This is a genomic window from Streptomyces sp. N35 (assembly GCF_016464295.1).
In the GTDB taxonomy this organism is placed as follows: domain Bacteria; phylum Actinomycetota; class Actinomycetes; order Streptomycetales; family Streptomycetaceae; genus Streptomyces.
In genome coordinates this window covers 185005-227668 of sequence record NZ_JAEIMH010000001.1, presented here as the reverse complement: position 1 = coordinate 227668, position 42664 = coordinate 185005, and the positions used below count along the sequence as shown (strand labels likewise).

At 70.3% G+C, this 42664-nt stretch carries 36 protein-coding genes and 1 pseudogene; 13 read left to right on the top strand and 24 right to left on the bottom strand.

The window, feature by feature from the left end; all coding sequences use genetic code 11:
• Nucleotides 1-362: 362 nt before the first annotated feature.
• Together JAO81_RS43595 and JAO81_RS00930 are read right to left on the bottom strand one after the other, a co-directional pair.
• A complete protein-coding gene (locus JAO81_RS43595; protein ID WP_199545765.1) occupies nucleotides 363-1622 on the bottom strand; it encodes an SGNH/GDSL hydrolase family protein in 1260 nt (419 codons plus the stop codon).
• Nucleotides 1623-1645: 23 nt separating this feature from the next.
• Nucleotides 1646-2233: a TetR/AcrR family transcriptional regulator gene (locus JAO81_RS00930; RefSeq protein WP_199545764.1), complete on the bottom strand. Its 588-nt coding sequence runs from the start codon at nucleotides 2231-2233 to the stop codon at nucleotides 1646-1648.
• Nucleotides 2234-2351: 118 nt separating this feature from the next.
• Here JAO81_RS00930 and JAO81_RS00925 point away from each other — a divergent pair, with 118 nt between their 5' ends.
• The 7 genes from JAO81_RS00925 (at nucleotide 2352) to JAO81_RS00895 (ending at nucleotide 12133) form a co-directional block, all read left to right on the top strand.
• The gene (locus tag JAO81_RS00925) at nucleotides 2352-3239 is read left to right on the top strand and encodes a hypothetical protein (RefSeq protein WP_199545763.1); all 888 of its coding nucleotides are present in this window, start codon (nucleotides 2352-2354) and stop codon (nucleotides 3237-3239) included.
• Nucleotides 3240-3368: 129 nt separating this feature from the next.
• On the top strand, nucleotides 3369-5174 hold the full coding sequence (locus tag JAO81_RS00920; RefSeq protein ID WP_199545762.1) for an acyl-CoA dehydrogenase: 1806 nt from the start codon (nucleotides 3369-3371) through the stop codon (nucleotides 5172-5174).
• Nucleotides 5174-6601 carry an amidase gene (locus JAO81_RS00915; protein ID WP_199545761.1) on the top strand — a complete coding sequence of 476 codons (1428 nt, stop codon included), beginning with the start codon at nucleotides 5174-5176 and terminating at the stop codon, nucleotides 6599-6601. Before JAO81_RS00920 ends, JAO81_RS00915 begins: the two co-directional genes overlap by 1 nt.
• Nucleotides 6602-6720: 119 nt before the next feature.
• Nucleotides 6721-8289: an ABC transporter substrate-binding protein gene (locus JAO81_RS00910; protein ID WP_199545760.1), complete on the top strand. Its 1569-nt coding sequence runs from the start codon at nucleotides 6721-6723 to the stop codon at nucleotides 8287-8289.
• A 75-nt stretch (nucleotides 8290-8364) separates the two neighbouring features.
• Nucleotides 8365-9387: an ABC transporter permease gene (locus tag JAO81_RS00905; RefSeq protein ID WP_199545759.1), complete on the top strand. Its 1023-nt coding sequence runs from the start codon at nucleotides 8365-8367 to the stop codon at nucleotides 9385-9387.
• Nucleotides 9384-11231: a dipeptide/oligopeptide/nickel ABC transporter permease/ATP-binding protein gene (locus JAO81_RS00900; protein WP_199545758.1), complete on the top strand. Its 1848-nt coding sequence runs from the start codon at nucleotides 9384-9386 to the stop codon at nucleotides 11229-11231. The genes JAO81_RS00905 and JAO81_RS00900 overlap by 4 nt, the downstream gene beginning before the upstream one ends.
• On the top strand, nucleotides 11228-12133 hold the full coding sequence (locus JAO81_RS00895; protein ID WP_199545757.1) for an ABC transporter ATP-binding protein: 906 nt from the start codon (nucleotides 11228-11230) through the stop codon (nucleotides 12131-12133). Before JAO81_RS00900 ends, JAO81_RS00895 begins: the two co-directional genes overlap by 4 nt.
• Before the next feature lie 19 nt (nucleotides 12134-12152).
• Here the strand turns inward: JAO81_RS00895 and JAO81_RS00890 are convergent, their stop codons facing one another.
• Nucleotides 12153-12902, bottom strand: a complete 750-nt coding sequence (locus JAO81_RS00890) for a TIGR00730 family Rossman fold protein (protein ID WP_199545756.1) — start codon at nucleotides 12900-12902, stop codon at nucleotides 12153-12155.
• A 131-nt stretch (nucleotides 12903-13033) separates the two neighbouring features.
• Nucleotides 13034-14137: a succinyl-diaminopimelate desuccinylase gene (gene dapE / locus JAO81_RS00885; protein WP_199545755.1), complete on the bottom strand. Its 1104-nt coding sequence runs from the start codon at nucleotides 14135-14137 to the stop codon at nucleotides 13034-13036.
• A gap of 74 nt (nucleotides 14138-14211) precedes the next feature.
• Between dapE and JAO81_RS00880 the strand changes: the two genes are divergently transcribed.
• Both JAO81_RS00880 and JAO81_RS00875 read left to right on the top strand, forming a co-directional pair.
• Entirely contained in the window at nucleotides 14212-15141 is a 930-nt protein-coding gene (locus tag JAO81_RS00880; RefSeq protein WP_199545754.1) for a heavy metal transporter, read from the top strand.
• A 370-nt stretch (nucleotides 15142-15511) separates the two neighbouring features.
• Entirely contained in the window at nucleotides 15512-16087 is a 576-nt protein-coding gene (locus JAO81_RS00875; RefSeq protein ID WP_199545753.1) for an ATP-binding protein, read from the top strand.
• 104 nt (nucleotides 16088-16191) lie between these two features.
• Here the strand turns inward: JAO81_RS00875 and JAO81_RS00870 are convergent, their stop codons facing one another.
• Both JAO81_RS00870 and fdxA read right to left on the bottom strand, forming a co-directional pair.
• Nucleotides 16192-17292, bottom strand: a complete 1101-nt coding sequence (locus tag JAO81_RS00870) for a bifunctional succinyldiaminopimelate transaminase/glutamate-prephenate aminotransferase (RefSeq protein ID WP_199545752.1) — start codon at nucleotides 17290-17292, stop codon at nucleotides 16192-16194.
• Between the two features lie 88 nt (nucleotides 17293-17380).
• Nucleotides 17381-17701 (bottom strand): ferredoxin, encoded by a 321-nt coding sequence (gene fdxA / locus JAO81_RS00865; RefSeq protein ID WP_165336834.1) that lies wholly within the window; start codon nucleotides 17699-17701, stop codon nucleotides 17381-17383.
• 140 nt (nucleotides 17702-17841) lie between these two features.
• Here fdxA and JAO81_RS00860 point away from each other — a divergent pair, with 140 nt between their 5' ends.
• The gene (locus tag JAO81_RS00860) at nucleotides 17842-18849 is read left to right on the top strand and encodes a GNAT family N-acetyltransferase (protein WP_199545751.1); all 1008 of its coding nucleotides are present in this window, start codon (nucleotides 17842-17844) and stop codon (nucleotides 18847-18849) included.
• Between the two features lie 3 nt (nucleotides 18850-18852).
• Nucleotides 18853-19680, top strand: a complete 828-nt coding sequence (locus JAO81_RS00855; RefSeq protein ID WP_199545750.1) for a transglutaminase-like domain-containing protein — start codon at nucleotides 18853-18855, stop codon at nucleotides 19678-19680.
• Nucleotides 19681-19721: 41 nt separating this feature from the next.
• On the opposite strand, the gene JAO81_RS00850 is transcribed toward JAO81_RS00855, so the two are convergent.
• The 4 genes from JAO81_RS00850 to JAO81_RS00835 form a co-directional block, all read right to left on the bottom strand.
• Nucleotides 19722-20339, bottom strand: coding sequence for a response regulator transcription factor (locus JAO81_RS00850; RefSeq protein WP_199545749.1), 618 nt, complete (start codon nucleotides 20337-20339; stop codon nucleotides 19722-19724).
• A complete protein-coding gene (locus JAO81_RS00845; RefSeq protein WP_199545774.1) occupies nucleotides 20336-21565 on the bottom strand; it encodes a sensor histidine kinase in 1230 nt (409 codons plus the stop codon). Before JAO81_RS00845 ends, JAO81_RS00850 begins: the two co-directional genes overlap by 4 nt.
• Nucleotides 21566-21675: 110 nt before the next feature.
• Nucleotides 21676-22425, bottom strand: a complete 750-nt coding sequence (locus JAO81_RS00840; RefSeq protein ID WP_199545748.1) for an ABC transporter permease — start codon at nucleotides 22423-22425, stop codon at nucleotides 21676-21678.
• Nucleotides 22422-23354 carry an ABC transporter ATP-binding protein gene (locus tag JAO81_RS00835; protein ID WP_199545747.1) on the bottom strand — a complete coding sequence of 311 codons (933 nt, stop codon included), beginning with the start codon at nucleotides 23352-23354 and terminating at the stop codon, nucleotides 22422-22424. The genes JAO81_RS00840 and JAO81_RS00835 overlap by 4 nt, the downstream gene beginning before the upstream one ends.
• A gap of 224 nt (nucleotides 23355-23578) precedes the next feature.
• Between JAO81_RS00835 and JAO81_RS00830 the strand changes: the two genes are divergently transcribed.
• Nucleotides 23579-24877 (top strand): lipase, encoded by a 1299-nt coding sequence (locus JAO81_RS00830; RefSeq protein ID WP_199545746.1) that lies wholly within the window; start codon nucleotides 23579-23581, stop codon nucleotides 24875-24877.
• Between the two features lie 250 nt (nucleotides 24878-25127).
• On the opposite strand, the gene JAO81_RS00825 is transcribed toward JAO81_RS00830, so the two are convergent.
• The 4 genes from JAO81_RS00825 to JAO81_RS00810 form a co-directional block, all read right to left on the bottom strand.
• A complete protein-coding gene (locus JAO81_RS00825) occupies nucleotides 25128-27158 on the bottom strand; it encodes a hypothetical protein (RefSeq protein ID WP_199545745.1) in 2031 nt (676 codons plus the stop codon).
• Between the two features lie 210 nt (nucleotides 27159-27368).
• The gene (locus JAO81_RS00820) at nucleotides 27369-27740 is read right to left on the bottom strand and encodes a DUF6113 family protein (RefSeq protein ID WP_374194240.1); all 372 of its coding nucleotides are present in this window, start codon (nucleotides 27738-27740) and stop codon (nucleotides 27369-27371) included.
• A gap of 71 nt (nucleotides 27741-27811) precedes the next feature.
• Nucleotides 27812-28759: an N-acetyl-1-D-myo-inositol-2-amino-2-deoxy-alpha-D-glucopyranoside deacetylase gene (gene mshB, locus JAO81_RS00815; protein ID WP_199545743.1), complete on the bottom strand. Its 948-nt coding sequence runs from the start codon at nucleotides 28757-28759 to the stop codon at nucleotides 27812-27814.
• A gap of 52 nt (nucleotides 28760-28811) precedes the next feature.
• The gene (locus JAO81_RS00810; RefSeq protein ID WP_199545742.1) at nucleotides 28812-29006 is read right to left on the bottom strand and encodes a DUF2304 family protein; all 195 of its coding nucleotides are present in this window, start codon (nucleotides 29004-29006) and stop codon (nucleotides 28812-28814) included.
• Between the two features lie 258 nt (nucleotides 29007-29264).
• On the opposite strand from JAO81_RS00810, the gene JAO81_RS00805 reads away from it, so the two are divergent.
• Complete coding sequence (locus JAO81_RS00805; RefSeq protein ID WP_199545741.1) at nucleotides 29265-31391, top strand: S9 family peptidase; 2127 nt, start codon at nucleotides 29265-29267, stop codon at nucleotides 31389-31391.
• A 33-nt stretch (nucleotides 31392-31424) separates the two neighbouring features.
• On the opposite strand, the gene JAO81_RS00800 is transcribed toward JAO81_RS00805, so the two are convergent.
• From JAO81_RS00800 to JAO81_RS00755, 10 genes and pseudogenes are all read right to left on the bottom strand, one after another.
• The gene (locus JAO81_RS00800; protein ID WP_199545740.1) at nucleotides 31425-32435 is read right to left on the bottom strand and encodes a hypothetical protein; all 1011 of its coding nucleotides are present in this window, start codon (nucleotides 32433-32435) and stop codon (nucleotides 31425-31427) included.
• A 202-nt stretch (nucleotides 32436-32637) separates the two neighbouring features.
• On the bottom strand, nucleotides 32638-33720 hold the full coding sequence (locus JAO81_RS00795) for an ABC transporter ATP-binding protein (protein WP_165333151.1): 1083 nt from the start codon (nucleotides 33718-33720) through the stop codon (nucleotides 32638-32640).
• Entirely contained in the window at nucleotides 33713-34690 is a 978-nt protein-coding gene (locus JAO81_RS00790; protein WP_199545739.1) for an ABC transporter ATP-binding protein, read from the bottom strand. The genes JAO81_RS00795 and JAO81_RS00790 overlap by 8 nt, the downstream gene beginning before the upstream one ends.
• Nucleotides 34691-34697: 7 nt before the next feature.
• Nucleotides 34698-35687 (bottom strand): ABC transporter permease, encoded by a 990-nt coding sequence (locus JAO81_RS00785; protein ID WP_199545738.1) that lies wholly within the window; start codon nucleotides 35685-35687, stop codon nucleotides 34698-34700.
• Nucleotides 35680-36603 (bottom strand): ABC transporter permease, encoded by a 924-nt coding sequence (locus tag JAO81_RS00780; RefSeq protein ID WP_165333154.1) that lies wholly within the window; start codon nucleotides 36601-36603, stop codon nucleotides 35680-35682. Before JAO81_RS00780 ends, JAO81_RS00785 begins: the two co-directional genes overlap by 8 nt.
• A gap of 58 nt (nucleotides 36604-36661) precedes the next feature.
• The gene (locus tag JAO81_RS00775; RefSeq protein ID WP_199545737.1) at nucleotides 36662-38284 is read right to left on the bottom strand and encodes an ABC transporter substrate-binding protein; all 1623 of its coding nucleotides are present in this window, start codon (nucleotides 38282-38284) and stop codon (nucleotides 36662-36664) included.
• A gap of 164 nt (nucleotides 38285-38448) precedes the next feature.
• Entirely contained in the window at nucleotides 38449-39597 is a 1149-nt protein-coding gene (locus JAO81_RS00770) for an ABC transporter ATP-binding protein (RefSeq protein WP_199545736.1), read from the bottom strand.
• A pseudogene (locus JAO81_RS00765) lies at nucleotides 39590-40652 on the bottom strand (ABC transporter ATP-binding protein). Before JAO81_RS00765 ends, JAO81_RS00770 begins: the two are co-directional and overlap by 8 nt.
• Before the next feature lie 13 nt (nucleotides 40653-40665).
• Nucleotides 40666-41619 (bottom strand): ABC transporter permease, encoded by a 954-nt coding sequence (locus tag JAO81_RS00760; RefSeq protein WP_199545735.1) that lies wholly within the window; start codon nucleotides 41617-41619, stop codon nucleotides 40666-40668.
• On the bottom strand, nucleotides 41612-42538 hold the full coding sequence (locus JAO81_RS00755; RefSeq protein ID WP_199545734.1) for an ABC transporter permease: 927 nt from the start codon (nucleotides 42536-42538) through the stop codon (nucleotides 41612-41614). The genes JAO81_RS00760 and JAO81_RS00755 overlap by 8 nt, the downstream gene beginning before the upstream one ends.
• Between the last annotated feature and the right edge of the window lie 126 nt (nucleotides 42539-42664).

Below are 42664 nucleotides of genomic sequence, written 5' to 3'. Positions count from 1 at the left end.
TCCCGCCGGTACGCGGCCACGGGTGGGTGGGGTTCCATCCCGCCGGTACGCGGCCACGGGTGGGTGGGGTTCCATCCCGCCGGTACGCGGCCACGGGTGGGTGGGGTTCCATCCCGCCGGTACGCGGCCACGGGTGGGTGGGGTTCCATCCCGCCGGTACGCGGCCACGGGTGGGTGGGGTTTCGTCCCGGCGGTGCGCGGTTGCGGGTGGGTGGGGCTGGGCGACTTCAATCCCGTCGGCTGCCGGGCGGTGGGGTGCGGGGCGGTCGGGGTGCTCTCGCTCAACCCCCTGTCCGCTGCGGATCGGTAGGGCCGCTTGCCCTCAACCACCCGTCCGATACGGGCCGCTGGGCGCGTAGCAGTCAGCCGGGCGCAGGGGCCCGTGGGCGGTGCAAGGGGCCCTGGGGGCCGAAGGTCAGGGGGAGGAAGCGGTGGGCCATGCGTCGGTAGCCGGCGGAGTTGGGGTGCAGGCCGTCCGGGAGGTCGGCGGTGTCGGCCGGGCCGAACAGGTCGGGGCCGTGCACCAAGTGGAGGGTCGCGTCTCCCTCTGCGCGGCGCAACTCGACCTGAGAGGCCAGAAGTTCGCGGATCCGGGTGAGTGACAGGCAGCCGACCGAGGTGTCCGCGGGGCGTTCGATCGCGGTGAAGCGGCTGTCTGGGCCGTAGGGGGTGGGGCCCGGGCGGTCCTCGACGGTCGGGCAGAAGATCGGTGTGAGGATCAGGAGTGGTGTGTGGGGGTGGCCGTCGCGCACCGTGTCGAGGAAGCCGTGGAAGGCCGAGACGAAGGCGCGTTCGCGCATGCTGTCGAAGTTGACGACGTTGATGCCGAGTTCGAGGCTGATCGCGGTCGCGGGCAGGTCCCTGATGGTGCGCGCCATGAACTGGTCGAGGTGGCACTGACCGCCGAGGCCCAGGTTGAGCAGGGAGACGCCGGCCGCGCGCGCCACGGCCGCCGGCCATGACCCGGTCGGGCGGTCGGCCTCGGAGCACTGGCTGATCGAACTGCCGTGGTGCACCCAGAGGGGCCCGGCGGCCGGTGCGGGCCGCAAGGAGGTCCCTTCGGGGATCCGTACGTCGAGCAGCTTCATGGCCGCGGCGACCGGGAACCACAGCTCGATGCGGCGCTCGGTCCCCGCCTCGCCGAGCTCGAACCGCAGGGTCACCGTTCCTGCCGGGCGGACCTGCGTCTCGCGGGTACGGAAGTCGAAGTGGACGACGGTTTCCTGGCGGGTGTGGACGCGCTCGCGCACCGTACCGTCGACGACGAGGTCCAGTGCCGTACCGGCCGACTCCTGGCCCACGGGCACGAGATGGGTGAGCTGGAGGTCGAGTTCAAAGGCCGGGGCGTCGGTGATCGCTTCGAGGCGTACGCCGGAGGGCACCGTACTCATGAAGTCCAGGGTCGGGTCGCCGATCCGCGCCCGGGCCGCGGCGGGCACCCGGTGGAAGGTGACGCCCGCGTCGTCGACGGTGGTCTCGACGGCGCCGACGACGCAGCCGACCGCGGTCTTCAGGGCGGACTTCAGGACGGTCCTCAGGGCGGTCTTCGGGGCGGATTCGACGCCCACGGCTGCGAGCCGGTCGGAATCGCCCACGGCTGCGGGCCGATCGGAATCGCCCACGACCGCAGCCCGGACAGAATCGCTCACGACCGCAGCCCGGTCAGGATGAGGTCGGCGAGTTCTTCGCCGATGTCGGCGGGAGACTTGCGGCCCTCCGGCCGGTACCAGGTGTGCATGGAGTTGGTGAAGCCGAAGACCGACCAGGACGCCACTTCCGGTGAGGCCTTCGACGAGAAGACACCCGCTTCCTGACCGTCCCTGATGACCTGGCGGAAGCCCTCCTGATAGCGGCGCCACTGCTCCTGCATGGCCTGCCAGTGCGGCGAGTCGGCATGGCCGCCCCGGGCGAACACCGCGGACTCCTTGGCGCTGACCGCGGTGTGGGCGACCAGGTCGACGATGATCGTGCGCAGCGTCCGCACCGGGTCGTGCCCCTCGGCCACGATCCGCCGCAGGGACTCCAGTTCGTGCCCGAAGACCTTGCCGTAGATCTCGAAGAGGATCTCGTCCTTGGACTTGAAGTAGTGGTAGAGCGCACCCTTGGTCACGCCCGCCTTGGTCACGATCTCCTGGACGCCGGTGGCGGCGAACCCCTTCGTCGCGAACAGGTCGAGGGAGACGTCGAGGATGCGCCGGCGCACCTCCGGGTCGGGATCTTTGGTGCGGGCCATCGCTGTCCTCCGGGTGCGCTCGCGAGGCGGGTTCTGCGGCCCACATCACAGCGCGGCATCGGAAGAAAGTCAATGCCGACCGGTTGGTATGCCTATGAACTCGTGCTAGAAAGCGGCCATGTTCACCACGCCGCTCGAGCTCTCGGGCCCCCTCAGGTCACCGCGCAACCTGCTGCTCGACCAGACCTACGGGGATCACGCGAGCATCCATGACCCCGCCACCGCACAGCAGTTGGGCGTCGCGGGGGCGGCCGTGGAAGGTCCGACCCACTTCAGCCAGTACGACCCGCTGGCGGCTCGCGTGTGGGGCGAGAAGTGGTTCACCGACGGCTGCCTGAGCGCGCACTTCGAAGCGATCTGCCTCGAAGGGGAGCGGACTCGGGCGACTGCCTCCTTCACGGAAGGCCGGGCGGATATCAGGACATTGAAGGAGGACGGCACGGCCGTCCTGTCCGGCACCGCGACCCTCGGGGACGAACCGACGGCCCTGGACGAGCGGTTGGCCCGGCTCCGCCCCCTGGAGCGGCCCGTGATCTTCGAGGGCTGGACCCCCGGCCGCAAGGGCGCGCGGCCCGAGCACGTCCGGATGGACTTCGACACGCACATGGGCGACCTCTATCCGTTCACGCTGCGCCGCAAGCTGGAGACGATCACCGAGACCAGCCCCTGGTACACCGGCGCGGACAATCCCTGGGGCCGGCCGATCGTGCCGATCGAGATGATCAGCGTGCTTTCGATGGCCACATGGGCCGAGTCCGGCCTGGTCAAGGCCGAGCCGTCGGTCGGGCTCTTCCTGGATCTCCAGATCAGGCTGCTCGGAAGCCCGGTCTTCGTGGACGCGCCCTACACCCTGGAGCGCGAGGTCGTCGCTCTGGGTGAGACCCGGCGGACCGAGACGGCCTGGGTACGCACCACGGTCACGTGCGAGAAGACCGGTTCCGCCGTCGCCGAAGTCCTGCTGCACCAGGGGGTCTTCAAGGAGTCGTACCCCAACTACCCCGCCTGACCAGGTGCGTTCAGGAATGGCCCAGCGGCTCCCAGGTCGATTTTCCAATACCGACCGATCGGTATTGACAAAATTCCCCGCCCCGAGTGTGATGCATGCGATATCTCGCATGCAGTCGAGAGGGTCACCGTGAGTCACTACCGCAGCAATCTGCGCGATCTCCAGTTCAACCTGTTCGAGGTGTTCGGCCTGGACGGCCGGCTCGGCCGTGCGCCCTTCGAGGACATCGACGGCGACACCGCCCGCGCCATCCTCGGCCAGGTCGAGCGGCTCGCCGCGGGGCCCGTGGCCGCGTCGTTCACGGATGGCGACCGCAACCCGCCGGTGTACGACCCGGCGACCTTCTCCGTCACGATGCCGGAAGCGTTCCGCCGCAGTTACCAGGCCTACATGGACGCCGAGTGGTGGCGGCTCGACCTGCCGGCGGAGGCCGGCGGCACCCGCGCGCCGCGCTCGCTGTGGTGGTCGGTCATCGAGCTGGTCCAGGGCGCCCACGCCCCGGTGTACATGTATGGCAGCGGCCCCGGCTTCGGCGGTCTGCTGCACAAGCTCGGCACCCCCGGGCAGGCCCGGATCGGCGACCTCATGATCGAGCGCCGCTGGGGCGCGTCGATGGTCCTCACCGAGCCGGACGCTGGCTCGGATGTGGGATCGGGACGCACCAGAGCGGTCCGGCAGGCCGACGGCAGCTGGCACATCGAGGGGGTGAAGCGCTTCATCACCTCGGGCGAGCACGATCTGGCCGAGAACATCCTGCACTTCGTCCTGGCCAGGCCCGAGGGCGCGCGGCCCGGCACCAAGGGCCTGTCGCTCTTCCTCGTACCGAAGTTCCACTTCGACCCCGAAACCGGCGAACCGGGCGCGCGCAACGGCGTGTTCGCGACGAACGTCGAGCGGAAGATGGGCCTGAAGGTCTCCACCACCTGCGAGCTGACCTTCGGCGGGGAGATACCCGCGGTCGGACAGCTCCTGGGCGAGGTGCACGACGGCATAGCCCAGATGTTCCACGTGATCGAGTCGGCCCGTATGCAGGTGGGCGTCAAGGCGATCGCGACGCTCTCCAGCGGATACCTGCACGCCCTCGCGTACGCGCGGACCCGGGTCCAGGGCGCCGATCTCGCCCGGGCCTCCGACAAGACCGCGCCCCGGGTCACCATCGATCAACACCCCGATGTACGCCGCATGTTGATGCTGCAGAAGGCGTACGCGGAGGGCCTGCGTGCGGTCTATCTCTACACGGCGGACTGGCTCGACCGGGACGACGTGGACGCAAGGACCGCGTCCGCCATGAACGACCTGCTCCTTCCGATCGTCAAGGGCGTCGGCTCCGAGCGCTCCTACGAGCAACTCGCCCTGTCGCTGCAGACGTTCGGCGGCTCCGGCTATCTGCAGGACTATCCGCTCGAGCAATATGTGCGGGACGTCAAGATCGATTCGCTGTACGAGGGCACGACCGGCATCCAGGGCCTGGACTTCTTCTTCCGGAAGATCTCCCGGGACCGCGGTGCCGCACTGTCGATGCTGACCCGGGAGATCCAGGACTTCCTCGTACGGATCGAGGGCGAGGGCCGGCTCAAGACCGAGCGGGCCAAGGTGAACGCCGCGCTCTGCGACGTACGGAGCATGGCCGATGTGATGCTGGCCTGGCAGCAGGAGGCGCGGGAACATCCCGGCGAGGTCTACCGGATCGGGCAGAACACCACCCGGTTCCTGATGAGCGTCGGCGATCTGGTGATCGGCTATCTCCTGCTCCGGCAGGCCTCGGTGGCCCTGGCCGCACTGGACGCCGGATCGGCCGAGAGCGACTTCTACAGCGGCAAGGTCGCCGCCGCCCGCTTCTTCGCCGCCACGGTGCTGCCCGAACTGGCCACCCGGCTCGCCGTGTTGGAACAGACGGACCAGCATCTGATGGACGTGCCGGACGGGGCCTTCTGATGCCGGGCCACAAGCAGGGGCAGCTGCACGAGCTCAGCGCGCTGGAGCAGGCGGCCGCGATACGGGCCGGTGAGCTGAGCCCGGTCGAACTCGTCGAGCACTGCCTCGGGCGGATCGAGAGCCTGAACGAGCTGGTCGGCGCCTTCTCGTACGTGGCCGTTGAGCAGGCCAGGGCCGCGGCGGTGGCGGCGGAGAAGCGGCTCGGCGAGCGGGGCGCCGGCGACGCACTGCCGCCGCTGTTCGGGGTGCCCACCGCGATCAAGGACCTCACCGGCACCAGCGACATGCCGACCACCTTCGGCTCGGCCGCCTTCCGGGGCTTCACACCGCCGGTCGACGCCCACCTGGTCCGGCTCCTTCGCGAGGCGGGCACGATCAGTCTGGGCAAGCTGAACTCCGCCGAGTTCGGGCTCTCCGCCTACTCCGACACCTATGCCGGATCGGCCCGTACGCCCTGGGATCCCACCCGCACCGCGGGCGGATCCAGCGGCGGCTCCGGGGCCGCGGTCGCCGCCGGACTCGTGCCCTTCGCGCACGGCAACGACGCCGGCGGATCCATCCGCGTTCCGGCGAGTGTGTGCGGAGTCTTCGGGTTCAAGGCCTCCCGCGGCCGGATCAGCAACGGTCCGCTCGGGCTCGACCCGGTCGTCCAGCTCTGCCAGGGCCCGTTGTCCCGTACGGTCGCCGACGCCGCGGCGATGCTCGACGCGATGGCCGGTCCGGTGCCGGGCGACCTGTTCTGGGCTCCGCCGCTGCCCGAAGGGGAGAGCTTTCTCGGCTGGTCCCGCCGGGAGCCCGGGAAGCTGCGGATCGGGCGGTTCAGCGATCCGGGCAGCGACGAGGTCGCCGTGCACCCGGATGTCCTCGCCGCGTACGAGAAGGCCACCGAACTGCTCGTATCACTTGGGCACGAGGTCGAGGAGATCGAGCCGCCCTTCGGCCGCGCGATGGTCGAGGAGTTCCAGGACGTCTGGTCCGTACGGTCCCTGCGGGTGCCCGTGGCCGACGAGGAGGCGCTGCTGCCGCTGACCCGGCACTGGCGGGCGCGGGGCAGGTCCGTCAGTTCGGAACGGTTCCTCGGGGCGCTGCAGGACATGCAGCTCCGCGGCACCCAGGCGATGATCGCCACCCAGCGGTACGACGCGGTCCTGAGCCCGACGCTCGCGCTGCCGCCGCAGCGGCCGGAGTGGTTCAAGGAACTCGGTGAAGAGACCGATCTGAAACGTCAGTTCCTGGCCTGCCCCTATCCGGCGGCCCAGAACGTTACCGGCCAGCCCTCGGCGAATGTGCCGCTGCACTGGTCGGACGAGGGCCTGCCGATCGGCGTGATGCTGACGGGCCGGCTCGGCGAGGACGCGCAACTCCTCGCGCTGTGCGCCCAGCTCGAGGCAGCCAGGCCCTGGGCCGCACGGTGGCCCGACCTCTGACGCCGACCGAGGTCACGTCCGCACGTCACGTACTTCCCCACAGCACGCACACCTCCCTCACGCACACCTCTATCCAGCGGTCTCGCATTCGCGCATACGCGCACATCAGGAGGCTCCAAATGGCACGTGTCCCCCTCGCTGCGGGCGTCTGCACCCTGGCCCTCGGCCTGGCCGTGACGGGCTGCACCACCTCGGCCGACTCCACCGGCGGCGGCAAGGACGGTGGCAAGAAGGTCAAGGCCACCCTCGCGATGTCCTCCGACCCGACCAGCCTGGACCCGAACCTGGGCACCGTGGCGGCCGACTTCGTCTTCGCGCGGATGCTCAACGACCAGCTGGTCCGCCGCGACGACAAGGGCGAGATCATCCCCGGCCTCGCGTCCGAGTGGAAGGCCGACCCGACGTCCGCGGAGTTCACGCTCCGCAAGGACGCCAAGTGCACCGACGGTACGAAGGTGACCGCGTCCGGTGTGGCCGAGGTGCTGACCCGGTTCGCCGACCCGGCCACCAAGTCGACGGCGGCGAGCCAGGTGTTCGGACCGGGCGCGAAGGTCACCGCGACCGGCGACGACGCCGCCGGCAAGGTCTCCGTCACGCTCGACAAGCCCTGGTCGGACCTGCTGTACGGGCTCGCGCTTCCGCAGGCCGGCATCGTCTGCCCGGCTGCCCTGGACAAGCCGGAGCTGCTCAAGTCCGGCAAGAAGGGCGCCGGTACGGGCGCGTACTACATGGAGTCCGCGAAGCCCGGCACCAGCTACACGCTGACCGCGGTCAAGGGTTACGACGGCTGGGCGACGTACAAGAACATGCCGAAGGGCACCGTGCCCGACACCGTCGAGATGCCGGTCATCCAGTCCGAGGCCACGATGGCGAACAACCTCGCGGCGGGCACGCTCGACTACGCGGCCTTCACCGGTCCGGACGTCGCCCGCTTCGTCAAGGACAAGCGGTTCACGATCAACCCGGCGCCGATCATCCGCATGATGGTGGTCTTCAACGAGCGCGAGGGCCACCCGGGCGCCGACCCGAAGGTCCGCGAGGCGATCGCCAAGGCCCTGGACCGCAAGGCCTTCAACCAGGCCGTCACGCGCGGCACCGGCACGCTGATGGCCAGCATCACCGACGGCAGCGTGCCCTGTGCCAACAAGGACGAGTCGCTGCTCGCCAAGACGGACGTGGCCGCGGCCAAGGGCACCCTTAAGGGCGTCAAGATCAAGCTCGTCGGTACGAACGCGGTCGCGGGCGGTTCCGGCAACGACTACGTGCAGGCCGCGCTCAAGGCCGCCGGGGCCGATGTCTCCCTCCGTAATGCCGACAGCGCCACGTGGGGCAACGACGTCATCAGCAACAGGGGCGACTGGGACCTCACGATCCTGCCGAACCTCAATCTGACGAACCTGCTGACCACCCCGGCCAGCCTGTTCCTGGGCCCGGACCCGGCGGACGGCGGCCGCAACTTCCCCGGCGTCGACAACAAGGGCTTCGCGAAGGGCTTCGGCGAGGCGATGGCCACCACCGACGAGACCGCGAAGTGCGCCGCGTGGGGCGACGCCCAGAAGTCGCTGCTCGGCAGCCACGACGTGGTGCCACTCGCGACGGTGAACCTCAACTACACCACCGCCGCCCGGATTTCGATCGCCGCCCCCGACGGACTGCTCGCGCCGGAGACGGTGCGCGTCACCGAGTAGGACGCAGTCCAGCGGCACCCGGACCGGCCGGGGCGGCGTTGCCCCGGCCGGTTTCTTCCCCAGGTGAGGAGAGTCGTGGAGACTCTGATCGCATCCCCCAAGGCGCCTGAGCCACCCAAGGCCTGCACGCCGAAGACCGTCAGGTCGCCCTGGCCGCGGTTCCTGCTCGGCCGTCTCGCCGGCCTCGCGGGTGTGCTCGTCATGCTGGTCGCCGGCACGTTCCTGATCGTCCAGCTGATCCCGGGCGACCCCGCCCAGGTGATGGCCGGCCCCGATGCCAGTCAGGCGCAGGTCGAGCGGATCCGGCAGGAACAGGGCCTGGACCAGCCGCTGTTCACCCAGTTCACGGACTATGCGGGCGGTCTGCTGGGGGGTGATCTCGGTACGTCCTTCAGCAGCGGTCTCCCGGTCTCCGAGATCATCGCCAACCGGCTCCCCTTCACCGCCCAGATCGCGCTGCTCGCCGTAGTGATCGCCCTCGCCGTCAGCGTCCCGCTGGGGATGGCGGTCGCGGTGGCCTGCCGGGGCGGCCGCCGCAAGGCGCTCGACACGGCGTTCACCTCGGTGACCGCGGTCCTGGGCTCGATCCCCGAGTTCGTGCTCGCGACGCTCCTGATCATGTTCTTCGCGATCAAGCTCAACCTGTTCCCGCCCTCGGGCGCCGCCACCCTCGACTCGATGGTCCTGCCGATCCTCGCCCTGACCATCGCGCCGATCTGCACGCTGGCCCGTGTGGTGCGGCGCGAGACGGCGGCCGTGCTCTCCATGGACTACATGCGCACCGCAAAGGGCCGCCGCCTCAAGGCACTTCGGCTCTACGCACGTCACGCGCTGCCGAATCTGATGACCAGCACCCTGACGCTCGGCGGCCTGGTCCTGACCGGACTGCTCGGCGGCGCGGTGATCGTCGAGTTCGTCTTCGCCTGGCCCGGACTCGGTACGGGCGTCCTCGACGCCCTCGTCAAGCGCGACTACCCGGTGATCCAGGGCGTCGTGCTGCTGCTCGGCGTCCTGGCCACCCTTCTCAATCTGCTCGTGGACGTCGTGCTCGGCCTCCTCGACCCCCGCAGCCTCCGCGGAAAGGCGGGCGACGCATGAGGAAGCAGCTGCGCAGGTCTCCCGCGCTGACGCTCGGTCTGGCCGGGCTCGCGCTCTTCGTGGCCCTCGGCATCATCGCCCCGTACATCTGGGGCGAGAGGGCCGAAACCCTCACCGACCAGACCCACTTGGCGGCCTCCGCCGAGCACTGGTTCGGCACCGACGCGCTCGGCCGTGACATCTTCGCCCGGACGATGGTCGCGACCCGGCTGACCCTGCTTATGTGCCTGGCCACCACCGCCATCGCCGCGGTAGGCGGGATCGGTTTCGGCGCGGCGATCTGGGTCGCGGGCCCCCGCGTACGGGCGCTCGGGCAGCGCGTGATCGACGTACTGATCTCGTATCCCAGCGTCATCTTCGCCCTGGTCATGGTGGCGATCCTCGGCCCCGGCGTGGGCACCTCGATCGTCGCGATCGGTCTGGCGACCTGCCCAGCCTTCGCCCGGCTCACCACCAATCTGGCCGCGTCCATCGCGGGCCGGGACTTCGTCTCCACCGCCCGGCTGCTCGGTGTCTCGCCGGCCCGGCTCCTTCGCCGGCACATCCTGCCGAACATCGCGGAGCCGCTGCTCGTGCTGCTCTCGGTGGCCTTCACCATCTCCCTGAAGGCGCTGTCCGGGCTCTCCTTCCTCGGGGTCGGGGTGCAGGCGCCGGACTACGACTGGGGATCCGTACTGAACAAGGGACTCGAGGGCATCTACCTCAACCCCTGGCCGGCGCTCGGCCCGTCCCTCGTGATCATCCTCGCCGGGTTGGCCGGCGGTCTGATCGGCGACGGGCTCGCGGCCGCGGTCAACCCGGCCGCCGGGCGGGGGCGCGGGTACCGGGCCACGGTCGAGTCGGTCACGGCCGTGCCCTCGTACGACGAGCGTGCGCTCGCCGTGGCCGACCGGCTCAGCGTCGTCCTGCCCGACGGCACCCGGCTGGTCGACGAGGTCTCCTTCGCCATCGAGCCGGGCGAAGTCCTCGGCCTGGTGGGCGAGTCGGGCTCGGGCAAGAGCCTGACGGCGATGGCGCTGGCCAAGCTGCTGCCGGACGAGCTCACGGCGGTGGCGGGCACGCTCAAGGTGGGCGATCTGGATCTGAACGGGAAGCCTCCGGCGTCCAGGCTGGCCACCGAGATCGGCATCGTCTACCAGGACCCCTCGGCCTCGTTCAACCCCACGCTCAAGCTCGGCGGTCAGCTCACCGAGGCGCTGCGGACCCATGGCCGTACGTCCAGGAAGGCCGCCGCACAGCTGGCCGTCGGCCAACTGGCCGCGGCCCGTGTGACATTGCCCGAGCAGCGCCTCAAGCAGTACCCGCACGAGCTGTCCGGCGGCATGCGGCAACGGGCGATGATCGCCTCGGCGCTGCTCACCTCGCCGAAGCTGCTGATCGCGGACGAGCCCACCACCGCACTCGACGTCACCGTCCAGGCCGAGGTGCTCGGGCTGCTGCGCGAGGCCAACGAGCGCGACGGCACCGCGATCCTGCTGATCTCGCACGACGTCGGCGTGATCTCCGCGATCTGCGACCGGGTCGTCGTCATGTACGCGGGCCGGATCGTGGAGACGCTGCCCATCGAGCGGCTGCGCGCGGGGGACGCCGATCACCCGTATACGCAGGCCCTGTTGGCCGCCACGCCCACGCTGCACTCGGCGGTCGACGAGCCGCTGTCCTCGATACCCGGCCGGCCGCCGCACCCGGCGAGCCGCCCGGCGGGCTGCGCCTTCGCGCCGCGCTGTCCGCTGGCCCGGCAGCAGTGCCACGACGAACTGCCGCTCCTGGCCGTCCACGGCACAGGCGCCACCGCCTGCCACGCGCTCACCTGGGACAAGCAGGACGAGGAGGTCGTCGCATGACCGACGCGATACGGGAGGGCGAGGCCGTGGCCGATGCCGTGAACCACGGGGCCGGGACCGATGCTGTGACCCCCGGGGCCGGGACCGATGCCGTCGACCCCGGGGCCGGAACCGATGCCGTCGACCACGGGAGCGCGCCCGCCGCCGTGCTCGAAGTCCAGGACCTGGATGTCGCCTTCGGCAAGCACCACGTCCTCAAGCGGGTCTCGCTGACTGTCCCGCAGGGCCGCACGCTCGGTCTCGTCGGCGAATCGGGGTCGGGCAAGTCCACGCTGGCCAAAGCGGTCGTCGGCCTGGTCAAACCGGTCGGCGGACGGATCCTGCTCGACGGCGTGGACCTCACGCACACCAGGCGGACCGTCGCGGTACGCCGCCGGGTGCAGATGATCCCGCAGGACCCGTACTCCTCGCTGAACCCGCGAATGACCATCGGCGAGACCCTCGCCGAGGCGCTCGATCCGCGGCGCGCGAGCGTCAAGAAGCAGCGCCCGCAGATCGAGGCGCTGCTCAACCGCGTCGCCCTCGACGGCGAGGCCACCGCCCGCTATCCGCAGGAGTTCTCCGGCGGCCAGCGCCAACGGATCGCCGTGGCACGCGCGTTGGCGGTACGTCCCGCGCTGATCATCGCGGACGAGGTCACCTCGGCGCTCGACACCTCGGTGCAGGCCGAGGTGCTCGGTGTCCTGCGGGAGCTGCGCCGCGAACTCGATCTGACGATGCTGTTCATCTCCCACGACCTGGCCGTGGTCCGCCACGTCTGCGACGAGGTGGCGGTGCTGCAACACGGTGAACTGGTCGAAGTCGCCGCGCGGGAAGACCTGTTCGCCGCCCCGCAGCACCCCTACACGCGGCTGCTGCTCGACAGCGTCCCCGACGGCGGGCCCCTGCGTACGGTCGCCTGAGCCCGCCGGGAGCGGTCGGCTACTTGCCCGTCTCCTTGGTCACCAGCGCGACGGCCTCGTCGACGCTGTCCGTCACGTGGAAGAGCAGGAGGTCCTTCTCGGAGGCCTTGCCCTGGGCGATCACCGTGTCCCGCAGCCAGTCGACCAGACCGCTCCAGTACGCCGTACCGAAGAGCACGATCGGGAACTTGGTGACCTTCCGCGTCTGGACCAGGGTCAGCGCCTCGAAGAGCTCGTCGAGGGTGCCGAGGCCGCCGGGCAGCACCACGAAGCCCTGCGCGTACTTCACGAACATCATCTTGCGCACGAAGAAGTAGCGGAAGTTGACCCCGATGTCGACATGCGGGTTGAGGCCCTGCTCGAAGGGAAGCTCGATGCCGAGGCCGACGGAGACGCCCTCGGCCTCGCGTGCCCCCTTGTTCGCGGCCTCCATCGCGCCGGGTCCGCCGCCGGTGATCACGGCGAAGCCGGCCTCGACGAGGGCCCGGCCGATCGCGACCCCCGCTTCGTACTCCGGGGTGTCGGCCGGGGTTCTGGCCGAGCCGAACACGCTGATCGCGCTGGGAAGTTCGGCAAGGGCGCCGAAGCCCTCGACGAACTCCGACTGGATCCGCATCACCCGCCAGGGATCGGTGTGCACCCACTCCGAGTCACCCTCGGTGTCGAGCAGGCGCCGGTCGGTGGTGTCGGACGTGACCTGATCCCGTCGCCGCACCACCGGGCCGAGGTACTGCTCCTCCGGCGGACCCTGCGCTTCCGGATTGCCCATGACCTTCTCCCTTCCACTGACGGCCTTGCGGTCGTTCGTGATCAGAGTAGGTCGAAGTCGGTGACCGGTGACGGAATTGTGCGGGTAGGCGGGGTTACCGCTTGGGGCCTGGCCCCTCGCCCCCAGGAGGGCTAATCGCTGAGCCAGGCCCGGAGCGCCTTCTCGCCCTCCAGGATCTTGGCCGTGTCCACGCGCTCGTCGACCTTGTGGGCATAGATCGGGTTGCCCGGGCCGAAGTTCACGGCGGGTACACCCAGGGCGCTGAAGCGGGCGACGTCCGTCCAGCCGAACTTCGGGCGCGGCTCGCCGCCGACGGCTTCGGCGAAGGCCGCTGCGACGGGGTGGGTGAGTCCGGGGCGTGCGCCGCCCGAGTGGTCGTCGACCACGAACTCGTCGACGTCGCAGTCCGCGAAGAAGTCCCGTACGAAGGCGAGGGCGTCGTCCATGCTGCGGTCGGGTGCGTAGCGGAAGTTGACCACCAGGGTGGCCTCGTCCGGGATCACGTTGCCCGCGACGCCGCCTTCCACGCGTACGGCATTGAGGCCTTCGTGGAACCGCAGCCCGTCGACCACCGGCGTGCGCGGCTCGTACGCGGCCAGGGCGGCCAGGGCCTTCGAGGCACGGTGGATGGCATTGCTGCCCATCCAGGCGCGCGCCGAGTGCGCCCGCTCCCCCTTGAACTTGAGGAAGACCCTCAAGGTGCCCTGGCAGCCGCCCTCGACCAGGCCCTCGGTGCCTTCGAGCAGGATCGCGAAGTCGCCCGCGAGCCAGTCGGGGTGGGCCTCGGAGACCTTGCCCAGACCGTTGAGGTGGGCGGCGACCTCTTCGTTGTCGTAGAAGACGAAGGTCAGGTCGCGGTTGGGCGCGGGCACGGTCCGCGCGATGCGCAGCTGGACCGCGACGCCGGCCTTCATGTCGCTGGTGCCGCAGCCCCACAGGGTGCCGTCCTCGTCGAGACGGCTCGGCACGTTGTCCGCGATCGGGACGGTGTCGATATGGCCGGCCAGGATGACGCGCTCGCCGTGGCCGAGCTGCGTACGGGCCACGATGTTGTTGCCGAAACGGTCGACCGTGAGGTGCGGCAGCGCACGCAGCGCCAGCTCGATCGCGTCGGCGAGCGGCTTCTCCGAGCCGCTGGGCGAGGCGAAGTCGACGAGCTGAGCGGTGAGCTGAGCAGCGTCGAGGTCCAGGTCGAGGGCGGTCGGCTGGGCGGAAGAGGTGTGCTGGTCGGCCATAGTGGCGAGCCTAACGTCCGGCTCGGACAGGGACTGTGCCCGTCTGCCCGTTGGACTCCAGTACGGTGGTCCGCGTGCCTGGTCCCTCCCCCGCCGTCGCAGGCCGCGGCCGTTTCCTCCGGTTCGGCGCGGCCCTTGTCGTGCTGCTCGGACTCGCCGGGTATCTGGTGGTCCAGTACGAGGGCGGCGGCAGGCCCGCACCGCGCTGCACGGTGATCGGCGCGGGCGGCGCCTCGTACGAGATGACATACGAGCAGGCCGAGAACGCGGCGACGATCTCCGCCGTCGGCACCTCGCGCAAGATGCCCGAACGGGCCGTGACCATCGCCCTCGCGACCGCCCTCCAGGAGTCCGGGCTGCGCAACATCGACCACGGCGACCGCGACTCGGTCGGCCTCTTCCAGCAGCGGCCCTCGCAGGGCTGGGGCACGATCGCGCAGATCATGGACCCGGTGTACTCGGCCGGGAAGTTCTACGACGGTCTCAAGGACGTGCCCGGCTACTCACGGCTTCCGCTGACGGTCGCCGCGCAGAAGGTGCAGCGCAGCGGTTTCCCGCAGGCGTACGCCAAGCACGAGCCGGATGCCGCGCTGCTCGCCGCCGCGCTCACCGGGCGGGCCGCGGGCTCGCTGAAGTGCGAGGGTCCGGCGGCCGCGCAGGCCGGCGACCCGGCGAAGGTGCGCAAGGCGCTCGAGCGGGACTTCGGGCGCGGGGTGCTGCCCCGTACGGAGGCGGCCGGCGCGGAGGTCACGGACGACGCGAAGGCCGCCGAACGGCGGCGCACGGTGAACGTGCCGGTGACGGGCGGCGACGAGCGGCGCGGCTGGGAGCTCGCGCAGTGGGCGGTGGCGCAGGCCTCGGCACTGCGGCTCGAGCGGGTCGTGTTCGACGGGCGCGAGTGGGTCGCGGGCGAGAACGACGGGCAGTGGCGTGATACCGGGTCCGGGTCCGGGTCCGACAAGGGCTCCGGCGCGGCCGAGGTCCTGATCGTCACCGCCGCCTGATCCCCTTCCCGCTCCGTTCACCGCCCCTGAACGTCAGCGGGCAGCCGTGCGGGCGTTCACTCGCAGGGGTTAGCCCGGCGGCGTACGCACGACCCTTGGGACCAGTTTTTCTACGCACAGTCCCCTAGTCCTCAAATCCCTTGAGAACAAAGGGAAGTGGCGCATCGAGAGGCTCCCACGAAGGGCCGATTTTGCCCGGATTTCGCCGCAGACGATGATGCGACGCATTACCAACTCTTTACGTTGCCGGACCGCAACCTTCCCGCGCTTCGAGCGGTAGTCACGGCGTCCGTACGCCAGATGCGGCAGTCCGAAAGCCGGATGCGGCAGGACGCACAACGTTCTACTTTCCCCGTCCAAAAGGAGCATCATGTCCCTCCCCCTGACCCGTCGGATCGCCCGTGCCGCGCTGCTCACCGCAGCGGGAGCGGCCTCCGCGGTCGGTGCGGCCGGCTCCGCGAGCGCCGTCGACCTCCCGGCCGCACCCGACCTCGGCGGGCTGACCGCCCTGGACGGCGCCGGCCTCGGCGACACCATCGACAACGCGGCACAGAACGTCTCGGGTCTCGCGGGCGATGCCGGTTCCAAGGCCGTCAAGAAGGCCGTGCCGACCGCGGGCAAGACCGTCGGCAAGGCCGGCAAGACCGCCACGCCCGCCGTGCAGAAGGCCGCCGGTGAGGTCGCGGGCAGCGCAGGCGAGGTGCTCGGCGAGAGCGCCAAGGCCGCGACCGAGGACGGTCTGCCGATCGTGGGCGCGGGTCTGCCCACCGACTCGCTCACCAAGGGCGGTCTGCCGACCGACGCCGTGACCAAGGGTGGTCTGCCCACCGACTCGCTGACCAAGGGCGGCCTCCCCACGGACGGCCTGACCAAGGGCGGTCTCCCGGTCGCCGGTGGCGGTCTGCCCACCGACGGTCTGATGGGCGGCCTGCCGCTCGGCGGCTGACCCGTCCGCGTCTCCACGCGAAAGGGGCCTGGGATCAACTCCCGGGCCCCTTCGGCGTGTTCAGGTCTTCCGCGTATTCAGGTCTTCCGCGTGTTCAGTGAAGATCAGCCCTTACGGAGCCGCTCCACCGCCGCCGCGACCCGCTCGTCCGTGGCCGTGAACGCCACGCGGACGAAGCGTTCCCCCGCCGTGCCGTAGAAGTCGCCGGGCGCGACCAGGATGCCCAGCCGGGCGAGACGGCCGACGGTGTCCCAGCAGTTCTCGTCGCGGGTGGCCCACAGATAGAGGCTGGCCTCGCTGTGCTCGATACGGAAACCGTGCGCGGTCAGCGCGTCCCGCAGCGCCTCGCGCCGGGCCGCGTAACGGGCGCGCTGCTCGCTCACGTGCGCGTCGTCGCCGAGCGCGACGGCGGCCGCGGCCTGGACGGGGGCGGCGGTCATCATGCCGCCGTGCTTGCGGATCTGCAGCAGGTCGTGCAGGCGGCTCTCGTCGCCCGCGAGGAACGCGAAGCGGTAGCCGGCCAGGTTGGAGCGCTTGGAGAGCGAGTGCACCGCGATCAGGCCCTCGTACGAGCCGCCGCAGACCTCGGGGTGCAGCACGCTGACCGGCTCCGCCTCCCAGCCGAGCTCCAGGTAGCACTCGTCGGAGACGACGAGGATGCCGTGCTCACGGGCCCAGGCCACGATCCGGATCAGCTCGTCCTTGGCGAGGACGCGGCCGGTCGGGTTGGAGGGCGAGTTGAGCCACAGGAGCTTGAGGTTGGTGGGGTCCAGCTCCGTCGGGTCGTCGTACGCCACGTAGTCCGCGCGGGCCAGGCGTGCGCCCACCTCGTACGTCGGGTATGCGAGCCGGGGGTACGCGACCTTGTCGCCCGGGCCGAGACCCAGCTGGGTCGGCAGCCAGGCCACCAGCTCCTTGGAGCCGACGGTCGGCAGGACATTGCGATGCGTGAACCCGCGGGCCCCCAGGCGCCGTTCGCACCAGCCGACGAGCGCGTCCCGCAGCTCGGCCGTGCCCCACACCGTCGGATAGCCCGGCGAGTCCGCCGCGGCCACGAGGGCTTTCCGGATCAGTTCGGGCACCGGGTCCACCGGGGTGCCGACCGAGAGGTCGACGATGCCGTCCGCGTGGGCGGCGGCGGTGGCCTTGTACGGCTCGAGCTTGTCCCAGGGGAACACGGGCAGACGGTCGGAGACGGCGCTCACGGGGTGCTCACTTTCTCGTACGTACGAAAACGCCTCGGTCCCGTACGGCAGTTCGCGCCGTACGGGACCGTGGAGCGTTGCCCGCCGCTTACTGGTTCTGCGGCGGCAGCGCGGCGATGAAGGGGTGGTCCCGGTCGATCAGGCCCAGCTTGCTCGCACCGCCAGGGGAGCCGAGCTCGTCGAAGTACTCGACGTTCGCCTTGTAGTAGTCCTTCCACTCCTCAGGAGTGTCGTCCTCGTAGAAGATCGCCTCGACCGGGCAGACCGGCTCACAGGCGCCACAGTCGACGCATTCGTCCGGGTGGATGTACAAGGACCTGGCGCCCTCGTAGATGCAGTCGACCGGGCACTCTTCGATGCACGCCTTGTCCTTGACGTCGACACAAGGCTGCGCGATGACGTAAGTCACGCTGTCGTTCCTCCTCGATAGGGCGCTGGCGGGCCTCCTGGGCCTCCGCCACCTGGCGCGCGGGAGCGCGGCGTCGTCGATGCCCGCACCTAGTATCTCCGTTCCGGGGCATGATCCGAACAGGAGGGGCGGACTGAGCTGTGGAAATCATCGGTGGCGGTCTTCTCGAAATCCGCATCAACCGCTCTGACGTGGGCAAACGGGTCTCGGTCCGGGCCTTGACGGATCCCGGGACGGCCGGTGGGAAGTTCACCGACACGGTGGGCGTTCTCACATCCTGGAACGATGGTGTGCTGCTCATCACACGGCGTGACGGTACGGCCGTCCGTATCCCGGAATCCCGCCTGGTCGCGGGCAAGGTCGTGCCCGCCGCCCCGGCCCGGCGGCGGGGACCTGCGGCTTCGTTCGAGGAGCTCGCGCGGGTGGCGGCACGCAGCTGGCAGCCGGTCGAGAGCGAATCGCTCGGGCGGTGGGAGCTGCGGGCCGCGGACGGCTTCACCCGCCGGGCCAATTCGGTGCTCGCGCTCGGCGACCCCGGCATGCCACTCGATCAGGCACTCGCCGTCGTACGGAAGTGGTACGGGGAGCGCGGGCTGCCCGCGTTCGTGCAGACGTCCACCGGGGCCGAGGGCACCCATGAACTGCTGTGCGCGGAGCTGGAGTCGAGGGGCTGGGCGCCCGAGACGCACGCACAGGTGCGGATCGGCGCGCTCGCTCCGGTCGGGGACGTCGATGCCGATGTGGCCCGGGTGCGGCTCTCGCGGACCTGCGACGAGGCATGGCTGAGCCGCTACCAGCGGTTCGGGGAGGGCTCGCCCGCGGTGCTCAAGGTGCTGCACAACGGACCCTCCGTATGGTTCGCGTCCGTTCCCTCGCAGGACGGCGGGGCGCCCGCGGCGATCGGGCGGTGCGTGGTCGACGGGCGGTGGGCCGGGTTCATGGCGGTCGAGGTCGATCCCGCGTACCGGCGGCAGGGTCTGGCGACCGCGGTGATGACGGCGCTCGCGCGCAAGGCGCTCGACGAGGGCGCCTCGGCGGCCTGGCTGCAGGTCGAGGCGGACAACTCGGGGGCGCAGGCGATGTACGAAGCCATGGGCTTCGCGGTCCATCACCGCTACCACTACCACCGGGCCACGGACCCGTCCTGAGCCATGACCGAGTCGCAGTGGCGTGACCAGTTCGCCGAGGAGGCCCGGGCCGAGCGCCCGGACCTCGCGCTGCTCTGCCTGCTGATCGGGGCGGAGGCGCAGGGGGCGCGGGACGGTACGGGCATCGACACGGCGCAGATCGAGCTGGACCGGCTCGCGGGTCTGGTGCCGTACCGGCCGGGCGGGCCGCTCGCGTGGGCCCGTGCGGTGGGTGAACTCCTCGGTGAGCGCTGCGGGTTCCGCGGTGCGCCGGCCGACTACCAGCGCCTGGAGTCCTCGCTTCTGCACGAAGTGCTGCGGCGCCGGCGGGGGTTGCCGATCCTGCTCTCGGTGCTGTGGATGGAGGTCGCGCGCCGGGCCGGCGCGCCCGTGTACGGCGTCGCCCTGCCGGGCCACTTCGTCGTCGGCTTCGGCGAACCGGGCGCCGAGCCGCTGCTCGCCGACCCGTTCGACGGCGGCCGGGTCCTGACCGGCACGGACGCCGCACTGCTGGTGGCGGGCGCGACGGGAGCACCCCTTGACCCCTCGATGCTCCACCCTGCGTCCCCCCTGGACATCGTCCTGCGCATCCTGAACAACATCCGCGCCTGGGCTGCGGCGCGGCCGGAGCAGTCGGGAGTGGCCCTGTGGGCCGTGGAGCTGTCCCTGCTCCTGCCCTCGCATCCTGCGCGATTGCGGTATGAGCGGGCTCAACTTCTGGTGCAGCGCGGCGAGTTCGTGCAGGGGGCAGCGGAACTCGACGCGTATGCGGAGGTGGTGGACGCGGTGGACCGGGGGGCGGCGGAGCAGATGCGGCGGGAGGCTCAGCGGGCGCGGGCGCGGCTGAACTAGGGCCTGTGGTGCCGGGTGCGGGTGGGTGGCGCCTGCGGTGGTTACAGCCAGCCCTTGTCGCGTGCGATCCGTACCGCCTCCGCGCGGTTGCGGGCCGCGAGTTTCTGGATCGCCGTCGACAGGTAGTTGCGGACCGTGCCCTGGGACAGGTGGAGGCGGGCCGCCAGTTCGGCGTTCGTGGCGCCGTCCGCCGCCTCGCGCAGGACGTCGCGCTCGCGGTCCGTGAGCGGGTCCGCGCCCTCCGAGAGGGCCGCGGCGGCCAGGGCCGGGTCGATGACCTTCTCGCCGGCGAGCACCTTGCGTACCGCTTCGGCGAGCTGGGACGCCGGGGCGTCCTTGACCAGGAAGGCCGAGGCGCCGGACTCCATCGCGCGGCGGAGGTAGCCGGGGCGGCCGAAGGTGGTGAGGATGACGATCTTCAACGCCGGGAATTCCACGGCCAGTTCGGCCGCCGCCTCGAGCCCGGTCGCGCCCGGCATCTCGATGTCGAGGAGGGCCACGTCCGGCGCGTGGGCGCGGACCGCACCGAGCACCTCGTCACCGCGGGCGACCTGGGCGACCACCTCGATGTCGGGTTCGAGCCCGAGGAGCGCGGCGAGCGCTTCGCGGACCATCGACTGGTCTTCGGCGAGGAGGACCTTGATCGTGGAGGGGGTCATGCGTCGGATCCTAGAGGTGCGCCGGAACCTGGCGGTACGTCGGATCCCGGAGACCCATCAGCCCCCGGAGGCACATCAGCCCCCGGCCGTACGGAACGGGGGGCGGCGGCCCCCAGGGGCACCCGGGCGCCCGGCCGGAAGCCCTTGCGGCGGGGCCCCCCCCCCAGGGTCCCCCCGGCCGCCGACAGCCGTTCCTCCAGGCCCGTCAGGCCGTTGCCCCGACCGCCCGTCACGGCGCCCGGCCGACCCGCGCCGAGCCCTTCGCCTTGGCCCGCGGCCCCGCCCGGCCCGTCGTCCTCCACGACGAGTTCGAAGACCGGGCCGTCCAGGGTCTGGCGGCCGACCAGGTCCACCGTGCAGCGCCGGGCCCCCGAGTGGCGTACGACATTCGTGACGGCCTCGCGCAGCGCCCACGCGAGGGCCTCCTCCGCGGCCTCGGGGAGCGCCGGGGCCTGCGCCGGGACGGTCGCCGCGATCCCGGCCGCCGCCAACACCGTCCGCGCGCCCGCCAGTTCACCGGAGAGCGTCGCGCGGCGGTATCCCGTCACCGCTTCCCGTACGTCCACCAGGGCCTGGCGGCTGACGCGTTCGATGTCCGCGATCTGGCCGGCCGCCTGCTCGGGGTGGGCGGGAAGCATGCGTCCCGCCAGTTCGCTCTTGAGCGTGATCAACGACAGCGAGTGCCCGAGCAGATCGTGCAGATCCCGGGCGAGCCGCAGCCGCTCCTCGTTCGCGGCGAGTTCCGCGACCGTCGCGCGGGCCTCACGGAGCTGGATCGTGGTCCGTACGAGCTGGCGGATCCCGCACATCGCGAAGCCGATCATCAGCGTCAACAGGCCGAGCGAGGCGACCACTTCACCGATCGGCTCCGTACGCATCCCGATCACGATCATGGTCGCGGTGACCACGGGGATCGCCCAGCGTGCGTGCCGGAAGGGCAGCACCGCGCCCATCGCCACGGAGACGTAGATGAACAGGCCCAGCCAGTTGTCCCCGAGGCTGTACGCGAGCGCCGAGCCGAGCCCGTAGAGGAAGAGCAGCGAGAGGCCCGGGACCAGCCAGTCGCCGATGCGGGAGGTGAAACGGAAGACCAGGGAGAGATACGCGGCGACGAAGACCCCGAGGCCGAGCCAGCCAAGGACCGTGGCGGCCGTGGTGTGGTGGCCGCCGGCCAGGTCCTGGATCGGGGAGGCCAGGAAGACCAGCCAGATGCCGATCCACATCATCTTGGCCAGGGCCGTCCTGCGGTTCGCCGGCGGGCGGCCGATGGGGATCTCGATGTCGTCGGCTGCGTCGTATTCGTCGGAGGGGGACACCCCGCCGCGGCCTTCGTCGTTCACGCCTTCCGCGCGTCCTTCCGGTACAGCCACGCCGCCCCGCCCACGAAGAGCGCGAAGTACACGGCGAGAGTGGCGAGATCACGGGCACCCGGTGCGTTGCCCAGTTCGATGGCCTGGCCCAGGGCCGCGTACGCGTGGGTGGGGAGCCACTCGGCGATGTTCCGCAGCCACTGCGGGAAGGTCGTCATCGGCATCCACAGACCGCCGAGCATCGACAGACCGAAGTAGACGATCATCGTCAGCGGGCGCACCGCGTCACCGGTCGCGAGATAGCCGAGCGCCACACCGAGCGCGGCGAAGACCAGGCTGCCCGCCCAGATGGTGCCGGTGAGCGCGAGCCACTGCCAGGCGGCGAGATGCACGCCCTTGGCGAGGGCCGCGACCACGAGGACGACGACGATCGACGGCAGGCTGACCACGGCCGCGCTCGCCGTCTTCGCGAGCACATAGCCGCGGCCGGGGAGCGCGGTCAGGCGCAACTGCCGTACCCAGCCGCTCTCGCGCTCTTTGGCGATGCGTTCGCTGTTGCCCATGAGGACGGCGGTCAGGGCGCCGAAGGAGGCCATGGACACCATCATGTACGTGGGCAGGCTCAGACCGCCGATCATCTCGGCACTGTCGGCGTTGCCCGCGATGAGCAGAAAGAGCGCCGCCGGGTAGATCACGGAGAAGAACAGGAACTTGCGGTTGCGCAGGGCGCGGCTCAGTTCGAGCCGGATCAGCGCGCGTGACGTGAACGTGTTCATGCCGCCTTGGCCTCCTCGGCCTGGGTGAGGGTGACGAAGGCCTGTTCCAGGCCGAGGCCGGCGACCTCGAGATTGCGGGGGTAGAGGCCGAGTCCGTACAGGGCGTGCACCGTGGCGTCGGCGTCGTGGGAGCCGAGACGGACCGTACGGCCGGAGATCTCGAGGGAGTTGACGGCGGGCAGCGCGGCGAGCCGTGCCTCGTCCACGGCGTCGTCGAGGTCGAAGGAGACCTTGCGCGCTCCGGCCTTCGCCTTGATCTCGGCGGCGGTGCCGTCCGCGAGGAGGCGGCCGCGGTGCAGGACGAGGACGCGGTCGGCGATCGCGTCGGCCTCTTCGAGGTAGTGCGTGGCGAACAGGACCGTACGTCCCTCGTCGGCCTGCTCGCGCATGGTCGCCCAGAAGGCCTGCCGGCTGGTGACGTCCATGCCGGTGGTCGGCTCGTCGAGCACGATCAGCTCGCTGTCGCCGGCGGTGGCGAGCGCGAACCGTACGCGCTGCTCCTGGCCCCCGGAGAGCTTGTCGACCTTGCGTCCGGCGAGCTGGGTGAGCCCGGCCTGGGCGAGCACCCGGCCCACCGGGTGCGGGCGCGGGTGCAGCGCACAGGCGAGCTCCACCAGCTCCCGCACGGTGACTTCCGCCATGAGCCCGCCGCTCTGCAGCATCGCGCCGACCCGGCCGGCCACGATCGCCTCGCGGGGCGTCGTACCGAAGACCTCGACGGTGCCGCTGTCGGGGGCCCTGAGCCCGAGCAGCAGATCGAGGGTGGTGGACTTCCCCGCGCCGTTGGGGCCGAGCAGGGCGACGGTTTCGCCGGGGTGCAGGGTGAGGGAGAGGCCGTCGACCGCGCGGACGGTGCCGTAGCTCTTGGCCACGTTGTCGAAGAGCACCGTCTGTCGGCGCGCGGCGGCGGTGGTCGCTGAGGTCGTCATGTGATCCACGATCCCTCCGCGAGGGGTGCGCACGGCAGTGTCGGCGGTCGTGGGTCCGGCATGACAGGTGTCATACGAGGGTGGCGCGGGCGGCGTACGGGGGAAACCGCAGGCCACGGGGTGGGGCTGGCACCCGGCGCGCTCGGGGGACCTCTCCAGTGCGCCGGCCCATGGCCGCGGACGAAGCTGAACTGGCCCGGTCCGCACGCCAGTTGGAGGATTCGATGTCCGCTCGATCTGCCGCCTTCGCCCGCCGCACCCGCCGCACCGCCGCGCTCCGGGCCGGTGCGGCCGCGGTCTGCTGCGGTCTGCTCCTGGGCACTGCGGGCGTCTCGGCCGCGGCCGTCCAGGCGCCCGCCACCGCGCACGGACGGGACGCCCCGTCCCCGTGGCGCGGCAGCTTGGTGTCCGCCGAGAAGCTGTACACGCTCGCCTCGCCGGAGGCCGTCTCCGCCGAGCTGCGCCGGGCCGGTTTCGAGGACGATGCCGTACGGCACGGCGTGACCGCCTACCGGCTCGTCTACCGGACCGTGGACGCACAGGGCCGGCCCACCACCGCGAGCGGGCTGTTCGTCCTACCCCGCAGCGGTGAGCGACGCCTTGCCACCGTCTCCTTCGCGCACGGCACCGGCAGCCACAAGGACGACTCCCCCTCCATGAGCCGGGCCGAGTTCGTCTCGGCCCCGGTGATCGCCCACGCCTCGGCGGGGGCGGCCGCGGTGGGGCCCGACTATGTGGGGATGGGCAAGGGTCCCGGCCCGCACCCGTGGATGGACATCCCGTCCGAGACCACCGCCTCCCTGGACATGCTCCGGGCCGCCCGCGCCTTCGCGCCGCACACCGGCCGGACCCTTCAGCGCCCGGTGCAGGTCACCGGCTTCTCGCAGGGCGCCTCCGCGGCCCTCGCGCTCGGCCGCGCGCTGCAGGACGGCGCGGATCCGTACTTCAGGCTCGGCGCACTGGCGCCGATCAGCGGTGCGTACGACTTCGGCGGTACGGAGCTGCCGGCGCTGCTCGAAGGCCGCCTGGAGGCCAAGTCCGGTGCGGTGTACGCGGCGTACGCCCTGGTGGCCTTCAACCGGCTGCACCCCGTCTACGACGATCCCGCCGAGGTCTTCCGCGCGCCGTACGACCGCACGGTGGAGGCGCTCTTCGACGGCGCGCACACCGGGGAACAGCTGATGCGCGGCACACCCGGCACCGTGGACGAGCTGCTGACCGCGCGCGGCCGGGACCTGCTCGCCCATCCGACGGGCGGCCTCGCGGAGGCGCTGCGCGGGACGGACGGCGTCTGCCGCGGCTGGGCGCCGCGCACACCGGCGCGGCTGTACATGGCCTCCGGCGACGAGCAGGCCGTCACGGAGAACACCGACCGGTGCCAGGAGTGGCTGCGCGAGGAGGGCGTGGACGTGCCGGTCGTCGATCTGGGGGCCGTGGACTACGCGGGCTCACGCCATCTGGGATCGAACGCGGCGGGCACCACGGCGGTGGTGCGGTGGTTCGAGCGGCTGCGGCGGTCGTGAACAGGGCGGGCCCGGCACGAAGTGAGCCCGGCACGACGACCGTCGTACCGGGCTCACTCAGGACCCGACCGGCTAGACGAGTAGTTCCGAATTCCCTTCGTCCGCCCGAAGGGCGGGTCGCGCGGCGTCTGGTGCGTGCGATCGCAAGGCGCCGGGATGTCCTCGTAGCGGAGCTACTAGGGCATTTCGGCAACGCGGCGAGCGTGCGTGCCAGACGCCGCGCGACAGAAGGGAATTCGGAACTACTCGTCTAGGGGTTCGTCTCGATCGTGACCGTGCGCTCGGCCTCGGTCTTGCCGCGCAGGGCCGTGCCGACCGCGACGACGACGTCCTTCTCGTTGAGGGCCGTCTTCTTGCCGTTGCCCCGCGTGATCATGACGCCGTCGAACGTCGAGCCGTAGAGCTCCCTGAGCGCGGCCTCGTCGTACTTCTCGGTGAGCTGGCCGTCGGCCGTCGGCACCACCCGTACGAACTTGTAGATGGACTTCTCGGGCGAGAACTGGATGAACTGGCCGCTGTCCACCCGGACCGTGATGATCCCGGACATCGCCGGATTCGCGAACTCCTTCATCATCCGGTCGACTTCCTCCTTGGACACCTTGGGGGCGGCCGTGGAGACGGGCAGCTCGACGGCGGCGCGCTCGCCGGTCTCGACCTGCTCGCGGTACGCCGCCTCTATGGCCGCGACCGAACCCTGCGGGTTGATCCGCTTGCCTTCCTTGCCGTACACGGGCGTCGCCTTGCCCGGCGAGAAGGTGATGCCGCCGTCGCCGGTGGAGGTGGAGCCCGAGATGCGCTCCAGGGCGTCGGTGAGCTTCTCCTCGTCGACCGGCATCTCGGGCTCGACGACCCGCTCGCCGCCGAAGAGCGAGCCGATCACCGAGACCGGGTTGTAGTCGCTGCCGGCCGCCGCGCGCACGGTGGCCTGGGTGTCGAGGGAGAGACCCGCCTGCTCCGGTTCCAGCTCGGCCTTCTTGCCGGACACGGTCAGCTCGAGCGGCTGCGTGGTGCGCTCGCCGAGCGCCGCGTCAAGCTTCTTGACCGCGTCGTCGCGGGTGCCGCCGCCGATGTCCACGCCGAGCACGGTGGTGCCCTTGGGCACGTCGGAGTGGTTCATCAGGAGGCCGGCGCCGTAGGCGATGCCGAACAGGCCGATGACGCCGCCCGCGGCGAGGACCAGCTTGTTGCGGCCCTTCTTCACGGGACGCGGGCTGCTCGCGGCCGGCGGCGGGGTCTGCACCGGCGGGGCGCCCTCACCGGGCGGCGGAACCTGCGGTGCGAACGGGCTCGGCGGCGTGCCCTGCCCGGGCGGCACCACGGGGATGCCGCTGGTCAGGGTGTCACCGGAGACCTGCCCCGGCGCGGGGATCGGCGCGGGCGCGGGTGCGGGCTTCTGCGGAGTGGGGACGGGGGTGCCCCCCCCCACCCGGGGGGGCCGGGGCGCCGGGGGGGGGGGCCCACCCTGCGGGGGGAGGCCCGCCGGCGGCGGCGCACCCGCACCGGTCGCCGGGCCGGTGGTGGGGCCGGACGGGCCCGAGGGGTTGCGGGGCGGTCCGGCGGGCGCACCGGAGGGGCCGCCCTGCGCGCCGGGCGGAACCATCGGGCCCTGACCGTGCGGACCGCCGAGCGTGCTGCCGGGAGGGCCGCCCAAGGGACGGTTCCCCGGTCCTGCGGCCGCGGCGCCGGGCCGCGGCCCGGCGGGTGAACTGGGCGGCGCGGCACGGCCGGTGTCCCCGCCGAGGTCGCTGAGGCCGCTCTTCGGACGCGGGCCCTGCTGTGCCGCCTCGGGCCCGGAGCCGTTGCGATACGGAAGGTCGCCGCGCGGCGTGGGCCCCGAAGCCTGGCCGCCCGTGGTGGCGGGACCACCCGTGGCACCCGCCGACGGCTTGCGCGGGGCGAACCAGTCGCTGGTCTTCTCGTCGGTCCTGCCGGAACCCGACGGCTCCGGCTCGGGGGCCGGCTCGGGCGCGGGCGCCGCCTCGGCTCTGGGCACACCGGGGATGTCCTGGGTGGACGAGGAACCGGCGCCCTCACCCATCGGCTTGCGCATCACGACCGGCGGGATGGGCCGCGACCCGGGGATGTTGATCCGGATCCGGGTGGTCAGCGTGGTCTGTGTCTCGGGCTCGTCCGCCGGCGGCTCGACCGGCTCCATACGGTCCGCGTCGAGGTTCGCGTCCGGTCCGCCCGACGGAGTTCCGTACGGGGGCGTGCCCGAGGGGTAGGCGGCACCTCCGCGCCCCTGGGGCCCGGAGGACGGACTGTCTGTTTCACGACTCAAGGCAGGTTCTCCCGATCGGCTTCACCGCCCGGCCTTCGTTGCGCGGAACCTCGGTGCCCGAGATTCCCGGAGCCTCGGTTTGTCGAGTCCCGATCTGCAAACGACCGTGTGTGGACGGCCCGGCGGCGCGCACCACCATACTGGCCGCGCCCGGCGCGCATCCTGTGACCGTCGCCAAACAGGGATGGGCCGGACTTCTCAAGTGGTGCGTCACTTGGCAAGTCGGGCAGCGAGGCCGCCTGGTTGCGACGGGGCGCCGAGCGTGGCAGACATCACAGCAACTGCCATACCACCGAGGAGATAGAGGTACGAGCTCGCTCCTGTGCCGAAGACGAAATCGCCCTCCGGCCGTGTGGTGGTGAGGAACAGCACGGTCAGCAGCCAGCCGGCGCCGGGTGCGAAGGCACCGGACCGTGCCCCGAGCGCCCGCGCACCGCCGTAGAAGACTCCGGCCGCACCGAGCAGCGCGAGCAGCAACCCGGCCGGGAACCAAGCGGATTGGAGCAGTGCGCCCGCGACGCCGACGAGTGCGCCGAGGACGACGAGCAGCACATGGACCAGTACGCGCAGGCCCGTGGGCATGCTCTTCACCGGCTCGGCGACGGGCGCTTCGGGCTTGGGTCCACCGCTCGCGCGGGACGGCTTCGGGGTGCTCATGCGTTCTCCTCGGGCAGTGCGTTCTCCTCGGGCAGTGCGGACTCCTCGGCCGGTGCGGACGGCGGCAGGCCGGCGAACAGGTCGTCCTCCAGCTGCCCCGCGTCCGCGCCCGGCTCCCCTCGTACCAACTCGTAGTACTCATCGGCGAAGAGCGGCTGCGCCAGGTTGTTGGAGAGCGCGAACCACGGCTCGAGGACCGCGACCTGGGTGGCGTGGGCGCGCATCGCGGCGGCTTTGGCGGCGCCGTACGGGCCTGCCTCGATCTTCGTGGTGACGGCCGCGTCGTCGACCACACCCGGCACATCGCCGATGACCGCAGCCTCGGCCCAGGGCAGATGACCGAGCGCGCCGCGCAGGACCTCGAAGCGTTCCTCGGCCACCGAGCGCGGTACGCGGTTGTAGTAGACCTTGGCGATCTTGTGCGGTGCGCCGAGGTCGCGGCGGAAGGCCGGCTCGGCCGCGAGGTCCGCGGCGCGCAGGGCCACCCGGTGGGCCTGGATGTGGTCGGGGTGACCGTAGCCGCCGTTCTCGTCGTACGTGACGAGCACCTGCGGGCGTACCTCGCGGATCACCGCGACGAGATCGGCCGCGGCCTCGTCGAGGTCGACCCCCCAGAAACCGCTCTGGTTGGTGGCCAGGCCCATCATCCCGGAGTCGCGGTAGCGCCCCGGCCCGCCGAGGAAGCGGTGGTCGGTGACGCCGAGTTCCTTCATGGCCCGGTCGAGTTCACCGATGCGGTGGGCGCCGAGGGTGTTCTCGCGGTCGGGAGCGAGATGGGCGAGATCGGACGGAATGACCTCGCCCTCCTCGCCGAGCGTGCAGGTCACGAGGGTGACCCCGGCGCCCTCGGCCGCGTACCTGGCCATGGTGGTGCCGTTGTTGATCGACTCGTCGTCGGGGTGCGCGTGCACGAGAAGGAGACGACGGGCGGGCTGTTCGGTCATGGGGCAAGCGTACGAGGCGCCCCGGGCAGGGACCGATACCAGCGGGGCGGGGTCAGAAGCGGATGTCGCTGAGCATCCCCGCGATGTTGGTCGTGACGTCGCTGATGGTCGGAGCGACCGAGGAACTGGCCAGATAGAAACCCAGCAGGACACAGACGATCGCGGGCCCGGCCTTCAGGCTTCCTTTCTTGATCATGAGGATGACGATGATCAAGAACAGCACCACCGCCGAAATCGAGAGCGCCATGCGGCCGGCCTCCAAGCTCAGTCGCACAGGTCGGGGCCTGTGCACGGTCGTCCTCAAGTCCCGCGGCCCCTACGGAAGTACGGGCCCGCCAGGTTCCTACCACCCAGCGCTACGGATCATAACTTTCCGTACGAACGCATGGATGGTGCATGGCAGCACATGGGGGCGCACGCATTTCGGCCAAGCGGTCCATGGAGGTCCCGCACAGGTCCGATTCCCAAGGAGGCGTACTGGCGCCCGGATCAGTAGCCTCGGGGGATGACGACCGGACAGCAGTCTTTCCCCCGCCGGCATGCGCGCACACAGCGGTTCTCCCTCGGTACCCCGCGCGCATTCACCGTGTCACCCGATGGAGAGCGCGTGACCTTCCTGCGGTCACGTTCGGGTACGGATCGGGCGAATCTGCTGTGGGTGCTTGACATCGAGGACGGTACGGAGCGGATCGCCGCGGACCCGGAGGTGCTGCTCGGCGGCGCCGAGGAGGAGCTGTCCCGGGCCGAGCGCCAACGGCGCGAGCGCAGCCGGGAGTTCGGCGCGGGCGTGGTGGCGTATGCGACCGACGCGGCGGCCGAGCTTGCGGCCTTCACGCTGTCCGGGCGCCTGTTCACCTCGGAGCTGCGCGCCGGCACCGCGCGTGAACTGCGGGTTCCCGGCCCTGTGATCGACCCGCGACCTTCGCCGGACGGCCGGCTCGTCGCCTATGTCGCCCAGGGGGCACTGCGGGTGGTCGGCGCCGAGGGCGAGGGCGATGTGGCGCTCGCCGAGCCCGAGGGGCCCGAAGTCACCTACGGACTCGCGGAGTTCATCGCCGCCGAGGAGATGCACCGCTACCGGGGCTTTTGGTGGTCCCCCGAGTCCGACCGGCTGCTCGCCGCCCGCGTCGACAACTCCCCCGTGCAGCGCTGGTGGATCGCCGATCCCGCGCACCCCGAGGACGGGCCGGTGCAGATCGCGTATCCGGCGGCGGGCACGCCCAACGCCGAGGTGCGGCTCTTCGTGCTCGGCCTCGACGGCGCGCGCACCGAGGTGAACTGGGACCGGGACCGCTATCCGTATCTGGCCCGGGTGCACTGGTCGTCGGCGGGCGCGCCGCTGCTGCTCGTACAGACCCGTGACCAGGGCGGTCAGGTGTATCTGGCGGCGAACCCGGACGACGGTTCGACGCGGATGGTGCACGCGGACGAGGACCCGGCGTGGCTGGAACTGTTCGCCGGCGCCCCCGCCTGGTCGCCGAGCGGCCGCCTCGTGCGGATCGCGGACGAGGGCGGGGCGCGGGTCCTGACGGTGGGCGACCGGCCGCTGACCGGACCGCAGTTGCAGCTGCGTTCGGTGCTCGACATCGGCGAGAGCGACGTCCTGGTCCAGGCGTCGGCGGGCGCCGAGTCCGCCGCCCCTGAGACCGGTGAGGTGCATGTCTACCGGGTCAACGAGCTGGGGGTCGAACGGCTTTCGCAGGACCGGGGCGTGCACTCGGCGGTCCGCTCAGGCGACGTCACCGTCCTGGTGTCGGCCCGGCCCGAGCACCCCGGCGCACATGTGCAGGTACTCAAGGACGGCAAGCAGAAGGCGGTCATCGCGTCGTACGCGGAGCAGCCGGGGATCACGCCGCGCATGACCCTCACCGAGGCGGGCGAACGGCGCATCCCGTGCGCCGTCCTGCTCCCCACCGGCTATACGGAGGCCGAAGGTCCGCTGCCCGTCCTCCTCGATCCGTACGGCGGCCCGCACCACGCCCGCGTGGTCGCCGCGCACGATCCGTATCTCACGTCGCAGTGGTTCGCGGACCAGGGCTTCGCCGTGGTGATCGCGGACAACCGGGGGACGCCGGGGCGGACTCCCGGCTGGGAGAAGGTGATCAAGGACAATCTGGCGGCGGTGGTCCTCGAGGACCAGGTCGACGCGCTGCAGGCGCTCGCCGCGCGCTTCCCCCTGGACTTGGAGCGCGTGGCGATCCGCGGCTGGTCCTTCGGCGGCTATCTCGCCGCACTCGCGCTCCTGCGCCGCCCGGATGTCTTCCACGCGGCGATCGCGGGCGCCCCGGTCACCGACCAGCGCCTGTACGACACCCACTACACGGAGCGCTATCTCGGCGATCCGGCCAAGCAGCCCTCCGTATACGCGGAGAACTCCCTGGTCACCGACGAGGGTCTGTCCGGTGCCGTGGAGCCGGCGCGGCCGCTGATGATCGTGCACGGGCTCGCGGACGACAACGTCATGGTGGCGCACTCGCTGCGGCTCTCGTCGGCGCTGCTCGCGGCGGGGCGGCCGCATGAGGTGCTGCCGCTGTCGGGCGTGACGCATGCGACGCCGCAGGAGCAGGTGGCGGAGAACCTGCTGCTGCTCCAAGTGGACTTCCTCAAGCGGTCGTTGGGGCTGAACCGCTGAGGCTCCTGAACCCGCCGAGTCCGCGGGGGCCGCTCACCACCCTGGAGGCAGCGAGGAAGGCGGCGGCGGTCCGTACGTGCCGTCCGCGGGGTCCCACCCGCCGTGCGCCGGCTCGGCGCGGCGCTCGCGTCCGCGCAGGAGCGCAAGCAGGGACACCGCGCCGGCCAGTGCGTAGAAGAGCTGGCTGAGCACACTGAGCTGGACCTCGAGGGGCGCGTCCATCAGACCGTCGAACTGGTCGGTCTCCACGATCCAGCCGATCCCGGCGGCCCCGAACACCAGGTACACGGCGGCGGCCGTCATCCCCAGGGCCCGGCTGAACGAGGCGCGCTGCAGCGCCGCGATCGCCGCACCCAGGGCGAGCAGTGCGGCCGACCACACCAGCCAGCCGGCCGGAGGGTCGAGCACCGTGCTCAACGAGACGTCGCCGACGAGCAGTCCGCGGTACTGGCCCCACCCGAGATCGAGCGCGTTGTGCCCCTGCCAGGCGCCGCCCACGGCGCCCGCCGCGCCCAGGAAGATGAACGCCGTCGCGGCCGCGCCATTGGTGGGCCGCGGCGGTTCCCGCTCGTCGTCGAAGGTGTATGAGTAGGAGGCGCTCTCACCGGCCGGGCGGCGCCCGAACGCCGCGAGCAGCAGCAGGATCAGGCCGAGAGCGACGGTGGCCACGGCGCTCGTGAGCAGCCGCACACGGATGTCGATGAAGCCGAACCGCTCCTCGTCCCTCAGGAGCCAGACACTCGGAGCGCGGGCGATGACCGCGAGCACCCCGGCCGCCACGAGCGAGGAGGCGGCGGACGGCGCGTGCACGGCGGTCACGGCGACGGCGGCGCACACCAGGAAGAGGACGAGGTCGATCAGGCTGGAGTACAGGACGAGTTGGGCCTCGGGCGGCAGGCCCGACCACACCCGCCAGAGCGGTTCGGGGCTCTCCGCCTCGTACAGATCGCGCACGATCCAACCCGCACTGATCAGCGCGACCAGCGCGGACGCCACGGATCCGGTGATCCGCGCTCCCCGGGTGAGTATCTGCGGCTGCCCCATAGGCCGCGATACTCCCGCTGTGCGGGGGATTGAACAAGGGGGCGGCCCGCAAAGCGAGCAAAGCGATCGGCCGGGACGACATGGCGCGCCCCGGCCGATCTACGGCACCCGCACGGCCGTACACAGATCAGCGTGACCGGTCCGTGATTCGGCGTTGCGACACCTAAGTTGCCTGCGTGTTAACGCACTTGATGGCGGAGCGTCACGATTCGTCCGACTCCGGAACCACCTGCTTCTCCTCGGCGAAGTGGCACGCCGAGGGATGCGCCGTGGGCCCGCCCTCAAGGCGGAACACGGCCGGCACCGCGAGCTCCGGCACCTCCAGCTCGCACCGCTCCTGCGCCTTCCAGCACCGCGTACGGAACCGGCAGCCGGACGGCGGGTTGGCCGGGGACGGCACGTCGCCGCTGAGGATGATCCGCTCGCGGTGCAGCCGGGCGTCCGGGTCCGGGACGGGCACGGCGGAAAGGAGTGCCTGGGTGTAGGGGTGCGTCGGGTGGTCGTAGATCTGCTGGTCGCTGCCGATCTCGACGAGCCGCCCGAGGTACATGACCCCGACCCGGTCGGAGATGTGCCGCACGATCGACAGGTCGTGTGCGATGAACACGTACGCGAGACCGAATTCGTCCTGGAGCTTCTCCAGCAGGTTCACGACCTGCGCCTGTACGGAGACATCGAGCGCCGAGACCGGTTCGTCGGCCACGATGATCTCGGGCCGCAGGGCAAGACCGCGCGCGATCCCGATGCGCTGGCGCTGACCGCCGGAGAACTGGTGCGGATAGCGGTTGATGTATTCGGGGTTGAGCCCCACCACGTCCAGGAGCTCCTGGACCTTCTGCCGTCGCGAGCCCTTCGGCGCGACCTCGGGGTGGATCTCGTACGGCTCCCCGATGATGTCGCCGACCGTCATCCGCGGGTTCAGGGAGGTGTACGGGTCCTGGAACACCATCTGGATATTGCGCCGCACCGCCTTCAGCGCACGCCCGGACAGCTTGGTGATGTCCTCGCCCTTGTAGCGGATCTCCCCCGCCGTCGGCTGCTCCAGGTTCACAAGCAGCTTGGCGACGGTGGACTTGCCGCAGCCCGACTCCCCCACGATGCCGAGGGTTTCGCCCGCGCCGAGGTCGAAGTCGACCCCGTCGACGGCCTTGACCGCACCGATCTGCTTCTTGAAGAGGATCCCCTGGGTCAGCGGGAAGTGCTTGACCAGACCGCGCACTTCGAGGATCGGCTCACCCGCCGGAGCCGAGGACTCCCGGGGCGCCTCCTTCGTCAGCTCAGGCATCGCGCAGCGTCTCCTTCCAGAAGTGGCAGGCGCTCTGCCGCTCCTCGGTCACCTGGGCCAGCGGCGGGACGTCCGTACGGCACACGTCCTGGGCCCGCGGGCAGCGCGGGTTGAAGGCGCAGCCCGGCGGAATCGCCATCAGGTTGGGCGGCAGGCCCTTGATCGCGTAGAGCTCCTGGCCCTTCTGGTCCAGGCGCGGGATCGATTCGAGCAGGCCCTTGGTGTACGGGTGGGCCGGGGCCTTGTAGATGTCGTGGACGGGGGCGCGCTCGACGATCCGGCCCGCGTACATCACCGCGATCTTGTCGGCCACGTCGGCCACGACGCCGAGGTCGTGCGTGATGAGGATCAGGCCCATGTTCAACTCGCGCTGCAGCTCCGCGAGCAGGTCCATGACCTGGGCCTGGACGGTCACGTCCAGCGCCGTGGTCGGCTCGTCCGCGATGATCAGCGCGGGTTCGAGAGCCAGCGCCATGGCGATCATGATGCGCTGGCGCATACCGCCGGAGAACTGGTGCGGATACTGCCCGACCCGCTCCTTCGCGGCCGGGATACGCACCCGGTCCATCAGCTCGACGGCCTTGAGCTTCGCGTCCTTCTTGGACATCCCGCGGTGCACGATGAACATCTCGGCGAGCTGGTCGCCCACGCTCAGCACGGGGTTCAGCGAGCTCAGCGCGTCCTGGAAGATCATCGCCATCTGCGCACCACGGACCTTGCGCCGCTCCTCCTCCTTGAGCTTCAGCAGATCCTGGCCCTGGAAGAGGATCTCGCCGCCGGTGATCTTCCCGGGCGGCATGTCGAGGATGCCCATGATCGCCTGGGCGGTGACCGACTTGCCCGAGCCGGACTCGCCGAGCACGGCCAGGGTCTCGCCCGCGTCGACCTCGTAGGTCACGCCGTTGACGGCCTTGGCCACCCCGTCCCGCGTACGGAACTCCACCTGCAGATCGCGTACTTCGAGCAGCATGCGACCATCACCTCAGCTTCGGGTCGAGGGCGTCGCGCACCGCGTCGCCGAGCATGATGAACGCGAGCACGGTGATGCTCAGGGCGCCGGCGGGCCACAGCAGTTCATGCGGGTAGTTGCGGATGTAGTTCGAGGCGTTGGAGATGTCGATGCCCCACGAGACCGTCGGGGGCCGCAGACCGACGCCCAGATACGAGAGGGTCGCTTCGAGCGCGATGTACGTGCCGAGCGCGATGGTCGCGACGACGATCACGGGGGCGACGGCGTTGGGCGTCACGTGCCGCAGCAGCATCCGGGTGTTGCTCGCGCCCAGCGCCCGTGCGGCCTGCACATAGTCGTTCTGCTTGGCGGTGATCACCGCGCCCCGGGCGATACGGGAGATCTGCGGCCAGCCGAGCAGGATCATGAACCCGACCACCGGCCAGATGGTCGAGGAGACCACCACCGACAGGAAGACCAGACCGCCGAGCACCACCGGGATCGCGAAGAACACATCCGCGAGCCGCGAGAGCAGCCCGTCCCACCAGCCGCCGAAGAAACCGGCGAGGCCGCCCATGATCGAGCCGAGGATGGCCACGCCGAGGGTGGCGCAGATACCGACGGAGATCGAGGCACGGGCCCCGTACACCGTCCGCGTATAGACATCGCAGCCCTGCGCGTCCGTGCCGAAGGGATGCCCGGGTCCTGAGGACTGATGGGCATCGGCGAGCTGGCAGGAGTTGGGGTCACCGCTCGCGATCAGCTGCGGCCAGATCGAGATCAGCACCAGGAAGAAGATCAGCAGCGAGGAGATGATGAAGACCGGGTTGCGGCGCAACTGCTGCCAGGCGTCCGTCCACAGGCTGCGGGCCTTCTCCTGAGGACCGGTGCCCAGCGGGCCGCCCGGGGTCTTCTCCAGCGTCTCGGCTTCGCTCATCGCCAGGTCCATCGCTCCGCCCGCACCGGTCGGCGCGATCGCGTCCTTCGCGACGTCCTTGGGGTCGTAGGCCTCAGGCATAACGGATCCTCGGGTCCAGGACCGCATACAGCAGGTCGACAAGGAGGTTGGCCACCAGGAAGACGATCACCAGGATCGTCACGAAGCCGACCACGGTCGGGGTGTTGCCGCGCAGGATGCCGTTGTAGAGCTGGTAGCCCACGCCGTGGATGTTGAAGATCCGCTCGGTGACGATCGCGCCGCCCATCAGGGCGCCGATGTCCGCGCCGATGAAGGTGACCACCGGGATGAGCGAGTTGCGAAGGAGGTGCTTGGTGATCACCCGGCGCCGGGGAAGTCCCTTGGCCACCGCGGTGCGTACGTAGTCGGCGCGGGCGTTCTCCGCGATCGAGGTCCGCGTCAGACGCGTGACGTACGCGAGCGAGACGAGGGCGAGCACGATGCCGGGCAGGATCAGCTCGTTGAGCGGTGCGTCCGTGGAGACCGTGGGCCGCACCCAGCCGAGCTTGAGACCGAACAGGTACTGCAGCAGATAGCCGGAGACGAAGGTCGGGACCGAGATCACGATCAGCGTCAGGACGAGCAGCGAGGTGTCCAGCGGACGGCCCCGCTTGAGGCCGCTGACCACGCCGAGGGCGATACCGACGATGATCTCGATGACAATCGCCACGAAGGTGAGCTTCGCCGTCACCGGGAAGGCCGTGGCCATCAGCTCCGTGACCTTCTGCCCGTTGAACGCGGTGCCGAAGTCGCCCCGGAAGATATTGCCCATGTAGTGCAGGTATTGCTGCCACAGAGGCTTGTCGAGGCCGAGATCCTCGCGGATGCGCGCGGCCGTGGCCGGGTCGGGCGCCTTGTCGCCGAACAGCGCCGCGACGGGGTCGCCCAGCGCGTACACCATGACGAAGATCAGGAAGGTCGCTCCGATGAACACCGGGATCATCTGGAACAGCCGCCGGATCACATAGCGTCCCATGACAGCTCCGGGGGTCGGAAAGGCCGCCCTGAAGCGGGCGGCCTTTCGGGCGAGTTGGTCAGTTGACCTTGATCTGGTCGTAGACCGGGACGCTGAACTGGTTGAGGGTCACGTCGGAGACCTGGTCCGAGTAGCCGGCCGAACCGTTCTGGTACCAGAGCGGGATCGCGGGCATCTGCTCGGCCAGGACCTTCTGGGCGTTCTGGAAGTCCGCGATGGCCTTGGCCTGGTCGGGCTCCCGGTTCGCCTTGTCCACCAGGTCGTTGAAGGCCTTGTTGTCGAACTTGCCGTAGTTCGACGAGGCGTCCTTGTAGTACAGCGGCTGCAGGAAGTTCTGGATCAGCGGGTAGTCCGCCTGCCACCCCGAGCGGAACGGGCCGGTGAACTTCTGTGCGCCCAGCTGGTTCTTGAAGTCCGCGAAGGTGCCGATCGGGTTGACCGTGCAACTGCCCTTGCCGATCGCGTTGTTGATGGAGTTGCAGACCGCGTCCATCCACACCCGGTGGGAGCCGGTGTCCACGTTCGAGGAGATCGTGACCTTGCCGCCCGGCAGGCCGCCGCCCTCGGCGACCAGCTTCTTGGCCTCGTCCGGGTTGTACGTACAGGCGTCCCCGCACATGTCCTTGTAGCCGCCCTTGTCGCCGAGGGCGGCGGACGTCCAGTCCTTGGCGGGTGTGCGGGTCTCCGAGAAGATCTGCTTGGTGATCTCGTCGCGGTTGATCGCCATGGACAGACCGCGGCGGACCTTCTCCATGCCGGCCTTGGACCAGTTGGCGTCGTACATCGGGAAGACCAGCGTCTGGATGATCAGCGCGGGCTGGTTGATGTAGCGGTCGCCCAGGTCGGCCTTGACGTTCTTGAGCTGCTGCGCCGGGACGTCGTCGACGAGGTCGAGGTTGCCGGCCATCAGGTCCGTGTACGCGGTGTTGTTGTCGGTGTAGACCTTGAGGTCCACGCCGCCGTTGACCGCCTTGTCGTCGCCCTTGTACCCGTCCCAGGCGCGGAGCTTCATCTCCGAGCCCTTGGCGTACGACTCGACGGTGTACGGACCGTTGCCGACCGGCTTGGACAGCCACCCGTCGTGGTCCTTGAAGAAGGTCTCGGGCAGGGGCGAGAAGGCCTGGTAGCCGAGCGTCTCGGGCCACAGCGAGAACTTGTCCTGGAGCGCCACGGTGAAGGTCTTGTCGTCCTTCACCACCAGGCCGCTCATGGTCTTCGACTTGGGGGCACCGGACTCCGGGTGGACCTCGTCGTAGCCCTTGATGTTGGAGAAGAACGGCGCGTTGTTCTGCTTGTTGTCCACGTGCGCGCCGTAGTTCCAGGCGTCGACGAAGGACTTCGCGGTCACCTTCTCGCCGTTGCTGAAGGTCCAGCCGTCCTTGAGCGTGACGGTGAAGTTCTGCGAGTCGGTGGTCTCGATCTTCTCGGCGATCAGGTCCTTGGCCTCGCCGGTCTTCGGGTCGTACTTCTTCAGACCCCTGAAGAGCATGTCGAGGACCTTGCCGCCCTGCACCTCGTTGGTGTTGGCCGGCTCGACCGGGTTCTGCGGGTCACCCCACGAGGACCTCACGATCCCGGAGCCGTCACCGCTCCCGCCGCTGCCACCGCCACCGCAGGCGGTCGCCGCCAGGGCTACGGTCACCGCGCATGCGGCCCACTTGGCGCGTGTGGCTCCACGCATGGAGTGCCTCCTTAACAGGCCAGAACTCAGTTAGGGCCCAATCCCCCCCATCCACCCTGCTACCCCACCTTTACGGCGGCTTTCCGGGTCCGCGCCCACCGGACCGCCGGAACCCCCGGACGCCCATGCGGGCATCCGGGGGTTCCGGGTCGTACGAGATCCGCTTACGCCGCGTGCACGACGTCCTTCTCCTCGGCGAAGTGGCAGGCCGACTCGTGGGCGGCCGGCGTGTCCTTGCCGACGAAGACCTGCGGGATCGCGAGCAGCGGCACCTCTTCGGCGCAGCGGTCCTCCGCCTTCCAGCAGCGGGTGCGGAAGCGCCAGCCCGACGGCGGGTTGCCCGGCGACGGGACGTCGCCGGTGAGGATGATGCGCTCGCGGCCCTCACGGGCCGCCGGGTCCGGCACCGGCACCGCGGAGAGCAGCGCCTGCGTGTACGGGTGGGTCGGGTGGTCGTAGATCTGGGTGTCGGTCCCGATCTCGGCCATCTTGCCCAGGTACATCACGCCGACGCGGTCGGAGATGTGCCGCACGATCGACAGGTCGTGCGCGATGAAGATGTAGGAGAGGTTGAACTCGTCCTGCAGCTTCTCCATCAGGTTGATGACCTGCGCCTGCACCGATACGTCGAGCGCGGAGACCGGCTCGTCGCAGATGATGATCTCCGGGTTGAGCGCGAGGCCGCGGGCGATGCCGATGCGCTGGCGCTGGCCGCCGGAGAACTGGTGCGGGTAGCGGTTGATGTACTCGGGGTTCAGACCGACGACGTCGAGCAGGTCCTGGACCTTCTTGCGCCGGTCACCCTTCGGGGCCACCTCGGGGTGGATGTCGAAGGGCTCCCCGATGATGTCGCCGACCGTCATACGCGGGTTCAGCGAGGTGTACGGGTCCTGGAACACCATCTGGATGTTGCGGCGCACGGCCTTCAGCGCGCGCCCCGACAGCTTGGTGATGTCCTGGCCCTTGTAGAAGACCTCGCCGGCGGTGGCCTTCTCCAGCGTCATCAGGAGCTTGGCGACCGTGGACTTGCCACAGCCGGACTCGCCCACGATGCCGAGGGTCTCGCCGTGGTACAGGTCGAAGGAGATCCCGTCGACGGCCTTGACCGCGCCGACCTGCTTCTTGAAGAGGATGCCCTGGGTCAGCGGGAAGTGCTTGACCAGGTTGCGCACCTGCAGAATCGGCTCGCCCTGCTGGACCGGCGCCTCGATCGCGGCGACGGCCTCGGTCTCGGTGGCGGCGTCGACCGTCGCCACCTCGGTGACGTTGGGGGTCGCGTCCACGGCCTCTTCGCTCTTGCTGAGATCAGCCATGGATCGTCTCCTTCCAGAAGTGGCACGCGCTGCCGCGGCCGGGCAGCTCGCCGCCGTCCCGCTCGGTCACCGGGAGCAGGGCCGGGATGTCCGTACGGCAGATGTCCTGGGCCTTCGGGCAGCGCGGGTTGAAGGCGCAACCGCTCGGGATCCGGGTCAGGTTGGGCGGCAGACCCTTGATCGCGTAGAGCTCCTGGCCCTTCTGGTCCAGGCGCGGGATCGAGTCGAGCAGACCCCTGGTGTACGGGTGGGCCGGGCGCTTGTACAGCTCGTGCACAGGCGCGGTCTCGACGATGCGGCCCGCGTACATCACGGCGATCTTGTCCGCGACGTCGGCGACCACGCCGAGGTCGTGGGTGATCAGGATCAGACCCATGTTGTACTCGCGCTGCAGCTCCGCGAGCAGGTCCATGACCTGGGCCTGGACGGTCACGTCGAGCGCCGTGGTGGGCTCGTCCGCGATGATCAGGTCCGGCTCGAGGGCCAGGGCCATGGCGATCATGATGCGCTGACGCATACCGCCGGAGAACTGGTGGGGGTAGTCGTTGACCCGCGCCTTGGCGGCGGGGATCTTGACCCTGTCCATCAGCTCGACGGCCTTGGCCTTGGCCTCCTTCTTGGAGAGGCCCTGGTGCACACGGAACATCTCGCCGAGCTGGTAGCCCACGGAGAGCACCGGGTTGAGCGAGGAGAGCGCGTCCTGGAAGATCATCGCGATCTTCTGGCCGCGGATCTTGCGCCGCTCGTCGTTGGACATCTTCAGCATGTCCTGCCCGCGGAAGAGAATCTCTCCCTTGGGGATACGGCCGGGCGGCATGTCCAGGATGCCCATGATCGCCTGAGCGGTCACGGACTTGCCGGAGCCGGACTCGCCGAGGACGGCGAGGGTCTCGCCGGCGCTGACGGTGTAGTTCATCCCCACCGTCCACGGCCTGGGCGCCACCGTCACGGGTGCAGACCTCCACGTGCAGACCGCGGCCTCCGAGCAGCGGCCCGCCGGAGCCGTCCGAGCCTCGGGGGCTCGGGACGCTCGACGTCTTGTCGATTGTTGTCACGGTTACGCCTCCCTCAGCGCAGCTTGGGGTCGAGGGCGTTGCGTACCGCATCGCCGAACATGAGGAACGAGAGCACCGTGATCGAGACCATGACGGACGGGACGATCAGGGTGTGGGGGGCCACACGCAGGTCCGCTCGTCCGCTGTTGACGTCGCCACCCCAGGACACGGTCGGTTCCGTGAGGCCCACGCCGAGGAACGACAGCGTCGCCTCGGCCGCGATGTAACCGCCCAGTGCGATGGTCGCGACCACGATGATGGGCGCGAGCGCGTTCGGCAGGATGTGCTTGAACATGATCCGGTACGTCGAGGCACCGAGCGCCTTGGCGGCCACCACGTAGTCGGCCTGCTTGATGGTGATCACCGCACCACGGGCCACACGGGCGATCTGCGTCCAGCCGAGGAACGCCAGGGCCATGATCACGACCCAGACGTTGCGCTTGTCGAACGCGTTGAGGACCACGAGGGCACCCAGGATGAACGGGATGCCCAGGAAGACGTCGGTCACCCGCGAGAGCACGGCGTCGAGCCATCCACCGAAGTAGCCGGCGATCATGCCGACCACCGTGCCGATGATGGTCACGCAGACCGTGACACCCACACCGACCATGATCGAAGCGCGGGCGCCGTACACGATGCGCGCGTAGACGGAGCGTCCCTGGAGGTCGTAGCCCAGCCATTCGGGTGAGAAGAAGCTGCCCCAGTGCGGAGCTTCCCGGAAGTGATTGGCCAGATCGGCGTCGCGGGGCGAGGCACTGGTGAACAGGCTCGGCCACGCGGCCATCACGAGGAGGAAGAGGATCAGGATCGCGGATATGAGGAACAGCGGGTTGCGCCGCAGATCGTGCCAGGCGTCGGACCACAGGCTGCGCGCCTTGGCCGGGCCCGGGCCGCTGTCCGGGGCGACGACGGCGGGAGCCGGCTCGCCGGTCGCGGTCGTGACCTTCTCAACTGTCTTGTCAGGCATACCGGATCCTCGGGTCCAGGACCGCGTAAAGCAGGTCGACGATCAAGCTGGCAGCGAGGTAGATGAGCACGATCAGCGAGGCGATGCCGACGACCGTGGCGCCCTCGCGGCGCAGCAGCGCCTCGTAGATCTCGATACCGACGCCGCGCACGTTGAAGATGCTCTCGGTGACGATGGCACCTGTCATCAGGTTGCCGATCTCGATACCGAGGAACGTGACGACGGGGATGAGCGAGTTGCGCATCAGGTGGACACCGATGATGCGGCGGCGCGGAAGCCCCTTGGCCACGGCGGTGCGCATGTAGTCGGCACGCAGGTTCTCCGCGACTGACGTGCGGGTCAGTCGGGCGACATAGGCGAGCGAGAGCGCGGCCAGCACCGTGGCGGGAAGCAGAAGCTCGGACATGTTCGTCGAGTCGGACACCGTGGCCTTGCCGATGCCGTACTCGATGGCGACCCACTGCATCAGGATGCCGAGCACGAAGGAGGGCATCGAGACCAGGACGAGTGTCAGCAGGAGCAGGCCGCGGTCGCGCAGCGTGTCGGGCTTGAGGCCGGCAACGATGCCGAGGCCCAGGCCGACAAGCGTGACGAACGTGAAGGCGAAGAGCGTCAGCCGCAGCGTGACGGGGAAGGCCTCGCTGATGACGTCTGCGATCGGACGGCCCGACGAGATCTGTTCGCCGAAGTCGCCCTGGACGAGCCTGACCATGTAGTCCCAGTACTGCACGAGCACCGGATCGTTGAGTCCGTACCGTTCCCTGAGGCTCTCGAGAAGGGCCGGATCACGCATGTTCTCGCCCATCAAGGCGCGGGCGGGATCGCCGGGCAGGACGTACATCATCAGGAAAATAAGCAGAGTTGACCCGATGAACACCGGGATCATCTGGAGCAGTCGTCGTGCGACATAGCGCCCCATAGGTGCCTCCGTGAGGGGTTACAGCAGCTGCGGGGGGGGCCCCCCCCGTCGGGGGGGGGCGCCGGGGGGGCCCCCCCCCCCCCCCGGCGGGGGGGGGGGGGGAGGGCCGGGGGGGGGGGGGGGGGG

Coding starts and splice junctions, on each gene's coding strand:
- JAO81_RS00790 (WP_199545739.1), bottom strand. CDS start 34,690: ATGCTGCTCGAAGTACGCGATCTGCAGGTGGAGTTCCGTACGCGGGAC.
- JAO81_RS00835 (WP_199545747.1), bottom strand. CDS start 23,354: ATGACGACCTCAGCGACCACCGCCGCCGCGCGCCGACAGACGGTGCTC.
- JAO81_RS00915 (WP_199545761.1), top strand. CDS start 5,174: ATGCCGGGCCACAAGCAGGGGCAGCTGCACGAGCTCAGCGCGCTGGAG.
- JAO81_RS00760 (WP_199545735.1), bottom strand. CDS start 41,619: ATGCCTGACAAGACAGTTGAGAAGGTCACGACCGCGACCGGCGAGCCG.
- JAO81_RS00830 (WP_199545746.1), top strand. CDS start 23,579: ATGTCCGCTCGATCTGCCGCCTTCGCCCGCCGCACCCGCCGCACCGCC.
- JAO81_RS00775 (WP_199545737.1), bottom strand. CDS start 38,284: ATGCGTGGAGCCACACGCGCCAAGTGGGCCGCATGCGCGGTGACCGTA.
- JAO81_RS00925 (WP_199545763.1), top strand. CDS start 2,352: ATGTTCACCACGCCGCTCGAGCTCTCGGGCCCCCTCAGGTCACCGCGC.
- JAO81_RS00895 (WP_199545757.1), top strand. CDS start 11,228: ATGACCGACGCGATACGGGAGGGCGAGGCCGTGGCCGATGCCGTGAAC.
- JAO81_RS00800 (WP_199545740.1), bottom strand. CDS start 32,435: ATGGGGCAGCCGCAGATACTCACCCGGGGAGCGCGGATCACCGGATCC.
- JAO81_RS00780 (WP_165333154.1), bottom strand. CDS start 36,603: ATGGGACGCTATGTGATCCGGCGGCTGTTCCAGATGATCCCGGTGTTC.
- dapE (WP_199545755.1), bottom strand. CDS start 14,137: ATGGCCGACCAGCACACCTCTTCCGCCCAGCCGACCGCCCTCGACCTG.
- JAO81_RS00755 (WP_199545734.1), bottom strand. CDS start 42,538: ATGGGGCGCTATGTCGCACGACGACTGCTCCAGATGATCCCGGTGTTC.
- JAO81_RS00805 (WP_199545741.1), top strand. CDS start 29,265: ATGACGACCGGACAGCAGTCTTTCCCCCGCCGGCATGCGCGCACACAG.
- mshB (WP_199545743.1), bottom strand. CDS start 28,759: ATGACCGAACAGCCCGCCCGTCGTCTCCTTCTCGTGCACGCGCACCCC.
- JAO81_RS00845 (WP_199545774.1), bottom strand. CDS start 21,565: ATGATGTGGATCGGCATCTGGCTGGTCTTCCTGGCCTCCCCGATCCAG.
- JAO81_RS00875 (WP_199545753.1), top strand. CDS start 15,512: ATGTCCCTCCCCCTGACCCGTCGGATCGCCCGTGCCGCGCTGCTCACC.
- JAO81_RS00820 (WP_374194240.1), bottom strand. CDS start 27,740: ATGCCCACGGGCCTGCGCGTACTGGTCCATGTGCTGCTCGTCGTCCTC.
- JAO81_RS00850 (WP_199545749.1), bottom strand. CDS start 20,339: ATGACCCCCTCCACGATCAAGGTCCTCCTCGCCGAAGACCAGTCGATG.
- JAO81_RS00785 (WP_199545738.1), bottom strand. CDS start 35,687: ATGCCTGAGGCCTACGACCCCAAGGACGTCGCGAAGGACGCGATCGCG.
- JAO81_RS00770 (WP_199545736.1), bottom strand. CDS start 39,597: ATGGCTGATCTCAGCAAGAGCGAAGAGGCCGTGGACGCGACCCCCAAC.
- JAO81_RS00910 (WP_199545760.1), top strand. CDS start 6,721: ATGGCACGTGTCCCCCTCGCTGCGGGCGTCTGCACCCTGGCCCTCGGC.
- JAO81_RS00855 (WP_199545750.1), top strand. CDS start 18,853: ATGACCGAGTCGCAGTGGCGTGACCAGTTCGCCGAGGAGGCCCGGGCC.
- JAO81_RS00890 (WP_199545756.1), bottom strand. CDS start 12,902: ATGGGCAATCCGGAAGCGCAGGGTCCGCCGGAGGAGCAGTACCTCGGC.
- JAO81_RS00900 (WP_199545758.1), top strand. CDS start 9,384: ATGAGGAAGCAGCTGCGCAGGTCTCCCGCGCTGACGCTCGGTCTGGCC.
- JAO81_RS00840 (WP_199545748.1), bottom strand. CDS start 22,425: ATGAACACGTTCACGTCACGCGCGCTGATCCGGCTCGAACTGAGCCGC.
- JAO81_RS00930 (WP_199545764.1), bottom strand. CDS start 2,233: ATGGCCCGCACCAAAGATCCCGACCCGGAGGTGCGCCGGCGCATCCTC.
- JAO81_RS00810 (WP_199545742.1), bottom strand. CDS start 29,006: ATGGCGCTCTCGATTTCGGCGGTGGTGCTGTTCTTGATCATCGTCATC.
- JAO81_RS00795 (WP_165333151.1), bottom strand. CDS start 33,720: ATGCCTGAGCTGACGAAGGAGGCGCCCCGGGAGTCCTCGGCTCCGGCG.